We start from the raw sequence: 54,806 nt of genomic DNA on the forward strand, positions 1-54,806 counted from the left end.
ACCTGCGCCTCCCGCCGCCACACTCGACATAAACTGCGACTGCAAAGAAATCGTGGCGGATTATCTCGACAATGCCTTCCCGACGCGCGCCATGGAAAGCTATTGGGATGAGGATGGCAATGAACGCTCGCGCCCAATGGTCGATGAGGCGGGCAATCCGGTCCACTCGCAAGAGGCCATGCGGATCAAGGCCGAGACGCTGGAACTGCTGGGGGCGCTGCCGCCCATCGTGCCCGCGCTCGACGCGATCATCTCCCGGTTTGGCACTGATGCGGTGGCCGAGATCACTGGCCGGACGCGCCGTCTGGTGACCTTGCCTGATGGTAGCCAGCGGCTTGAATCGCGCACCGCCAACCAGTCGCTGGCCGACGCCAACGCCTTCATGGGAGGGGCCAAGCGCCTCCTCGTCTTCTCGGATGCGGGTGGCACGGGCCGCTCCTACCACGCTAGCCTGGACGCCAAGAACCAGCAGCGCCGAATGCACTTCCTTCTGGAGGCGGGCTGGCGAGCTGACCGTGCCATCCAAGGCCTTGGCCGCACCAACCGCACGCATCAGGCGTCGGCGCCGGTGTTCCGCCCCGTCACCACCGATTGCCGCGGCGAGCGGCGGTTCATCTCGACCATCGCCCGCCGCCTCGATGCGCTTGGCGCGCTGACGCGTGGCCAGCGGCAGACGGGCGGGCAGAACCTGTTCGATCCTGCCGACAACCTCGAGAGCGATTACGCCCGCGAGGCGCTGACCCGCTGGTATCATCTGCTGCATCAAGGCAAGCTCACCAGCATTGGCTTTGCCGATTTTTGCGAGCGTACCGGCCTCCAACTCGAGCAGGAGGGCTGCCTCACCGACAGCCTCCCGCCCATCCAGCGCTGGCTCAACCGCATTCTGGCGCTGCCTATTGCGCTTCAGAACGCCGTCTTCGATGAATTCCTGGGCCTGGTCGAGGCGCGTATCGACGCCGCGCGCAAAGCGGGGACTTTCGACGCCGGCGTCGAGACGCTGGTGGCCGACAAACTGACCATCATCGAGGAGCGGATCTTGCGCGAGGATGCCAATGGCGCTTCGACCCAGCTTCTCACGCTCGAAGCGCAATGGGCCCCCAAGTTCACGCCGCTTGCCGAGATCGTGAAGCGCATCGGCACCAGGACACGGCTGCTGCGCAATGGCCGCTCCTCGCGCGTCGCGCTGCTGATCCCTGAGCGAACCCGCCTGATGGATGATGGCACGCCGGTCGCCAGCTTCACGCTGCATCGTCCCGGCGGGCGGAGTTGGATCACCGCCGATGAACTCGCCGAAAGCCACTGGGACGATTGTGACCGTGAGGCATTCGAGCAGGCCTGGCAGGTCGAGGCCGATGATCTGGCCACCAAGCCTTACACCGAGCGGTTTTACCTCGCGACCGGTCGCCTGCTGCCGATCTGGAACCTGCTGGGCGATGAGGCGCAGGTTCGCCGCCTCGTCACCCAGGATGGTCGGTCACTGCTCGGCCGCATCGTGCCTGCCGAGGCGGTCAACATGCTGCTCGACAAGCTGGGGATTGGCGACCGCATCGCGCTCTCGCCCGATCAACTGGTGGAGGCGGCGCTGGCCGGTAAGGTGGTGCCTATCGATGCCTTGTCCGGCACCAGCCTCAAGCGTTCGCGTGTCAATGGCGAGGCAAGGCTTGAGGTCGTGGGTTTTGATCCCCGCGCCCTGCCATCGTGGAAGGCCAAGGGCTGCTTCACCGAGATCATTGCCTATCAGACCCGGCTGTTCATGCCGGTGAACAGCGCTCGAGAGATCGTTCAAGCGTTGGCGGCTTAGTATGGGGTCAAAAAGGCCGGTGACTGGTCACCACTGGCCGCCGGCCTTGGCGATCTCATCCAAGAGAGCCTGCTTGGATGGCGTGCGCCGCTTGCCCTCATTGCGGGGCACATCGACGCCGCCCACGACAAGACGACGCTCGGCTATGCGCTTGCCAAGCGTGGCGAGGCTGATGGCCTCACGCGTCGTCTTCAAGGTCTTGAACGCCATAGGTCTGCGCCGTTTCTTCGCGAATTCTCCGTTCCATATAATGGAGATCAAGGCCTTCAGAAAGAGTGAATAACGCTTTGGCCTGTCCCAGCATGTCCCGGGCCGCGCCAGAAGCGTATTGGCCCATGCGATCGGCAATCAGATCCTCAACGGAAATCACGGCCACTGTGCCGTGCGCTTCGACTTCGATCATCTGAAGCAGGCTTGTATCGGCATAGCCATCAAGCAACCGGCTGCCGACCACCTCGAAGCCCAATTTGAGATCGGGATGAATCCAGCCCCGCGTGGCAACGCCCGGGCCACTGGGCCTTATGAAGCCATGTTTCATCATGATGGTCTCGAGCGCGGTCTGTTGCGTAGAAACCAGATCAAAGTCACCCGTGTTCACCGCGCCCTGGGTGTAAAGCTCAACCGCGCCTCCACCGACAAGGATCGGCGGCTTCAGATCCAATTCGTCCATAGCCGAACTGATCTCCGCCAGCTTTTCAAGCGCTGCTTCAAATTGTGGTCGCCACTGAGTCATGATGGGTTGCTTCAAGCATCTGGTGCCTCCTGTCGATGGAAATGTCGCGTCAATCCTGGATTGGAGAAAAGGGGAAAGCCATGGGGGCGAGGCCCCCTGGAGGCGAAAGCGTCACCATGATCCGGGCCTCTCGACCCAAGCGCGGGAGACCCTATCATGCAGTCCATCACCCTGACGCACGCCAAGCTGCGCCTTTCCGAGAGCAATGTCCGCAAGGCCAATGGCGACGCGGGCCTTGAGGCCCTGGCCGCCAGCATCGCCGAACACGGCCTGTTGCAGCCGCTGATTGTCAGCCCCTCGGCGGGCAGGAAGACCCTCTACGATGTCCACGCCGGTGGCCGCCGCTGGCGCGCGATCGGCTTGCTGATCGAGCGCGGCGTGTTGCCCAAGGATTACGCGATCGATGTCCGCCTCTGCGAGAACGAGGACGCCGCCGCGCGCGAGATCAGCCTTGCGGAAAACCTGATCCGCGAGGCCATGACCCCGGCGGATGAAGCGCGGGCCTATCGTGACATCGTCGATGGTGGAGCCGATGCCGAAGCCGTTGCGCGCCGCTTTGGCGTGACGGTCCGCCATGTGCAGGGGCGCCTGCGCCTTGCCGATCTGGCCGAGCCGATCTTCGCCGCGCTGGCTGCGGGCGAGATCACGCTGGATGTCGCACAGGCCTATGGCTCGACCGGCGACCGTGAACGGCAGGCAGCGGCATGGGAGCGCCTATCGTCGAGCTGGCAGGCTGACAATCCGCAGGCGATCCGCCGGGCCATTGCCGAGGAAAGCCTCTCGGCCGATCACCCCATCGCCCGCTTCCTTGGCGAGGCCGAATATGTCGCCTGTGGTGGCCGGATCGAGCGCGACCTCTTCGCCTCCGATGGCGAAGGCCGGTGGCTCGATGGCGATCTCGCCATGGACCTCGCCGCCAAGAAACTGGCGCATGAGGCGGAGGTGGCTGAACTCGGCTCAAAGCTCGCCTGGGTGAAGCCGACGCTGGCGACCCACGTCACCTACGATGAGACCAAGGATCTCCATGCCTATTGGCCGCGCCGCGCTGAACCCAGTGCCGAGGCACTGGCCCGTATGGATGAAATTTCCGACCGGATGACCGAGATTTCCGAAATCCTCGACGCGCCCGATGACGGCGATGATGTCGAGGCGCTGGAGGCAGAATACAACGCGCTCGATACCGAGCATGACCGGCTCTCGGACACCGATCTGCTCATCCCTGACGAGGACAGGCCCAATGTCGGCACCTTCCTCGTGCTGGGCAAGGATGGTCAACCGCGCCTGCTCGAAACCTATTATACCGCGACGAAGCCCGCACGGCGGCCCAGCGCATCGGGTGAAAACCCCAGTGACATCGAGACCGAGGGCGACGAACCCGCGCCTTCAGTCGGCCTGCCACGTTCGCTGGAAGAGCAGATGGCCAAGGATCGCCGCGATGTGCTGGCGCTGCATATTGCTCATGATCCGGCGCTGGCGCTCGATTTGGCGATCTTCAGCCTGGCCCGCGATCATGCGGGGCATTTCGGCTATTCCGATACCGGCTGCACCATCCGCATCACAGATCGCAACGAACCTTCGGGCCTGACTGGCATTCCAACCAGTTCGGCGGTGACCGAACTCGAGCAGCAGCGCGCCAGCCTTCCCAATGACTGGGCCAGCGAGGAGGACAGCTTTGCCTCCTTCCTCGCCTTCCGGTGTTTGGACGACGGCGTGAAGGCTGGCTGGCTCGCCTATGCCGTCAGCCAAAGCCTCAAGGCCAGCCTTGCTAGCGGCACGCACACTTGCGCGTTCCAGAGCCGCCTGGGCGCAGAGATCGGGATCGATATGGCCCAGCACTGGCGACCGGGCGCGGAGAACTTCTTTGACCGCATCAAGAAGGCGCAGATCCTCAACATTCTGGGCGGGTTCGATCCAGAAATCGCCCTGCGCTATGCGGCGGCCAAGAAGACTGAACTGGCGACGGCTGCCGCGCGCCTGTGTTCTGGCGACACGATCATCGAACCCGAGATCAAGGCCAAGGCGCTTGCCTGGGTGCCCGATGTGATGCGCTTTGGCGACCTTGCGAGCGATCCTGTCGGTGACGGCATCGCGCCCGTCGCCGCGCTTGATGGGGCCGAGGATCTGTCCCTCGACGCCGCCAATCAGAACGATGCCGACGGCCCGCTCAGCCAAGCGGCCTGACCCTCAACCTCGAACAGCCACCGAACCCAACCTCCTTTCGCGCCAGAGCGGGAGGAGGTTGGCGTGCCTGCGAGCAAGGCTCGGATCAGGAGGAGATCATCCCATGAAGCCCCGTCACGACATCTATGCCACCGTCACCGCCCAGCTTGTCGCCGCGATCGAATCCGGCGCGGGCGAATGGCGGATGCCCTGGCACCATTCCGGTGCGCCGGTCATGCGCCCGACCAGCGTCGCCGGTCGGCGCTATTCTGGCATCAATCGCCTTGTCCTCTGGGCCACGGCTGACGCCTGCGGCTATGCCTCCGGCATCTGGGCGACCTATCAGCAATGGCGCGCCAATGGCGGCCAGGTGCGCAAAGGTGCGATCGGCACCCATGTCATCCTCTGGAAGAAGGTCGAGCGCGGCGATGCCGCCGCTGAAGCGGGCTCCGAAGGCGATAGCCGCGCCCGCTTCTTCGCGCGCAGCTTCGTCGTCTTCAACCGCGATCAGGTCGATGGCACCGAGGACACGCTGGAAAAGGAGGTCGCGCCTGTAAACACCTCCATTGCCGACGCGCTGGCCTTCCTCGAAGGGCTTGGCATCCCGGTCGAATACGGGCTGCATGATGCCTATTACCGCCCCGACATCGACAAGGTCTTCATGCCCGAGCGCACAGCCTTCGACCATGACCTCGACCTTGTGTCCACACTCGCACACGAGATCACCCACGCGAGTGGACATGTGGACAGGTTAGCCCGTGAGACGCTGCGCGATTATCACAAGGAACGTAGCATTCGCGCGCGCGAGGAACTGGTCGCCGAACTAGGCGCCAGCTACCTCATGGCCGACTTGGGGCTCGCCTACACGCCGCGGCCCGACCATGCCGCCTATCTCGCCAGTTGGCTGGGTGCCTTGCGCCACGATCCCAAGGCGATCTTCAACGCCGCCGCGCAGGCGCAGGCCGCTGCCGACTGGATCCACGCGGCGCACAAGGCGGCGGCGGCGCCTTTGCCGCTGGCTGCATGAGGCGCGCTGTGGCAACCGCCTCCTTCTGGCCTGATGGCGCGCAGGCTGCCGGCCGCACCATGTCCGGCAATTCGCCCGCTGACTGGTATCCTACCTACCTCGATCTGGTGGCAGCGATCCGCATCGGAATGCGGGAGGATATGCGCTCTTTCGATCCCATCCACCGCTGGCGGGGGACTGCGCATCGGGTGCTGCTGCGCAATCCCTATGCCGACATCGGCCTGACCTGCCTCGACGGCCAAGCCGCCGTCTGGATCGGTGAGCGGATCGACCGAGATTACCGCATCCGCTGCGAATGGAGCGATGTTTCCGGCCCGGCTCGCCTCTGGCTCTCCAGCATCGCGCCTGTCTTCGAGGCCGCCGCTGCACGCCTCGGCTTTGCCCCTATCCATCAGCCTGTCGATCAGACTTGGCTCGAAGCCGCCTGATTGTGCTTTTTCAGGAGATCATCATGTCCCAATTGCCCACCTCTGGCGAATGGCGCGAAGGCAGCCTTTGCCGCACCACCGCCGATTGGCCGTTCCATTGGGTTGCCGAAATCACGGCCATGGATCCGGTGTCCGGCAGCTACACCTGTATCGGCACGGTGCGGCAGGCCGGAGCCCGCCGTTATGATGAGGCTCTGGCCAATCTCCGCCTCATGGCCCGTGCGCCTGCCATGCTGCGGCTTCTGCGAGCCGTCTCGCAGGTGCTCGACATGAGCGATCCTGACCATGAGGCTTTTGCTGACAGCGCGGCGGATTGTCTCGATGCACTGCTACAGCAGCAAAAGCCCCTGCGGGAGTTGCTGCGTGAAGTCGATTTGGCTCAACGCCAGTCACCTGTGCCAGCGAATGATCAGATTGGTGACGACAGGCCAGACCTTACAGGCGGTCGAGCTTGATTGAAATCGACAGGGACGGTCGAAAACGACCAGTCTCGATCGTTCCCATCAGCCATCATAACGTCCGTCCACGCCGAAACCTGCCATTGGTGGGTCTCTCAGCGCCCAGACGAAAGGCGCTGGCATAGTCGCCTTAGCGGGCCTAGCAATCCTCACTCAGGATGCTAGGCAATTATTTGCAGGCCATGCGCTAAACACCCGATAGAGCCAAGGATGTATTTGTGACGTCGAGCATTGTTACGCCAAACGGACTGATTGTCCGCGATCGAAATCTCGACGATGAGGAGCATCTTGCCTTGCGCAACTATGGTGCGGATTCAACCTTTTTCCATGCGATTGCTCAAGGGCAAAGTGTGGCGTTGTCCCACAACCCCGCCTTCCAAGAATTCTCGCTCTCCGCAAAGGCAAGGCGTGACGCGATCGACCGAGTCTTTGCGATATCACGGTTGATCAAAGAGCAGGTGCTCTGGTCTGGTCATGGACATGGCTGGGGCATTCGCGGCGCGCTTGTGGGAGCACCCTCGGATTTCATCGGCTTAAAGTATCGCTATCCGGGTTACATCTCGACATCGACGGTACGATCATGGTGCGACGCGTTCCTCGAGAAGCGGAACCGCGATGAGAGTCGGCCGACTCTCATGCAGTTGAATATGCCGGCTCGGTTTCCCGCTATCGATATGCATGACGGCGCTGCACAGGGGGAATTTGAAGTCCTGCTTCCCCGTAATTTGAACTTGGTGATCACGGATGCCGCATCGCTTCCCGGCGACATTTTGCACTTGACCCTGTCACCAGTCGAGACAGTGGCATGACGAGAACCTTCCTTCACAGTTTCGACCCGATATCTGCCAGCCCTGTTACCGGACCGACCGTTGACCTGACCGTCGCAGAAATTGAGGACGCCGGACTCAGGGAGGTTTTGGAAACGCCGGGCGCTGCATATGGCGCATGGTCCATCCTGGATGCACTCCTCATGCCGACCGGCGCAGGAACACCCTTTATCTTTAGGGAGCCGCTTGGTCAGGCGCGTGAAGTGAAAGTGGCCCTGTCAGGTCTGTTTGGACGCTTCGTCGCTCGCGCCTACCTCGAGCGGTATTTCAACCTTTCGATCTTCGCCCATCTCGGCAGCAAAACAATTGATCTCGACGGGCGCAGGAGGGTCAAGGTCAAACGATTGTCACGCGGCGATCTACCCGACTGGATTGCCTGTGCCTCCGATTTATCATCGCTGACCGTAGCCGAGGCCAAGGGATGCCACGATACAGCAGGCCCGGCAGCGGCGTTGGCACGCGCATGGACCCAGGCCGGTCGGGTCAATGTGACAGCGAGAGGCCGCAAGGTCACGGTGAAGCGTATTGCCATCGCGACACGCTGGGGCATGGCTATGTCAGGTCCTGCCGAAGCCCATCTTTCGGTCAAGGACCCCGTCGATGAGGGAGAGCCGATAGAACCTCACGAGAAGGATGCGCTATTCGTTGGTATACTCCGCCTGCACATTGCCAATCTAATCCGGCCGCTCGGTCATGTTGAACTGGCAGACGCCCTGATACGCCTGACCTATCAACCATTCGCCCGCCGCCTCCAAGACAATCTCCAGGCAGCGCGAGCATTGCTTGACGCCTCTCCGGTAGGTGAAGTTGAGAAGGTCAGTGCCATGGGCGGTCTTGTCGGCGGGATCGTCACCCGTGCCGGTCCGGTAGCCGAAGCCGATATTTCCACCGTCGACCAGGAAGTGCTTGCGCGCCTCAATCTCCGACCGGTCTTTGTCGGGATAGATCGGGATCTGATCCGTGCTGCCATCGATGCTGAAACCCAGTCGGTTCGCGTCCGCCTCAGTGAGGCGAAACAACCCGACGAATTCGCACGGAGCGACCGTGCTGGGGGATGGATCGTCCCTCTTGGTGAGGAGCGCCGAATCATTGGTGGCACCTGAAGGGTGAGCCCGCGACAAATAGAAACATGACCTGCCGCTGCAGGTGAAGATCAGGGACGGAACATGGACGCACAAGTCGACGATCTCTCAAACGAAGCGGCGGCTCTCGCCGACATCCTTAAGTGGTCGACAGACCTGCCAGCTTGGCAGCGCGATGCCTTGCGGCGGCTCTGCAGCCAATCCAAGCTGGAAGCGGTCGACCTGACTACCCTTGCTGCAATCTGCAAAGGGACTGAGCAGGCCGTTCCGCTCGACGCCAGTCACCTTCGGGACCCGGCCGCCAGCCATGCTGTCGTTAGTCTCGGCGCTCTCCATGGCTTGTCGAACGTCAATGCCCTCGCACCCGGCGAGCGCCTTTCATTCGGCAAAGCCGGTCTCACCGTCATTTACGGCGACAATGGTGCAGGGAAATCCGGCTACGCTCGCGTCCTAAAGCAACTTTGCCGTGCCCGTTCGCCAAAGGGCGATGCGATACTGCCGAACATCTACGCTGCCGCGTCCGGCATGCCATCCGCGAATATTGAATTCTACATCGGCGGCCAGAAGAGAAATGCATCCTGGACGCAGGGAAATGCGCCTGACGCTATGCTCTCAGCCGTGAGCGTTTTCGATTCGCGCACCGCCAACGTCCATGTCGAGAACACCAATGACCTCGCCTACACGCCGCTGCCGCTTCGTATCCTCGCCGGCCTGGCACAGACGTGCCAAGATGTGAAAGCCAAGCTGGCCTCCGATATTAAGGCCCTAAAGGAACAGACACCCGCCGTCCTGTCGGCACCCGATTGCAAGCCAAGCACCCAGGTAGGAAAGCTCATCGAATCCCTGTCCGGCAAGACCAAACCAGAGACAGTCGAAACCCTGGCCGGCCTGTCTACAGACGAAGAAGGTCGGCTTCAGACCCTTATCACTGATCTCGCCAGCGATCCGGCGCGGACGGTCCGCCAACTCCAGGGCCTGGAAACCCGCATCACGGCGGTCATTGAACGTCTCGAAAAGCTGGTTGTCGCCGCAGCAGAGGAACATCGAACAACGCTCCATGCAGCTTATTCGCGCCTCACGGCGGCACGTGCTGCTGCGAACGCGGCTTCCGCAAACCTGTTTTCCGACGAGCCCCTGCCCGAAATCGGTTCCGATGTCTGGAAGGCATTGTGGGAGGCTGCGCGCGGATACTCCCGCGCCGCAGCCTATCCAGACAAGCCATTTCCCGTAACCGGCAGCGACACCAACTGCGTACTCTGCCAGCAGCCACTCAGCGAAGAAGCCTCAAAGCGCCTGAGCAGCTTCGAAGCGTTCGTGCAGGACGAGAGCAGACGCCGGGAACAGGAGGCCGAAGCCGAGTATACGAAGTTGCTGGAGGAAATCTCCTCGCAAGCCGTCTCCATGAATAAGCTGCCGGCGGTCATCGCGCTGATCAGGGACGACGTTGGTCAGGACGATCTTGCAAAAACCATTCGCCGAGAAATCCTTTCCCTAGGCTGGCGCCTGCGCGCTATCCTGCGGACCCACACCATGGAAGCTCCCCCGGCGCTCCCGTCTGCCGTCGCCGTGTCATTCGACGCTTTGCGCTCAATCATCGCCGACCTCGCAACGCGCGTGGAAGGGCTGCAGTCGGAAGCGAACTCCCCACAACGCGCCGCTCTCGTGGCAGAGCGCGACAGCCTCGCTGACCGAAAGTGGCTCGGTGTGGTAAAGACCGATGTGCTTGCGCAAATCGAACGCCACAGAGCTATCGACGCGCTTGAGAAAGCGGGCAAGGACACTGCCACGAACAAGATCACGACGCAGAGCACGCGGATCGCGCAGGCGCTGGTCACCAATCGCCTGCGTGGAAGATTTGCCATCGAGGTGGACAAACTCGGCATCGCGGGACTCGCCATCGAGCTCCAGCAAGCAAAGACGAGCGCGGGCGTGCCTTTTTTCCAGGTCCGCCTCATCAACAAGCCGAATGAACCGGTCGGCAAGGTTCTGAGCGAAGGCGAGCATCGCTGTGTCGCGCTCGCCGCCTTCCTTGCCGAACTATCGACCATCGATGCGCAATCCGCCATCGTGTTTGACGACCCGGTTTCATCTCTCGATCATCAACATCGCGACAAGGTCGCACAGCGCTTGGCCGAAGCCGGGCAGACCCGGCAGGTGATCGTGTTCACGCACGACATGGCGTTCCTGCTGCTACTCGATGAAGCATGCCGCGCGAGAAAGGATCGGGATGCGACGCCAGTCACCTACAGGTTGATCAGCCGCGGCGGAGAAAATGCCGGCTATTGCCATCAAGAACCGCCAGCCAGCGTCATGCCGCTCGACAAGGTGATCGACGGAATGAAATCCCATCTCGCTAATGTGAAGATCCACCACGAACGCGGCGACCAGGCGAAGTGGCTGCGCGAGGTAACGTCGTTCCAGGACCAGCTTCGCACCACCTGGGAGCGCGCCGTCGAGGAGGTTGTCGGCCCGGTGCTTCGCCGCCTATCCCGGAAAGTGGACACGACAGGCCTCATCAGGCTAACCGTTCTGACCGACAGCGACTGCAACACTATGCGAGAAGCATTCGGGCGTTGCTCAGCTCTGCTCCACAGCCAGCCTGGTGAAATCAATCCACCGCTGCCCGCACCATCAGTCATCGAAACCGAGATCGAGATGTTAGCAAAGTGGATCGCCGACATCCGAAGCCGTCAGGAGCAGGCCGCGTGATGCTCGCGGACGAAGCCTTAACATTCTGCCAAGCGGCCTTCGCCGAATGATGCAGGAGCGATTCTCCGCCGCAATCTGACCGCAATCCTGCTTGGCCGATTGGCAGCTAAACGCCCTTGTTGTTAGTTGCTGCCGTCCGGATCGTCCGACGGCTTTGTCCTAGGAGATAGTGTCATCGCGGCCCCGGCAAACAGCCGGTTTCGGCGTAGACTGACGTTCAGAATCGCCACGTTATACGGCTGGTTTGTCCCAAATCGCGCCAGCCTGGCGGTTCGGAACATTTTCCCACAGCACCCTTACGCAGGTGCCACCTGCTTCTTTCGTCGCGCGGCCTTGATTTTCGGCGCAGGCGCAGCCTCGGCAACTGCCTTCGGCTTGCGGCCGAGACCGATCTTCACCGCCAATTCCTTGCGTTTTGCGGCGTAGTCAGGCGCGACCATCGGATAGTCAGCGGCTAGGTGCCAGCGCGTGCGATACTCGGCAGGGCTCAGACCATGATCGGTTGAGAGGTGCCGCTTGAGCATCTTCATCTTCGCGCCGCATTCGAGGCAGGTGATGGCATCGGCCTTGACCGAGGAGCGCACCGAGACGGCAGGCTCGCGCTTTTCTTCCACCGGAGCGGGCGCCTGACCTAGGCCAGCCAGCGAGGTATAGACCGATTGGATCAGCACTGGCAGTTGGTCAGCCGCAACGGCATTGTGGCTGACATGAGCGGAAACAATATCGGCGGCCAGCATCAGCAGCGTTTCATCGGCCATGGAAATAATGTCCTCATCCATTCGGTGACGACACCTGCATAGCGCAATATTTTTCAGTCACGAGGGGGTAATCAGGCAATACCCCCAACAAAACCTTTCGTTCCCCCGCGCTGCGGCATGGCAAGGCGCATCGCGCCTTTGCAGCCACGCTGCTTGCAGCGGGCGCGGGCCTGGACTTCCGACAGCCATAGGTGTCCAAAATCGCCAAGCGTGAGCAAATGCGCCGGCGTCACGAAGCGCACCTTGCCGCAGGTGCGGCAGGTGAGTTCGAGCCGCGTTTCGGCATCGAGATCGCGCAACTGGATGGCGTCGAGCCAGCTCACCAATTGTCCTCCGCCTCTGGAATGCGCGTGTAGCTGATCTTCGATCCGACATTGCCACCGGCGGGCGGCGCCCAGGGGCCGACGCTCACCACCGTCTGGCCGAAGCGGGAATTGAGGCCGTCCATGGTCCGGCTCAACGCCTCGCAGCGCTGCCTCTCCTTGTCGTCATTGGCGAACAGATCGGGCTGCCGCGCCGTGTCGAGCGTCAGTTCCCCCAACGTCACGCTGACGCGCATGATCTTGGTCGCCGGCGGGATTACGGCCGTCACCCGCTCCCACAGTTCGCCGAGCGCGGCGAGAATAGCCATGTCGTCCTGAACCTCGCCCAGTGGAGCGACATTGCCCCAGCCACGCTCGAAGCCCTTGAGCCAGAGATAGAGCGCCGAGGCATAGAAATTGGACCGCCGCATCCGCCTTGCGGCCTTGACCAGCAGCAGGCGGGCGATGGTACGCGCGTCATCCAGACTACGATGATCGGGCGGCAGTACGCGGGCATGGCCGAACATGTTCCGTTCGGTTTCCGGCGCCTCCACCGCATAGCCATGGAGCGCGTACCAAAGCCGCTCGCCCGTCACATTGCGCCAAAGCGCCCGCATCTGCTTGGGTTGCAGCGCGAGCAGGCCCGGCACGTCGCCGACGCGGGCTGCGGCAAGCCGCTTCACCATCGAGCGGCCAATGCCGGGAATATCGTCCAGCTTCAGCCTTGCGAGTTGAGCGGGCACGTCTTCGGGATACCAGATCGTCAGACCATCGGGCTTTTTGGTGTCGCTGGCGATTTTGGCCAGATGCCGGTTGGCGGCAAAGCCAATCGAGCAGGTCAATGTCGCGCCGATGTTGTAGCGGATGGTGTTCTTGATCCGCTGGGCAAGGTCGGTGGGCTCGCCCCGCTGGGTCTCGTCCAGCCAGCACGAGACTTCGTCGATCGACTTCACTTGGTCGACCGGGATCACCGACCCGATCTCCGCAATCAGGGCATTGTGCGCCCTGCGATAGAGATCCGGTTTTTGCGGCACCAGAACGATGTCGCGGCAGATCCGGCGTGCTTCATCGACCATCATGATGTTCTTCACGCCGCGCGCCTTCGCCTCGCGCGAGCACGCGATGATGCAGGTGCGCCCGCCGCCGGCATAGGGGATCACGCCAACTGGCCGCCCCCGCAGGCGAGGGTCGCGCAATTGTTCGACGGAAGCAAAGAATCCATCAAAATCAAGGTAAAGGTGTTCAATCGTCGTTGGTTTTCGCATGGGCTCCAGCCCGAATCGGGTGAGCCATAAATGAGAACATAATAGGAACTTGTAGGCAATAGGGGCATGGCCCGGTCGGCACAGACCATCGGGCAAAAATGGTCGGCCCGAAGGCCGCTCTTTGGAAAATCTGGGGCAAGCTGCCTGCTTATCCTCGGCCCGCCTGCCGGGGCCAAAAACCATATTCAGGCCTGTGGCGGTTGACAGACAACCTGCCGGGGGAGAGGCAAGGTCGCATGTGTAATCTTTATCGCCTGAACAAACCTGCTGCCGACATTGCCCACCTGTTTGGTGTCGAGGCCACCCAAGGCGCCAATTACAGCGAAGAAGTCTATCCCGGTTATCCTGGTCTGGTGATGGCCGGGCGCCGCCTGAAAGTTATGAACTGGGGCTTCCCGCTGATTATGACTGGCCGCAATGGCCAGAAACTCAAGCCCAAGCCCGTCACCAATGCCCGTGACGACAAGCTGAGCACCGCCTTCTGGCGGGCCAGCTTTGAAAGCCGCCGCTGCCTTATCCCCGTCTCGGCCTGGGCCGAGCCGGAAGGTGAGACCGGCCATATGACCCGGACTTGGTATTCGCTCCCCGGAGGCGAGCCTTTTGCGGTGGCAGGCCTGTGGCGCGCCACCGAGGAATGGGGCGATGCCTACACGATGGTCATGGTCGAAAGCTCGCCCCAGATGCGCGAGGTCCACGATCGGATGCCGGTGATCTTGCGGCAGGATCACTGGAAGACATGGATTGAAGGCTCTCCGCGTGAAGCCTTCGGGCTTTGCCGGACATGGGACGACGAACTGGCTGTTGAGCAGACCACGACCCGGTGGGCGGGGCGCGGTCTGATGGGAATGTTGCCATTCGAATGACGCTATTCGCCGTCAGGCACAGAATGATGTCTGGGCGACAGCTAAAAAGTTGAGGTGGAAGGTGGCGTGGCGAGCAATTCCGCTCGCCCGAAAGTTGCCCCCTCGATGCTCACGGATAGCGAACGCTTCGCCTTCACACCCCGGCGCATTCATGGCTTTGCCAGTACCGGCAACGCCTATGACGCCACCCAGACCGACGATCGAATCGCCAGCGGAGACACGCTGCTTATTCTGCCGGAAGGCGTCGTCGGCGTGGCCCATTGCTGGCCCTTTGCTGTCACGCAGGTGACGGGCAAACTCCATGGCGTCCAGCCCAAAGCGCATGAGACGCTGGCGGATTTCGCCGCCGCATTCAACATCAGCACCGACGACATCGCGGCCGCCATCGCGCTGGCCCAAGCGCTCGGCTTCGCCATCGATCCCGCACTGGCCGCGCTCGCCACGTCCGCCGCCTGAACCCCACCACCGGAGAACCATCATGCTGACCACCGCCACGCCGGCGGGCGCTGACGCGCGCCTGGAACAGATCGCCCGGCTCAATGACCGCACCCGCCTCGGCCTCGATCGGACGGCCCGCGTTGTTATCACCCGCAATTGCCTCGAAAGACTGGCCGAGGCCGAGGGCGCGCCCGAAGAGCCTATCGTCCTGCAAGCCCGCCTGATGGCGGCCTTTCGCCATTGCACCTTCTCCGAGGACAGCCCCGAGCGCGATTTCGCCGCCATCGAGTTCCTCGGCCGCAAGGTTTGGATGAAGATCGACTATTATGACGCAGCGATGGAATTCGGCTCGGAGGATCCGGCCGATGCCTCGGTCACCACGCGGGTGATGACCATCCTGCTGCCCGAGGATTACTGATGTGCGGGCAGCTTGTCGTCGACCGCGCCCACGAAAGGTTCGGTGCCGAGGTCACCATCGCCGACCTCGCGCGCCATTCCTTTCCCGACTTCAACTGCAACTTCGTCCACATTTACGAGGTCTGGGAAAGGCTTGAGGAGGACTGGCGCTTCGAGCTCGACCGCGACGCTAGCACGCTGGAATATGCCACCGGCGTATCCGCCCGTTTCACGGACGGATCGACCCTGCACATCAGCGCCTGGGCCGATTGCTGCGACGGCTCTGGCTGCCGCCATTGCCGTGGCTGATCTCACCATCATCAGGACCGCTTACCATGCGCTATCAACCCACGGCTGAGACGCTCGCCATTGTGGAGCGCCTCGGCGGGCGCTGGAATGGCCGCTATGCGCTGGTGCCATGCCCAGCCCATGAGGATCGCACGCCCAGCCTGTCGATACGACAGGGGCGGCAATCGATCCTCGTCCATTGCTTTGCTGGCTGCGATGGGAGCGAGGTTATGCGGGCGATCCGCGAGGTGCTCGGCCATTCGGTGCTTGGCCAGCGGGCTTTGCCCGTCCCGGCCAATGATAGGCCTGCGCCTTTCCAGCGCCTTTGGGATGAGGCTTCGCCCGTCGCCGGCACGCTGGCGCAGCGCTATCTCCGCGACATTCGTGGCATCACCTTTCTGCCGCCCGATGTGCGCTTCCATCCTGCCTGCCCGATGGGGCGCGGCCCTGTGCCGCGTCGCCTTCCAGCTTTGCTGGTTGGCGTCTTCAAGGCCCGGCGCCTGATCGCGATCCAGCGCCTGTTCCTCGATCCTGTCACGGGCAGGCGAACCCATCGCATGATGCTCGGCAATTCGCGCGGCGGCACCTGGCCTGCCGCCTTCGCAGGCGGGGCCATGCGGATTGCCGAGGGCTTTGAATCGGCCTGCGCCTACCGGCAGATCACTGGCCGGGAAGCGGGCACCTGCTTTGGCGTGCGAAACTTCGGCGGCTTCGCCGTTGGCGATGGCGTCGATCAGGTCATCTTGCTGCCCGACAATGACCGCGAAGGGATGCAGGCGGCGCAATTGGCCGTCATGGCCCGGCGGACTACCGCCATGCCCTTCGCCATTGAGCGCTGTCCGGCAGGCTTCAACGACTGGGCGGAGATAACACGTCCACCTGTTCACATGTCCACCGCCTCATAAGTCCACTTGTGGACAGGTGGACATGTGCAGGGGCGGCAAAGCCGAGAGGGAGGCTGGCCGGGTGAACCCGAAAGGAGGCCCAAAACCCATGTTCACCGTTCCCGCTCTGCCCGCGCCCAATGCTCTTGCCGATCCCGCCTTTCTGGCCAGCGCCGCTGGTGAAAGCTGGATCGGGGCATTGGCGGAGAACTTCCCCCATACCCGTTATTGGCGGGACCGCTCCGACTGCTGGTCGCTCAAGAGCCTCAACGCACTGGCCGCGAAGATCATCGATGCCCGCTATGAGGGGCACGAGATCGAGGAGGTGATGGAGGCCGAGTTTCCGCCCGCCGCGTTTGGCCAGACCTGGTATCACGAGGTCGCGCCCCAATTGCGCTCCAACCTCGCAGAGGCTGGGTTGGATGACGACGACGATGCCATCGACGCCATCCGCTACGCGTGGGAAGATCATGCCGCCGAGCGCGATGACAGCAGCGTGGCCGATCTCTTCGCCAGCTATGACCGCTGCGAATTGCTGTTCCGCTTCAGCGCCGAGCGCTGGCTCGACGATGCGCTGGTCTTCTCGCACCGCCCGTGGTCCGAGACAAGCGAGCTGTCCATCACCGCCAATCTGCAATTCGCGCTGAACAACCTCGGATACACCATCGGCGAGTTCCGCAAGGCCAGCGGCAACCGCCATCCGGCTCACAGCGCCTTGCCGCGCAACGCAAGGCGGCGGCGCGCGCCGATCATCAGCCACGAGCAGCTTGCCGAAATCATCGACAATGCCTGCTCAACCTCCTTCCTCTTCTGCCTCTATGCGATCGTGCCGATCCCGGAGCTGATCGCACTCGATCTCAGCCGCCCCGTGACCTTCGAGAAATGCTGGGTGGCCACGATGGACCCGATCAACGGCACCTTCTTCGACGTGCCGGCCAATGGGCCGGTGACCGTGAAGCCGGAGGACGGGCGCTTCCTGTCCGGCGGACATCTGCGCTGGTCGCCGGAGAACATCTGCTGCCTGCACACGCCCTACTACCATGCCGCAGTGACGCAGGCCGCGCCTGAAAACTGCTGATCGGTGCGAGAAGGAGAGCGGGTGGAACGTGAGTGTCGTGGGCGCAGGCGCCCAGAGACGCAACCCACTCTTCGGCCCCTGGAAAGCAAGACGGGGCCTTTGCCAAAGGAAATCCCCATGAACATCGGCACCATTCGCGCCAATGACCGCGGCGCGCTGACCGGCAGCATCGCCACGCTGACCGTCGCCATGAGCTTCGCCCTGCGCGGCGTCGCCTCGAACCACCCCAATGCCCCGCGCTATGAAATCTGCACGCGCAGCCCCGCCGGGGCCGCAGTCCAGATCGGGGCGCTGTGGGAGCAGACCTCGAAGACCACCGGGGAATGTTTCCTCCAGGGCCGGATCGATGACCCCTCGATGGCGCGGCCGCTTGCGATCAGCGCCTTCCGTCAGGACGACGGCAGCTACAACGTCGCATGGCTGCGCCCCCAGCGCCGCTCCGGCTTTCGCGTGGCGACCTCGGCCAACGACAATCCACCCTATCTGGACGCGGCCTGACGGCTTGCTGGCAGTGCCTCGGGTGATGATCTCGCGAGGCATCTTTTCTCTGCCTGCGGCGCCTTGGCGTTGTGCTGGACGCGGGCGTTGCGTGGCTCCAGCAGCGGGGCTGCGGGGCGGCCACCGGGCGGGGAAGAGCTGAGGGGAATGAGGATGGGTGTCTGGGGCCAAGGGGCCAAAGACGCAAACCAACCTTCGGCACCCGGGACGCAAGAGGGTGTCGGGCCAGAGGAGAATACGGCCATGAATATCGGTGAAGTGAAGCTCAACGGCGCTGGCGTTTACATGGGCAAGATCCAGACCGCCACGCTCGACCTCGTGGTGGGTCTGCGCCCGGTCAATTCGCGCAACGCCGCCGCCCCCAAATATGACGTGATGGTCCGCGCCAAGAATGGCCAGTTCATTCCTGTCGGCGGCCTGTGGGAGAAGACCGCGAACAACGGCGGCGGCACTTTCCTTCAGGGCCAGATCGACGATCCCAGCTTCGAGGCTCCGCTGTCGATTGCGCTTTTCGCGCAGGCCGATGGCGCGCTCAACATCGCCTGGTCGCGCCCGCGCCGCCGGGCCGAGGCCGGTTTCGCCGATACGGCCGTGATGGGCGCGGCCAACGATGGCTTTGGCAGCAGCGATGATGATCGCCGTGATGCCTCGCCCTTCGGCGATCTCGAACCGGGCCTTGCCAAGGCGGCCTGACCCCAACCTCCAGAATGCTTGTCGCTATGGGCGGCCCGTCTCGCGACGGGTCGCCTTTTTTCGTTCAATGCTGGGCAGGATCTTCGAGGTCGGGGCGAACCAGATCGACGTGGCTGACGCCCAGCGCCAGCGAGAGCTCATAAAGCGTGATGACGGTCGGATTGCGCCGACCGCGTTCCAAGCTGCTGAGATATTGCTGGCTAAAGCCAGAACGCTCCTCGACCTGCTCCTGGGTCAGGCCTTGATCCCGCCGCAGGCGCGCGAAATTCCGGCCAACCAGTTTACGCATGTCCATGCGCAGCAGGATCGCGATTTACATACTTTGAGTTTATCAACTATAGTATGTAAATGATCTGGCACGACGTTTCCGATGGCCCGCCTGAGGGGAAAACCGTCACAAACACGGGCTTTCTGCTGTTTGTCACGCTTGTCTGCTAATCTGCTCTCGTCAGAATTGTCCTGGCAAAGGCCTCATTCCCATGTCCGAACCATCCAATCCGCTATCACCCTCCGACTATCAGTCGATTGCCGCGTCACTGGCCGAGATCAAAGAACGGCTCACGCAAGCCGGGGATCTGCTGGCAGCCATGCATATCGATCATGCGCTGCAATGCCTTAATCCCGAAAACCCGCTCCACCAGCAGGCCGCCGCACAGGCCTGAACGATCAGCACGCAGCCGACGTGGCTGTTGTGGCGCGCCCGTCCGCATAGAATGGGCGCAGCATCGCCGGTGACGATCAGCTAGTCGCCGCATGGTTGTTAGAGGCGACCGCCTTCCGGGTTGAACGCCGCGGGTGAAAAGCTGCGGGACGAAGCCAAGCCATGCTCCAGACCCTTTGTCTGGCGACCATCGAGCGCCAGCGCGAGCGCGTGCGGGCAAGCTAACCCTTGGAAAGCGCCAAGCAGGGCACCTGATTCCAGGGCGGCCCGACAGCCAAACACAACCTTGTCCACACATCTCCGGGCAATCTGACCGGCAAGCCATCCCGCCAGAGAAGGGATGAACACTACGCCCGCGCGGGGCCGTCGCAACCCCCATTTGTCGACCGAGTTACCGGCCTCTTAGGCCGGCGCCCGCACCACTCGAAAAATGGAGGTTCCCCTGCGCTTCGCTTCGGTGCGGCGCCCCCTCAATCGCGGGCTGCGCTTCAGTTCATCCCGGCGGGAAAGGCTCGCCGGTAAGATCTGGAGACTACCCATGAACAAGGTTTTCCTGTCCGGCCGCATCACCTCCGACATCAGCCGCTTCGGCACCGACAGCAAGGGCGGCGTCAGCTTCACCCTCGTCACCAGCAGGCCGGTCATCAAGGACGGCCAGGTCGTCAAAGGCGACGATGGCTACGCCGAAACCTACGACCAGTTCCACACCATCAAGGCCTTCAACGGCCTGGGCAAGTCGATCGCCAACCACAAGAAGAAGGGCGACAAGCTGATCGTCACCGGCGAGATCCGCTACACCAAGAACGAGAAGGACGGGCGGACCTACTACAACACCGAGATCGTCGCCGACGAGATCGAGTTCATCTGACCAAGACGGGCGGCCCCACGGGCCGCCCTTTCTCTTTCGGGAGCAAGCCCATGTTTTACACCTCGGCCTTCGATGAATTCGCCTGCGTCCCCTGCGGCATCACCGTCACCAACCCCGCCATGGTCGCGCGCATCCGCGCCCAAGCCGGTATGATGAGCGATTACGAGATCGCCGCCCATCTGGGCAACGCCATCGCCTCTTCGACCGATGCCGCCCACGCCCTTGCCTGGGAACAGAGCCAGCATGGCGAAGCCAGCGCCGAAACGCTGGTCGATGCCGAATATTTCGAGGAACTGGTCGCCACCTGGAGCCTGATCGCTAGCGAGCGCGGCATCGATAGCCTCGATGGCCTGCTCATCGATGTGGTAGCGGTGCATTGAACTCTACTTGAGGTAGGCGCTGCCTAGCGCCTACCTCTGTCCGCCATAACCTTGACTAAAATCCGGGTCGGCTCGGCAAAATTTGCGAATCGCCATTGCCGAGGTTCCCCCTTTCAAGCAATTGAAGTGAATGGGCGAAGCACGACAACGCAAAGAGCGACTCCGAAAGGTCATGATCGACGAACTGACGATCTTGGCCGCTCCACCTACAGCACATGAGGCGGCAATAGCTGCCGAGTTGCAAGGCCTCACAGCTTCTATAGCTAGGAGAGAGTCAGCGGCGCGACTGGCCTGGGCGAATATGAAGCCGCAGCAATGTCATCAAAATGTTGCTGCTTATGTCCGCTTAGATCCAGACAAAAGTTCATCTCACCAAGTAGGTTGGTGGCAACAAGGTGATCAATTTGTGTTGCATTCAGTGGCCTGTATTAAAGGCCAATATATTTGCCTGACACCTCAGCAAAGTGGAGTGCCTGATAATTTTCCTTTTCTCGTGGATCCAAAGATCACTCAATTTGATGAGGGCGAAGGCGTCATTCGCTTCCTTCGAGATGGGATCGCGTTCCCTCACGTTGTCCGCGGTAATCCAGAACGAATTATGCGTGTAGCTTCTCTTGGCCTCGAACGCATTTCATTAGGTATCGACCCTAACCAAGTCTGGAATTGGATGGATCAAGAGATCAATTCACATCAGTGACATGGTATTGGCGCCTGCCCGCCGAGGCGGTCACCGCGCTCTATTCCGCCCAAAACCCTGACGGGCTCCGGGCTCCACCGAGCCCCATGCGGGTCTCGACCCTACGGGTTACGATCGACTGGCGCAGGGCGCTTGAGGCACCGTAGCGCACCCCTGAAACCAACAATCTCTCTCTCGTAGTCCTAGCATGGCAAGCTGGCCGGGCGCTTGTCCAAGGATGCGCGGTGCCCCCAATTTTGCGGCGGGCCAGCCCACCACAAAATCGGCTCCCCCACGCCCCGCTGACGCGGCGTCAACCGGGGTCCGTCCGCTGCGCTCCCGGCTTCCCGGCCAACGTCCCTGACAAGCTGGTCCAGCTCGCCCTCTGACCTCCCGTCATCACGAGGATGACGAACGACAAGCATTCTGGAGGTCACCATGACGCAAGCATTCGCCAACTTTGAAGCCCTCTCTGCCTTTTACCGCGAGCAGATCGAAGTGCCCGGCTTTGATACCGCCTTCACCGAGCAGGGCAGCATGGCGCAACTCTCGGTCCACGACGAACCCGTCGCCATCGACATGCCCGACCCGCAGGCCGCGCGCGGCGCAATGGAAATGGTGATCGGCACCATCTTCGACCTCTTCCGTGGCACCCGCATGGAGGAATTCGGCCAGGACATCGTCTGGGGCATCGTCAACAGCTTCCACGTCACCTCGCAGCGCATCGAGAAGCGCGAGGATGAAGCCACCAAGAAGCTGGGCGACATGGCCCGCGCCTTTGACCCTTCCGAAATCTACGCCGTCGAACTGGAGGAAACCCAGCGCATCGCCCAGACGCTGATGGACTGCCGCGATGCGATGGAAGCCATGCGCGACTACGCCGGCGAGATCTACCGCGTCGAAACCGGCCGCCCGTTCTCGACCGTGAAAGGCACCCGCGTGTCCTCCGGCCTGACCGCCAGCCAGATCGACGCCCGCGACTTTCTCGCCGCCCGCGCAGCCAAGCGCCGCGAAGACCACGCGCCCACCGGCCCGGTGGTCATCTTCTCCGGCGGCACAGACTGGCACGACCATGAACTGCTCTGGCAGGCCCTTGATGAAACTCACGCCCGCGTGCCCCACATGATCCTCGCCACCACCGCCCAGCACAAGGGCTGCGACCAGATCGCCCACGCCTGGGCCGCCGCGCGCGGCGTCAAGACCGTCCGCTTCACCCTCAACCGGGCACTGGGCAAGCGCGCAGGCTTCGTCCGCAACGAGCAACTGATGAACCTCAAGCCGGTCCACGCCATCGTCTGCGAAGGCTCGGGCCTCCAGTCCAACCTCTTGAGCCGCGTGCGTGAGGCGAACGTGCCACACCACGCATTCGCCCAACGCCACCAGCGCATCGCCGCCTGACGTTTAGGAGGGCGCCGCATCCGCGGCGTCCTCCTTCTCTTTTTCCGATGGCAAGAGGCACGCGGACGTAGGGGTGGGACAAGCCCACCCCATGCCGCGCGCCTGGACTGAAACGGCAGGATTTCCAAGACTGGCCACAAACCCACATTTGCGATAATGATGGTTTGTTGCAATCGCCAAGAGGTCGTCATGAGCCGCCTGACCATCGACATCACTGCCCAGCAGCACCAGAGCCTGAAGGCACTGGCCGCCCTCCAGGGCAAGACGATCAAGCAATATGCGCTCGAGCGTCTGTTCCCGGCTGATGCCAGTGGCGATCAGGCTTGGCGTGAATTGCAGGCACTGCTGGGCGAGCGCATCGAGCAAGGCTTGGCCGGACAGACCTCGGCCCTCAGCATCAGCGCTATCGTTGATGAGGAATTGGGCACGGGCCAAGCCTCTTGAGCCACGCCTATGTTCTGACTGCGGCGGCCGAGGCAGATGCCCGGTCGATCATCCGCTACACGCGCCAGCAATGGGGCGATGCGCAGGTCCGCGCCTATATGGCCAAACTCGAACAAGGGATCGCGCGTCTCGCCCACGGCTCGGGTTCCCACCGAGACATGAGCGATACGCACCCCGGCTTACGGATGGCCCGCATTGAGCATCACTATGTTTTCTGCCTTCTCCGCGACAAGGATCCGCCGCTGATTGTCGCCATCCTGCAAGAGCGGATGGATCTTATTCAGCGGCTCGGCGACCGGTTGTCATTGGACTGAACTGCCGTGACCCCAGCGCCTGTCGGCGACTTGGTGGCGCCCAGGAACCCGGTGATCGGCAGACATCCTCAAGCATCAGCGGTCAATCTGAATTGCCCAGTTCCTGAAGGGACAGGCAGCACACCGAACGCGGGTTATCCGCATTTTATGGGAAAAAGTGCTGCAAAATCAATCGAGGATGCGCTGGAAACGTGGCGCAAGCTGGCCGCCGCCGATGGCTGTCTGGTCCCCAAAATTCCGCAGAATTCCGGGGTTTTGGATGGCGAATTGGGGGTGTATGATGGCGATATGGTCCCCAAACGGCTTGCGCCCGGGAATCGGGCCTATCTTGATGGCAATTTGGCGCGTCGGAAGCAGCCGCCCGCGCCTCGGGAATATGCGATCTGGGATACCGAGCTTGCTGGGTTCGGCCTGAGGATCAGGCCATCGGGGCGGCGCAGTTGGTTCGTGCGGGTCCGGCGGCGCGGCAAGCATCAGCGGATCACGCTGGGCTCGGTGGAAGACCTCGATGCGCCGACTGCGCGGATGCAGGCGCGGCGAATTTTGGCAGAGGTGGCGCTTGATGGTCTGCCTCGCCGCGTTGCACAGCGTCAGTCGCCCACCTTCGCCGAGTATGTCGATGAGTTCTGGCGCGATTGCGCGCATCACTGGAAGCTTTCGACCCAGAAGCGCAATTGGGACGCCATCCGCCTCGACATTGCCCCGCAGTTTGGCCCGATGCGGCTCGACATCATCTGCCGGTCAGACATCATCCGCTGGCGGGATGATTGCGCGGAGGGGAAGCAAGCGAAGTTCAACCGCGCGCTGCCGGTGCTGGCGGCGATGCTGAAATATGCCGAGGCGCTGGGGTATCTGCGCAAGGGGAGCAATCCTTGCAGGGGAACGCCGCGCTTCAAGCGCAAGGCGATGGAGCGGTTCCTCAGCCCACTTGAGTATCGGCGGCTAGGGGCAGCGCTGAGCGAAGCCGAGGAAATGCAACCTCTGCGCGTCGCCATCATCCGCTTGCTACTCTACACCGGCGCGCGGAGCCAAGAGATCGGTGGCCTGCAATGGGATTGGGTGCAGGGACCGCGCCTGTTGCTGCCCGATAGCAAGACCGGCCCCAAGACGATCTGGTTGTGCAGCCAAGCGGTGCGGATTCTGGAGGCCTTGCCGCGCCGCGAAGGCTGCCCCTTCGTGTTTCCCAACCAGAAAGGCGACGCACCGCTCAAACTGGACGTATGGTGGTCCAAATTCCGCCGCCGTTGCGCGCTGCCGGATCTGCGCATTCACGACCTACGCCACAGCTATGCCTCAATCGCCATCCGCCACAATATGCCGCTGGCGACCATCGGCAGGCTGCTGGGGCATGAACTGCCCGAGACGACCGCCAAATACGCCCACCTTGCCGACGAGACGATTGCCGAGGCGGCGGCGCGCGTGTCGGGTGGATTGGCCAGCGCGATTGGATTGGGCGCATGACCAGTCTTTCCCTCCGCCAGATTGTCGAGAAAGCGCTGGCCGAGGTTGGCGTCGATCCCAAACTCTCGCGCGCTCAGCGGGGCCGCCCACGAACAACTACATGGCTGGCCATCGAGAACGGCTTTGGTATCCGCCACTACGCCAGCGGGCGGCATGTTTACATCGTCCAAACGCGGATGGGCGGGCGTGTGCGGACGATCACCATTGGCCCGGCTACCGTGCTGACCCGCCATCAGGCGACGATGGTGGCGCGGCGGGTCATCGCCCATGCACGCGTCGGCCATGATCCTGCCACCGTTCGCGAGCGCATTCGCAGCGCGCCGCGCATGGATGATTTCCTCAAGGAATATTGGCAGAAATGTGAGCCGACTTGGAAGCCGTCCACCCGCACCACCGCCACTGATTACCGTCGCTGCCATATCGATGGGGCGTTCAAGGACATCTATGTCGACAGCTTGACCGAGGCCGATGTCGCCAAATGGTTTGCCGCCCTGACCGACAATGCCGGGCCAGGTGCTGCGAACCGCTGCATGGACATCCTGCGCGCCGCGCTCAACAAGGCTGAGGCGTGGGGCTATCGCGTTGAGAACACCAACCCCTGCTATGCCGTGCGCTGCAATCGCAAGGTGATGCGCACCCGCCACCTGTCCGAGGTGGAGATGACCCGTTTGGGCGCTGCGCTGGCGGATATGCGCAACCATGCCGATCAGAGCCTGCGCTCTCAGGCAGTGGCGATCACGCTGCTGCTTCTGACCGGCTGCCGTCGCGGCGAAATCCTCTCGCTGCAGTGGAGCGACTTGCGTGGCAACCGCCTCAAGCTGCGCGACAGCAAGACCGGGCCTCGGACAGTTTGGCTGGGGCAAGAAGCGGTCGATCTGCTCGGCGAAGTTCCCCGAATGCCCAAGGTGCCGTGGATTTTCGCAAGTTCGCGTACCGGCAATCCGTTTTCAGACATCCGGGATGCATGGGTGGAGGTGCGCGACCTTGCTGGCTTACGGAATTTCCGGCTGCATGATTTGCGCCATACCTTTGCCAGCCATGCCGTGATGAGCCGGGAAAGTCTGCCGATGATCGGCAAGCTGCTCGGACATCGCTGCATCAAATCCACCGCGCGTTATGCCCACCTTGACGACGCCCATCTGCTCGATGCCGCCGAGGAAATCGGGCGGGCTATCGAGCAGGCTTTGGCGGGCGGGCGCTAGACCTGCACTACCCCTTGAAGGTCGGGCGTCAATGACGTATATCCCGCACATGAAGACTCGCCCCATCACCGTCGCCGAGACGCAAATCTTTGCGCGCTCGGCGGCCAAGATTTGGAGCGAGGCGGAACTGGCAGAGTTGGTCGATTACGTCGCTCACAATCCCGAAGCGGGCGACGTGATCCAAGGCACCGGCGGCGTGCGCAAGCTACGCTGGAGCAAGGCAGGAAGTGGCAAGCGCGGTGGCGCGCGGGTGATCTATTTCTACTATCACTCAGGCTGTCCGCTCTACCTGCTGCTGGCCTATGCGAAGGCGCAGGCCACCGACCTGACGCCGGACGAGAAGAAGGCGGTCGCCGGTTTTGCGGCGATTATCAAGACAGCGGCGGGCATCGCCGAAGGAGACGCATGATGAGCAGCTTTGGTGACGATCTGATCGCGGCCATTTCCGAGGCTGCGGAGCACGCTCAGGGCACGAGCCAGTTGGCGCGCACGCACACTATCGAAGTGCCGGACGTCCGCGCCATTCGCGAGGAACTGGGCATGTCGCAGCAGGCCTTTGCCAGCGCTTACCGGATTCCGTTGGCGACCCTAAAAGGTTGGGAGCAAGGGCGGAGGCAGCCAGATGCTACCGCCAGCGCGTATCTTTCTGTGATTGCGGGGCTGCCGGATGCTGCAAGGGATGTGTTGCGAATGGCAGCAAGCTAACTTTTTTCTGCTGACGGCCCACCTCCTGTGATTCTGCAATTTCAGTCAACGCCTCACGCTTTCATCATGAGTGCTCGCGCGGGTGAGACAAAGCCCGTGCTCCGCGCCTTAGCGATAGGGCAACGCTGGGCGGCGCAGCGCTGAAGCGGTGTCCCACCCAAGCCCTCAGCAACGCCATAGAACTGGCGGCGATCTGCTCGGCAAGCATGGTCAGGCCATCGGGGCTGATGTCGACGCACTGTAGTGACAACCTCTCACGCAGCGTATCGGCCAGCAGGGTTTGAAGCTTGTCCCCGGTGGGCCCGCCCAGCAGGCGCCGAGCTGTCGCTCGCTGCGTCCAGATATGGCTGACCCACTGTTCCAGCGCAGGCGAAACGCCTTGTTCCTGAGGCATGGCCGCAAGCGTTTCGACAAATGGCCGGAGGTTTTCGAGCAAGAGATCGTCCTTGCCGGCAAAGTGGTAATAGAAAGTCGAGCGCGCGACCTGAGCGGCCTGAATAATGCTGGCCACGCCGAAATCTCCATAGCGGCGGCTCAACACCAGTTCCGCAAAACCGCGAAGCAAGGCCGTTCGCGCATCGGCCCCAGTTGAGGAAGTGGCAGCAGGGTTGTCGGTGTCGCGCATTTCCCATGGTTCGGACATTCCAGCCAACTTGTCCATATCGAGCTGGCGCCCTCATCCCTATTGGCACACCCAGCCAAACCGGGGAGCCTTGCAACCATGCCAATAGCCCGCACTGCCAAGATTGCCGCCGTCACCCTCTTGGTAGGCGCAATCTCGCAAATACCTGCCAGCCTGCTGGGCGCGCTGAGCCAGCCTTGGGCCTTTGCCGGATGGCTGGTGCTGACCTTCGGCGCTTTGAGCCTGTGCGACGAACTTGGGGCCACCCGCCCGCTCAATCGAGCAGGCCTGATCGTGTTCGGCATCTGTTTTGTCGCCAGGACCGTGATGGTGGTAGTGCCAGATCCGGCAGTCATCGTGCGAGCGGAACTGACCTTCGCTTTGTCCAGCCTGCTGGCGCTACAGCTTTGGTCGGCAGCTTTGATGCATCGGCGTGATCGACCCAAGGTCATCGGGATACTGGGATCGCTGCTGTCAGCTTCAGGCCTGGCGGTGCTGGTCGCAGCGCACGTTCTTGCCGCAGGTGCCGGCTATCTGGGCTTTGCCGAGCTGTTCTCCGCTCTCCGGCATCCCGATCTCGAACCCCATCGCGCCATGGTGAGCCTGGCGACCATCACCGTGATCTGGAGCGGCATAACAGGCGTTGCGCTTTGGACCCGTGATCTCAAAGGTCTGCCCTGAGTACTTGCTATATCCCCCTAGGGGGGATACTGGATCGCCCATGACTGACCTTTCCTCGCTCATCGTTCAAGATGCCGCCAATGGCTGGCTGTTCATTCCCAGTGCCATCCTGCTGGGCGCGCTGCACGGGTTGGAGCCGGGTCATTCCAAGACCATGATGGCCGCCTTCATCATCGCGGTGAAAGGCACGGTCCGGCAGGCGGTCCTGCTGGGGCTGGCCGCCACGCTATCGCATACAATGGTGGTGTGGCTGGTTGCGATGGGCGGGATGTGGGCCTTTGGATCGTTCCGGGCTGAGGATACCGAACCCTATTTTCAATTGGCCTCGGGCGCAGTGATCATTGGCATGGCGTTGTGGATGCTGTGGCGCGCCCGCGCCGATCTGCGCGCGGCCCATAGCCATAATCACGATCATGGGCATCATCATGATCACCATCACGGGCACGGGCATCACGATCATCATCATGACCATCATCACCATGAGCCGAGCGATGAAGACGTTCACGAGTTGGAACTGGCGACTGGCGGCTATGTCAATGCCCATGAGGCAGCCCATGCTGAAGATATTCGGCGGCGCTTTGCCAATCGCGCGGTGAGCACCGGCCAGATCGTGATCTTCGGCCTCACCGGTGGATTGGTGCCATGTCCCGGCGCCATCACCGTGCTGATGCTGTGCCTGCAACTGCACCGTGTCGCCTTGGGAGCCGTGCTGGTGGCAGGATTTTCGGTCGGGCTGGCCATGACGATGGTGGCATCGGGCGTGCTGGCGGCCCTGTCCCTGCGCCATCTGGAAAAGCGCTGGAGCGGATTTGGCGAGGCAGTTCGCAAGGCTCCGCTGATCTCAGGCGGGGTGATCCTTGTTGTGGGTTGCATCGTCGCGCTTGACGGCGCGCGTCACCTGCTCTGAATGAGGCCATGAGCCACACCACCGACAAGGACCTGATCAACCGCCTGCGCCGGGCCAACGGGCACCTCGCCAAGATCGTCACGATGATCGAGGACGATCGCAGTGCCCTGGACGTGGCCCAGCAGTTGCAGGCGGTGATCGCCGCGCTCGACAAGGCCAAAACCCATCTGGTAGCGCACCATATCGAGCATCACCTCACCGAAACGCTCGGCGATCTTACACCCGAAGCGCGCGAGACGCTGGGGCGACTGACCGAGATCGCCAAATATCTATAGGCTTGGGTCAGCGAGGACGCCAACCCTGGCCCCATTCCCGCCCGTCGCCGTAGCCATGGGCGGCACGATCCATCCATTGGCCAATCCGGTCGTAGCGCCAGGCGATCTCGCGAACCGAGCGCATATCGCCTTCAGCACATTCGCGGCGCTGACGCCCCTCCAGTCCATCAATCGCGGCGTGCATACGGTCGGCTTGGTCGGGATCAATGTCCCCCTCGTCGACCTCCTGGCCAAGCTTCTCCTCGAGCATATGCGCGCGTTGGCCCGAACAGACGAAGTTCATCATGCGATCGGCGCCATCGTCATGCCAACGCATAGCATAAGGCGCCGGTGGTGGGGCGCCATTGCCCACATAGACACCCCAACTTTGCGCCTGTGCGCTTCCCGCCACCATCAGCGCGGTCACCACCCCAATTGCACCCACCCAATGCCGCATGTCGCATCTCCCGAACCGGCAAGTCACCGATACACCCCGGATAGCGACCGACGGGTTGTGCGATGCTGAATACAATTGTCGTCTTTGGTTCATCTTGACCGGCGCCAGAGCAAATCCATTGCCATCTAACCGAAGCTACGCTAGAAGCCCGTTTTACCGGGATAAAGCAACCTCCCGGCCAGGCGTCAGCCCAAGTGTTGCCTTCTCTTGCCTGCGCTTTTGCGGGCGGAAAGGTAATAGGCGCTTTGATGACGACTTCTCGTACCCATCCTGATTTTGCCGAGCTGGTGCGCGTGTCGGCGCGCATCGGCTGCCTCAGCTTTGGCGGGCCGGCGGGGCAAATCGCGCTGATGCATCGCGAATTGGTCGAGGAACGTGGCTGGGTCAGCGAGGAGCAATATCTTCACGCGCTCAACTTCTGCCACCTGCTGCCGGGGCCAGAAGCGCAGCAACTGGCGATCTGGATCGGCTGGAAGCTGCACGGCATTCGCGGCGGGCTGGCGGCGGGGCTGCTGTTTGTGATCCCCGGTGCCGCGGTGATTCTCGCGCTGTCGATGCTTTATGGCGCGGCGGCGCATTTGGTGTGGTTTGCCGCGCTGTTCCTCGGTATCAAGGCGGCGGTGCTGGCGATCGTGGTGCAGGCAGTGCTACGCTTGGCAGGTCGCGCGCTGGGCACGCGTTTTCGCAAAGCAGCAGCGGTAGTGTCCTTCATCGCGCTGTTTATGTTCAACGCGCCCTTCCCGCTAGTGGTGATCGGCGCAGGACTGGTTGGCTGGTTTGTCGCCCGTCAGCGCCCCGCTCTGCTGGGCCTCAAGGCCGAACCTGCCACCCCGCCCGACACCGCGCGCCCGTGGCGCCACAGCCTGTGGTCCGCACTGATCGGCGGGGCGGTTTGGGCAGCACCCATGGTTGCGGTGCTCGCCCTTTTGGGGCGCGGCCATGTGCTGTGGCGGATTGGCCTGTTCTTTTCCAAGCTGGCCGTGGTGACCTTCGGTGGGGCCTATGCGGTGCTGGCCTACATGGCGCAGCAGGCGGTCTCGACCCAACACTGGCTGAGCGCGGGCGAAATGGCCGATGGGCTGGGCCTTGCCGAGACCACCCCCGGCCCGCTGATCATGGTCACGCAATTTGTGGGCTATCTGGCCGCCTTCCGCGCGCCAGCACCTTTTACCCCGCTGGTAGCTGGCCTGTTGGGCGCGGCGCTCACCACCTGGGTGACCTTCGCACCCTGCTTCCTGTGGGTGTTTGCGCTGGCGCCATGGATTGAGCGGCTGGAACGCGCGGGCCTTTTGAAGGGCGCACTGGCGCTGGTCACCTCGGCGATTGTCGGGGTGATCGCCAATCTGTCGGCATGGTTCGCCCTGCAGGTGTTGTTCCATGATTTGCGCCCAACCTCGCTTGGCCCTGTCAGCCTCAACCTCCCGCAGCTCGCCAGCTTCGACTGGCGCGCCGGATTGATCGCTGCCGTATCGGCCTTCGCGATCATCGGCCGCAAATGGAATGTGATTCCCGTTCTCGCCTTGGCCGCCGCTGGCGGTTGGCTGCTCTCTCAACTGTCCGCATAGGAGTTTCTGACCATGACCGACATTTCCCGCCGCAACGCTCTTGGCGGCCTTGCCCTTGGCATGGCCGCAGCCGCAGTCCCCATGGAAGCCAGCGCCCAAAGCGCACCCTCGGTTACCGTTCCGGCCTTCGCTGGCGGCCATCAGCCCAAGCCGCTCGGCTTTGATGCGACCAAGCTCACCGGTCTCTCGGAAAAGCTGATCCGCTCGCATTGGGAAAACAATTACCAAGGCTCGGTCAAGGCCCTCAACATGGTCGAAGGGCGCCTGTCAGCAGCCATGGCGGACAAGGACCTGCCGCCAGTGATCTATGGCGATCTCAAACGCGAGGAATTGCACCGCACCGGTTCGGTTATCCTCCACGAGCTCTATTTCGAACAGTTCGGCGGCAATGGCGTCGCCTCGGGCGCAATCCGCGAGGCGCTGGCCAAAAGCCATGGCAGTTTCGAGGGCTGGGAGGCCGAATTCCGGCGCACCGCTATGGCGCTGGCGGGCGGTTCGGGCTGGTGCATTTTGGCGTGGAACCAATACACCAAGTCGCTGCACAATTACTGGGCATGGGATCACACCAATGGCCCCGTCACCGGCACGCCGCTGCTGGTGCTGGACATGTATGAGCACGCCTTTGCCATCGACTATGGCGCAGCAGCGGCCAAATATGTCGATGCCTTCATGCACAACATCGACTGGGCGGTGGTCGATGCCCGCTACCGGGCCGCCACCAAGGGATAACTCGAAAGGCGATATGGCCTGAGGACCTACAGGTCGTCAGGCCATGTCATGCTGGTCCAAACGCATGTTGATTTTCCTCAAACTCTTATGGGCGCTCGCCGTATTTTGGCACGTGCTGGCTTTCTGCCAGGGCGGCTATTGCGTGCTGCAAGCCTATGCATCGCTGTTTGATGGCTCTCGTGATCCCTTGCGCCAGCACCGCATCAAGGTTGCGGAATGGCATTTATGGGCATCCGGTTTGGCGATCATCGCACTCGGGATCTTGCTGGCTGGCGGATTGTGCTATTTCCAGAATCCAAAACTTTGGACCAAACTGGTCGTGGTCATCGTATGGCTTGCAACCAGCCTGATGCTGGGCAATCTGCGGCATATTTCAACCCTGTCTGGGCGGCGCAGCGCCCTCTTGCTGATCTGTTCGATCAGTGCGGCCTGCTGGCTCTACGGCGCTTTTCTGGGGGTTGCCAAATCGCTGGCCAATGGCGCCGTGCCATTTGGAGCTTTCATCTCCGGATTTGGCTTGACCATCCTTGGCTGTATCGCGGCGACGTTCTGGCTCGAACGGCGACACACCTGTTATGAAGGAGAGATCTGATGCGGCGATTGGCCCACATCGCATTACTCGCGACTATGGCGCTCAGTGGATGCGCTCAGGCGCAGTCTCCGACTGCTGGCACCTCTTTGACGCTGGAACGCGAAGTGCTATTGCCCGGTGTGAAAGGCCGCATCGATCATCTGACGCTCGATCCCGCGCATCATCGCCTGTTCGTCGCCGAGATCGCCAACGGCACGGTTGATGCCATCGACCTGGTGTCAGGTAAGATGCAAAGGATCTCCGGCCTCGCAGAACCGCAAGGGGTGGCCTATCTCCCCGCGCAAAACCAGTTGGTGGTCGCCAGCGGCGGCGATGGTACGGTGCGCTTCTACAATGCGGCCACCTTGGCACCGCTCGGCCAGATCAAGCTGGGCGATGATGCAGACAATGTAAGGGTGGACAAGCCCAGCGGGCAGATCGCCGTCGGCTATGGGTCAGGAGCGATTGCCCTGATCGATCCAGCCCGGCGTGAGGTCATCGGCCGCATAGACCTGCCCGCCCACCCCGAAGGCTTCCAGATCGATGATGGGTCAGCCCGACTTTACGTCAATCTGCCCAATGCCGGGACGGTGGCCGTCGCCGATCTGCACTCAGCCAAGGTCACGGCCCGCTGGGTTGCACCACATCGCTTGAATTTTCCAATGGCGCTGGGGGCCGAAGGCAAGCAGATCGCCATCGTTTCCCGCTTGCCCGCTCATGTCACATGGTTCGATGCAGCCAGTGGCGCGGTGCGACTGGACTTGCCGACCTGCGGCGATGCTGACGACATATTCCGCGATGCAAAGCGGCACCGGTGGTACGTCAGTTGCGGCTCTGGCAAGGTCGAAATCTTTGCCGAGCAGGGTTCTGCTATCACCGCGATGGGCACAGTCCAGACCGGGACGGGAGGGCGGACCTCGCTCTTTTCTCCCGAGCTGGATCGGTTGATTGTTGCCGTGCCCGCCGGCTGGACCGGTAGCGCCAAATTGCTCCTTCTCAAGCCCAACGAATAATCCGAAAGACCCGCCATGTCCGCGCTCAACGCCATCAGCCCCGCCAAACTCCTGCGCCTTGTGGGAACGCCGAAATGTCCGGTTTTGATCGACGTGCGGATGCCAGAGGAGGTTGAGGGTCGGTTGTTCCCGGCAGCGATCTTGCGTGACGGGATCTCGGTTTCATCTTGGGGGCCGGCCTATGCCGAGCGCGAAGTGGTTGTGATCTGCCGCAATGGTCAAGCAGCCAGCCCTGGCGTTGCGGCATGGCTGCGCCATCATGGCGTCGACGCGCAAATTCTGGAGGGCGGTGTGCTGGCGTGGCAGGCCGAAAAGCTTCCTATGATCGCGGTCGACGCCCTTCCTCCGCGTGATGGCGAGGGCCGCACAATATGGGTGACGCGCGCCCGGCCCAAGGTGGACCGCATCGCCTGCCCATGGCTGATCCGTCGCTTTGTCGATCCCGAGGCAGTATTCCTTTTTACCGCGCCGTCGGAAATTCAGGCAGTGTCGCTTGGCTTCAGCGCCACACCTTTCGATGTCGAAGGCGATGGCCTGCGCTGGACGCATCGCGGCGAGCTTTGCACCTTCGATACGATGGTAGAGGATTTTGGCCTTAGAGACCTTGATCCGCTTGCTCGGCTAGCCATCATTGTCCGCGGTGCCGACACAGATCGCGTGAAAATAGCCCCCGAGGCAGCAGGACTACTTGCAGTGTCGTTGGGCTTGTCGCGCATGTTCGACGATGACCACGCTCAGCTTGAGGCCGGGATGCTGGTCTATGACGCGCTTTACCGCTGGAGTCGCGATGCCTTTGAGGAAACCCATGACTGGGCATCGCATAAAGGCCGACGGAAGCTTTAGCGACAAGCCAATGATCACATTCAGAGTAGAAAACGGGCTGACCAATCTCCCTCTCCGCCATAACACCTGGTTGCTATTTGGTCCCCAAGCGAGAATAAATCCAGAACAAGGGGTTCCGTTTATCGCGACACATGACCCTTTGGAAGGTCAGTTTATTCCCGCAAGTCACCAGTTTTACAGAAAATTCTTCCATATCACCCGGCACGTGACAAGTGCCCAAAAAGTTCCTGATTGACAGCACACCGAACGCGGATGGCCGCAGAATCTCATAAGTGGCTTCCGACACAAACAATCAATATTATCTGATATTTAGATGGTGTTGCAACCTGCCGTGTCCTTGCAACGCCGATTGCAGCAGGGTGCAAATCTGCACTAGCCTAGCCAAATTGATGCAGTACACTGCAAATTGGCCCTAAGTTATTCTAAAATATTCCTATTTTTGATGCAGACTACTGCAACGCCGCGGCGTCTTTGTAATGACGATCACAGCGGGCCACGCTTGAATTTCCGCCACTTAGGCGGTAGCCTATAAAAGCGATAACCGAACCGGCCTCTGCATAGAAAGAAGCAGAATGGCCGACTATATCCCTATTGGCGTTAGCATGACGGCGCGTCAGGCTGAACGTCTTCAGGCCCTTGCGGAGAAGCAGGGCACGTCGATTTCCGAAACCACCCGCAATCTCATCAACATTGCCCTGCCGTTCGCGGAGCACGGTCATGGCATCGATTTTGTTCGCCTGATTACCATGATCGAGCTCAACACGCTTGTGCTCGACACGCTGCTTCAAAAGGCATCGCCCGAGGACGCTGACCGGCTGCTCGATCTCGCCATCGAATACACGAAAAAATACCATGGCGCGTGACGGCGACATCCGCTTCGACCGGCGCCCCGTAGCGGTCGAACATGAATCGGCGCGCGGCGAGATCGTCCGCAACGTCGGGGCATTCACCCGTGGTTCGCAGCTTATCCGCCTGCGCTACATGATGATGATGGAAGGGCTGCGCTGGCCGATCCTGGCAGCGGTCCTCAGCTTCAGTCTGCTGCTTGTCCTGCTGCTGGCCCTGCTTATGCGCGAGCATGAGGTTCAACTCGTCGAAATGCGGCTCTTCGCCGACTTTTGGAATCTGGTCGATCTCGATCCCGGCCACAGCGTGAACCTGACTTTGCCTGACGACAGCGTGGTGCCGATGACCATCGGCGACGTGCCCGACTATCCCGATGTCGCGCAGGCCTGGACCAAATTCATGCGCTGCATGATCGTGGCTTTGGCCGGTTCGCTGTTTTTCAGCGGCCCGCTGGCGACATGGTTCGTGCGTCTGTCGCAGAAGATTGGCGTCGACATCTTGAAGGAGCGCCACGAGCGCGGCGCCATGCTGGTCAGCGCCGCAGTGCTGGCGGGCGAGATCGATGCGCACAATGCCGCCGAATTTGCCGCCGAATTGGCCGAGCGATACCCCACCATGGCGGCCGATCGCGTGGCTCGCGCCACCATCGCCGAGCGCGTCGCGTTGGGGCTGCATGTGCCCTATGCCATGGCAGGGATCGCCTATCCCTGGCGGCTTGAGCAGACCCACGCCATGCTCATCGGCACCACAGGCGCGGGCAAAACGACGCAGCTTCGCAAACTGGTGACAGAGGCGCGGGAGCGCGGCCAACGCTGCGTGGTCTTTGACCTCACGGGTGCCTTTGTCGAAGCCTTTTACGAGGAAGGCCGCGACCATATTCTCAATCCCATGGACCAGCGCTGTCCGCCTTGGACCATCTTCAACGATTGCCAGAATTATGCAGATTACATCTCGGCCGCCGCCGCGCTGATCCCCAGCGATGGCGGCAATGCCGAGCCTTTCTGGGCCATGGCGGCGCGCACGCTCTTTGTCGAAATGTGCGTGAAACTCGCGGCCTCTGGCGAGACCACCAATGGCGCGATTGCCCATCACCTCATGTCGGCTGACCTCAAGGCCGTTCACGCCAAGCTCGCCAACACCATCGCGAGCCCGCTGACTGCCACTGAGGCCGCGCGCATGGCGGAATCCATCCGCGCCGTGTTCAACACCAATGCCCAGGCGATCCGATTCCTGCCTGATCCAGTGCCGGGCGAGCGGCCACCGTTCTCGATCCGGCGCTGGGTACAAGATGAGCCGGTTCCGGGCTCGATCCTGTTCATCACCTCGACCCATACCGATCTGACGCTCAACCGCGCGCTTCTCACCCTCTGGATGGATCTGGCGGTCAATGCGCTCATGGGCATGCCGCGCACCCGTGATCTGCGCATGTGGTATCTCTTCGACGAGGTTCACGCGCTCCACCGGATGCCAGCGATCGAGCATGGCTTGCAGACCGCCCGCGGCTTTGGCGGGGCCTTCGTGCTGGGGATGCACAGCTTTGACAAGCTCGCCGAAACCTATGGCGAGGAAGGCGCGATCAACCTTGCCTCTTTGGCTCGCACCAAGCTGATCCTCGCCACCGCTGACAAAAACACCGCCGAGGTTTGCTCAAACTTCATCGGCTTCCGCGAGGTGCGGGAGACCGATGAGGCCTATTCGATCGGCGCGAGCCGATCGCGTGATGCTGCCACGATTACGCCGCGCACCGAGGTCAAGCCGCTCGTCATCCCCGACGACATCATGAACCTGCCGTCCCTCCACGGCTATGTGAAGTTTCCCGAGGGCTTTCCGGCCGCACGCATCCGCCTTGTCTGGCGCGACTATCCCAAAATCGCCGAACCGTTCCTGCGCAAAACCGATATGCAATTGGCTGCCTACGCTCCTCCGGGCGAAGGCGATGAAGAAACTACGGGCGGTGATGGCGGGCCAGCGCCTGTCGTTGGGGCAGCCGAGCAGGCCATGACCGAGCCGGAGACCGAGATCAACGAGCCAGATGCACAAACCCAGCAACAGTCCCAAGACGTAACCGACCCGCGCGTGATGACGTCGGTTGAGGTTGAGGCGGACTCCCGTGCAGCAGGAACGGCCCCCGCCAAAGTCGAAGATGATGCCCCGGTCGCCAAAAGCCAAAGCAGCAATCTGCGCGAAAGCCTGGGCGGTTCTAGGGTGCCCGCTTCGCGAGAGACCTCAGGCAATTCCCGCGACGACAAAGGCAAAGAGGAACAAAATTCGTTGTCCCGCCCCAACGGGCCATCATCGCCCCAACGTCGCGAGCAGCAGATTACCATCGAGGAGCGGACCGGCCAGTCGTTCACCGATCCGGCCGAGAAGCATGGCCACCGTTCTGCCAGAGAGGATCATGAGCCATCGCCCGATCTTGGCGATGACATGGATATGGGGTTCTGACCCGTGCTGTCGGTTGCTTCGGTGCGTTCGGCGGGCGGCGCTGCCAACTATTTTGCCAAGGATGACTATTACGTTGGCGAGCACGCCAGCGAGGTTAGTGGCTGGGGCGGAAACGGCGCCGCCGAACTCGGCCTTTCCGGCGAGGTAGAGAAAAAGGTCTTCGAGGATCTCCTCAAAGGCCGTTTGCCCGATGGCGAGCAAGTCGGTGATCCCGAAAGGCGCCGAGCTGGCATCGACCTGACCTTCTCCATGCCAAAGTCTGCGAGCGTCCTTGCGTATGTCGCTGGCGACGAGCGCCTGATCGCCGCCCATATGCAGGCGGTTCGTCAGACCATGGGCTGGGTCGAGAAGACTTTCGCCGAGGGGCGGACTTACGGCGACAATCCCAAAGGCGATCCCATCCGCACCGGGCATCTGACTTATGCCCTGTTTCAGCACGACACGAGCCGCAAGCTCGACCCGCAGGCGCATATCCACGTGGTCATTGCCAATCTGACCAAGGTCGCGGGCAATTGGCAGGGCCTGTTCAACGATGAACTCTGGAAGAACAATTCCCTGATCGGCAGCGTCTATCACGCGTCCTTGCGAGCGATCGTCGAAGATCTCGGCTATCAGACCCGTCAAACCGGAAAGCACGGCCAGTTCGAGATCGAGGGCGTTCCTAGGCACGTTCTCACGGCTTTCAGCCAGCGGCGCGAGGACATCCTTGCCAAGGCCTCAGACCTTGGGCGCGATGGCCGAAATCCCGAACTCATGCGCGAGATCACCAAGCGCACCCGCGATGACAAGATCAATCTGGACGACCGCGATGGCCTTCGCGCGGAATGGGGGGAGCGGGCTGCGGCGTTGGGGTTTGATGGCAAAGCGGTGGTTGCCGATGCTGAAGTGCGGGCGGCGCAAGGAACACAGAAACATTCGACCTTTGATGCGGTCAGACAAATCGCTTCTGTCGCGACCCAATGGGCAGAACGATTGCGGGAGTGGCTCAAACCTGGAGACCCTCTGGTCACCAGCGGCTTGGCGAGATTGTCTTTGTCGGCAAACGAGATCGCCGCGGAAATGGCGGTGGCTTCGGCCATCCGTATCCTTGGCCAACGCGAAGCGGCCTTTCCGATCCATGAAATCTCCCGAACAGCCCTTGATCTGGGGATCAGCGGCGTAACCATTGAAGCCGTGGAAGCTCGAGTGCGAGCCTTGGCCGACAAGGGGCAGTTGCTTTATGGAACGTCGGGGCGCTCTGACGGCACCGTCACCCATGTCACGACGCCCGAGCTTTTGTTAGAGGAGCGCCGCCTGCTGGAAGGCATCGATGCAGGCCGAGGCGCTGTTGCTCCGGTGCTTTCAGCAGGAGATGCCGCCACTCGATTGGCCGGTCATTCCACCGATCGTCCATTGAGCGGCGAGCAGTTGGATGCGGGCATTCTCGCTCTGTCCAGCAATGACCGCGTCGTCGTGATCCAAGGCGTTGCGGGCGCGGGCAAGACCACCTTGATTTCGGCAATCGCAGATGCCGCCAGACATGAAGGCCGACAAGTGCTGGGATTGGCGCAAGCCAACACCATGGTCGAAATGCTGAAGACCGACGCCGGGATCGAGGCGCAAACAGTCTCCTCTTTCGTGAACCAGCATCTGAAAGCCGCACTTGCAGGGCAAGGTGAGGCGTTTGCCGCATCGACGGCAGCGCTCAAAGATACCATTCTGGTGCTCGACGAAGCATCTCTCGTCGCCAACAAGCCGATGAATGACCTTGTCACGATCGCCAACCGGCTCGGTATTGACCGCCTGGTGATGATTGGTGACCGCGCCCAATTGCAGCCAATCGATGCAGGAAAGGCTTTTTCGCTCATCCAGCAACACCGGCCGGCCATGGCCCATTTGGAAATCAGCCACCGGCAGCGCACAGAGCACATGAAGTCAGTCGCGGCCCTCACTCGCGCTGGTCATTTCAAGGATGCCTTTGAGGTCTTGGCCGAACGGGTGGTCACCGCTGGCCCCGATTTTCGTGAGGCAGCCGCCCGCAAATGGCTCGAGCTTTCGGCTGAGGATCGTGAACGCACAGCGCTCTATGCCTCGGGCCGCGCCACGCGCACCCAACTCAACGCGCTTGTGCAGGCAGGCCTGAAGGCCGAAGGCACTTTGCGCGGGGAAAGTCTTGCCCTTTCCCATCTGGAGGGCGTCCATCTCACGCGCGAGGAATTGCGCTTTGCCAGCAACTTCCGGGCCGGTCAGGTTTTGGAGGTGGTCAGTCGAGACAGTTCGACTGGACTTGATCGCGGCACCTATGATGTCGTCGGGGTCTCAGCCAAGGGGGTTGTCAGCCTTCGCAATGCCGGGGGCGATCGCGTGAAATTCCGCCCCGACCGTCTCGATCCCAACGACAAACGTGACCATTTGGCATTGTATGAACGCGAAACTTTGCGCCTCCACGAGGGAGATCGCATCCGCTGGACCGCAAATGACAAGGCGCGTGGCTTGTTCAATTCGGCAGCCGCAGATGTGGTCAGCATCACACGAGAAGGTGTGGAGGTGCGCACAAGTGAAGGTGTGAACATGTTGCTGCCCCATGGGGACCGGATGCTATCGCGCCTTGGCCTCGCTTATGCGATCAACATGCACCAGGCCCAGGGTATGACCACCGACCAGGGGATTGGGGTTATGCACTCGGCAGAGCGGCACCTTTCCAACCAGCGGCTGACCCATGTGATGGCAACCCGTGTGCGGGATGACCTCGCGATCTACACCAACGACCGTGATGCATTGCTGCGATCCATCGATGCCAATGCTGGGGACAAGGCGAGTGCCCTTGAACATGTTGGCCCCCAAGCGAAGCAGGCGCATAGCCCCTCTTCGGTACGGTCACCGAGGCCAACGGCGTCGATGCCTCCGACTGATCGTGACGAGGTCTATGTGTTTGATACCGAGAGCCTGCGGGAAGCGCGTGCAAAGCAAAATCTCGATCCCGCGCCGACGTTGACCCATGTCCCAGAGAAAAGCATCGAACTCGGCCTGTGACCCTCGTGGCATGACAATCAGATGTTGAACGTCGGGCGATTTGAACACCTTGGGCCTTCGGCCTCGACATCATCATGCCGTGCGGGCCACTATCCGCTCTATCGTCAGGTTTCGTCGATCAGCTTCTGAATTTTGCCGATAGGCGTATCGTCTATGGGCCGAACGGTCTCGCCGCAGGTTGGGCATTCTACCGTGCGCTCGAGACGCATAGTCTTGTAGGTGACGATCAGCTCGCCGCCGCAAACAGGGCATTCAGTATGAGCCCGGATATCGTCGAGTTCATGCGCCATAAGCGTCAAACATACACCATGCGTGCCACGACGCAAAAGGCTTACCCCCCTCTCCTTTGCAAGCATAGCGCTACTCTGACGCTGGGAGTGGTTGTCGGGGACTGAAAAGAGCCATCTCGACGCATAGTCTTGAACCGGCCAGATCCGTCATTTTGTTTGAGCTTTGTTCTCATTTGCGCTAAAAAAATCGCATGGATAGTTCGCATGAAATCGCCCAACTCAAGGCTCAGGTCGACCAACTGACGGCTGAGAACGCAGCCTTGCGCGAGGATGGCTTCCGAGGCTCGAAGGCCGAAGCGCTGATGGCGCTCGAGTATGACCGCATCCCGACTTTCATGAAGAGCCAGAAGGCCATTGCGTGGCAGCGGAAGATTGCCACGGCGGTGATGATTGTCGTGCCTTTGATCCTCGTTGCGGTTGCTGTGTTTGGGGGGCTGTATGCCTATCGGGACCATCAGCAGCGCCAAGAAATCGCGGAAAGGCTGGAGCGGGTTCATTCTTCCTTTCAGGCTGACCCAGCCTTTAAGACCCAGAAATAAAGCTCTGCCCCGTTAGGGTTTGAGATCATCGCGTATTTTAGCCCCGTCTGCATTCGCAACGGAAGCTCTCGTACCAAAATCTCGTTTGGCCGCAGCGTCATCCCGAGCCACCTCAGTCGCCCCCCTCTGAATTGCCGCCCTAGCTGCATCATCGCCCGGCGCATGTCGGCCCGTTCCCGATGCACCATCCGAGCCTTGCGGCTCACGCCTTGGCGTTGATCCTGCGCTGCGACTCCCCTGCGGCCGTGGCGGTGCCGACGGCATGGAAAACTCAGCCGGCCCCCGCACACTCCCCATCGTCGTACCGGGATCCTGCAAGCCTGCCTGAACCGGCGCCATGCCATCGGCCGCGTATTGCTCAAGGATCTTGCCGACGATCATGTTGCGGACTTCGCGCTGATGGGGGGATGGTGTGGTGTTGGTGAGTGATGGCGCGCCCAGATCGCGGAACTCGGGGCTTGCCGCCATTTCGGCGTAGCGCGAGGCAATGACCTGGCTCATGTCATCGGAGATCTGGTAGCCGTTGCTGCGCGAGATCGAGGCCATGCGTTCGAGGCGTGCGCCGACCTCGTCCGAGCGGGTCGCTTGCCGCTCAAGCGATTGGGCCTCGGAAAAGTCGCGCTCGATGGCGTGGCGCTTTTCCGAGAAGTTCTCGACCCGGTGGAAGGTGCCATCGCGCCAGTAGCCGCCATCGGTGAGCGTGATGTCCTGACCATTGGCATGATAGTGCGCGACATTGCTGCCCTGGCTTTGGCTCAGGCTGTCGCTGGTGCCATGGGCTTCCTGATCGCCGGTGGTCTTGGTCCACTTGTGGTCCCACGAACCGCCTGCCGATCCGCCCACATCGGCGCCCAGAACCTTGCCGCCGACACCCGCCTTGACGCCTGCATTGATCCCGAATGTGTTGGTTTCGGCGTGGCCCAGCGAGCGGCCGGAGGTCAGGTTTTCACCGATCGTGCGGTTCGAGCCGGTCTGCTGCTTGGAATCGGTGCCTTGGCGATCGAACTGGCTGGTGGTGTTGCCGCCCTGGCCGCCTGTCGCCGCTTCGCTACCGCTCGCACGGCGCGAGCCGGACGAGAGACTGTCGAGGGTGCGCATGCCATGGCTCCAGCGCTCGGCCGAGGTTTCGCGCATGGCGTTGGCGCGCGTGTGATATTGCGCGCCGCTCTGCTGGAGGTTGCCGGTGACGCTCTGCATTTCGCTGGCCGAGAAGCCGAAGCGACTGATCGCGCCACTCGTGTTGTAGACCGTGGAACCGTCAGGCATGGTCGAGGTGATGGTGCCATTGTCGCCGCGCATGTTGACCTGCGGGACGGAGCTGGCCGCCACATTCCAGGTGGGCGCGGTGTTGACCTGATGGCCGGTCACGTTCTGGAACTGGCTGTTGCCATAGGCATAGTTGCCTGTGGTCCGCTCGACCGCTGCGGCCTCGGCCGCGTGCATCGCAGGTGCCAGCATGGCGGTGGTGTTCGAGGCGATCGACATGGCGCCTTTGGCCATGCCGGCGGCCATCACCGGCACGAACATCAGCAGGTAGCCCGCCAGCGTTTCCATGTTCTGGTTGACGGAATCGATGCCCGCCATCGTCGCCATGGTCATGCCATTGGGGGCCAGCGCGGAAAGCTGGGCCGCTGAATATTGCGTGATGAACATGTGGAGCACCGCGTAGATCGGCCCCCATGATGCGAGATAGAAGAAGCCGGTCAGATAGCCCTTGAGCAGAGCCGGGCCCGTCTGAGGGAACAGGAAGAGTGGGAAGACCACCGGGAACATCGCGTAGAAGACGATGGTGAGGACAAGATTCAGCACCGGCACCCAGGTCATCGCCTGCCGCGCGGCCGAGATATAGCTGTTCTGCGCCTGCACATCGGCGTGCAGCGCGGCGAAGGTGTCGCCGCCACCCGATCCGAAATTGGCGCGCGCCTCCATGAAGGCATTCACCAAGGAGCGCTGCTGGAAAATGGTCTGGGCGCTCATCGAGGTGCCGCCATAATAGGCCTGCGCCATCGTCGGCAGGTCGTTCTTGAGCTGGGTCACTGCGCTGGCAGCCGGAAGATTGGGATAGAAGGATGGCGCAGCGGCATTAAGGCCAGCGGCGGTCAGAGCTGGAAAGGCCTGCACGATCGCCTGATAGGCGCTCTGGCAGCCGATGATCGAGGCGGTGCCGCCGCCAGCGGGGATCCAGGTCGTCGAGCGGGCCGGCGAGCCCGGTCCGATGGCGGAGAGCAGATCGGGCGAACTGGCCAGCGTCGACCAGCCATTTCCCTGACCCAGTAGGATGTCGTAGAAGGTGCATTGGGCCAGATAGCCCTCGATGTTAGCCTTCATGATCGGATCGGCAATCGTGAACTGGCTGGTGAGATCGTTGAGGCGCGTCGGGTAAATCATCCCGCCTGCGCTGTAGGTCAGCGCCGAAGGCATCGTGAAAACGCTCTCGGCCGTCTTGGTCAGCCAGTTGTTCACCTGGCTCGAGAAGCTGGCGACCATGGCAAGGCCGATCGGCACATTGGCGACCGCGCCATTGCCCACCGTCGGGTTGATCGTGTCGGAGACGACCACCGTGGTCGTGGGCACGATCATGCACATGTACATGGCGGTGGCCGAGAGGAACCAGTGGAACAGCACCCGCCAATTGAGCGAGAAAGCCATGACAAACAGGCTGTAGCCCAGGCCCATGACCATCACGACTTGCAGCAGCGAACGGAAACCGCCGCCACCTGTCCAGGCGGCGACGGCGTTGAGCACGTTGACGATATACTGACCGCCCCCGCTGGTGATGACATTGACGGTCATGCGGCTCTTCTCACTGAAGCGGATGCTGGCCGAGCGACCTCTCGAATTGGAGCGCGGCGGTCATCTGGGGGGACATGGTGTTGCGTAGCGTTGCCTCGATACGGATCGTGCGTTCGAGGATCTGCTCGGTGCGGGTCAGGCGCTCGGAATTGTGGACCACCTGCGCATCGAGCGTCTTGGTCACATCGCGAAGCTGGTCCTGCCACTGCTTGAGGGTCAGCGGATCGGCGTTCTGGAATGAGGACTGGCCGTCCGTGACAAGTCTGTAGAATTGTCCGACGATGGTCTCGAGCAGGTCGACCGAGGTGATTTCGGAAAGGCTGGAGATGTCAGCCGAGTTCATGCCGCCAAAGCTCGCCGCGGCATTCACCACCATGATCTTGTAAAGCGGGATCGTGGTGGCGCCGAGCAGGCCGATCTCCTCCGAGGTCAATTGCTGGTTACCCTGGATGCGACCGGCGATGTCGATCAGCAGGTTGTAGACGCGGGTCTTGAGCGCATTGCCGGTGCTGACCGACAGGCTGGTCTGCGTGGGGTTGAGGCACTTGTCGGTGGTGTCGCAGGCATAGACGCTGGCGCTGTTGCCGCCATCGAGCAGCGCGGTGATGAGCGCAGGATCGCCTTGGCCCAGAAACTTGAAGGTGGGGCCTTGGGTGTCGCTAGTGCCGGGCTGGTAAATCACCGTGCCGACAAGGCTCATCAGGTACTGTTTGAAGGCGGTGTCAAAGCTCGGATATTTCTGGCTCAGCATCGTCCAGGTGTAATTGTAGGGGCCAGCGGGAATCGTGCTGTCTGAATTGCCCTTGATGGTCGAGGATTGGCTGCCGCCGGTGCCGCAGCCCTGTTCGGATGAGGCCCAGTCAGAGAAGACGCCCTGGCTGTTGCCGATGATCTTGCAGAACTGGCTGTCGCGCGCGCCGACCATGCCGGCGAGCCCTGCTGCCACCTGTTGGCCTGCCTGGCAGGCATCGAGACTGTGCTGGGTGAACTGCTGGACCTTCTGCATCATCTTCTCGATCGAGGTGCCGATCTGCGAGGAGATGGCGTTGATCGCGAGGTCGAAGACAAAGGCCAGCGCGCCATTGGCCGCGGCCTTCATGGCGGCGACGATCTGGTCGGTGTTGATGAACGAGAAGCCGCCGGTGAAAATGTCGATGCCGCCGCAGCCAGCCTTGACGCTCGGCATCTGGAGCGAGCCCAACTGGTAGGTCGTTTGCGCCGGAAAGCGGACCCAGAGATTGCCGCCCGAGTAATAGCCGCCCTGCTGGCCATTGTAGGCGACAGGGCCAGTGGCATTGGCCGCCCCGCCGAGGTTGGAGAAGAAGGAATTGAGTTGGCCGTTCACGTCGGCCTCAGCCGTTTGGACGCAGAGCAGATTGCCCAGCGCCAGCACAGCGAGGAAGCGGGCCAGCCAATGGCGGATAACATGGGGCCAGCGCATCAGAAGTCGCTCCCCGGCTTGACGCTGGTCAGATAGAAGATGCGTTGCAGCACCTCATCCTCGGCCATGATGCCATAGCCGATGGGGATCGGCTTTTTGAGGTAAGTGTCGAAGAGCACAAGGGCCGGCACCTGGCCGCCTTCAAGGCCCATCTTCTCATACTGGCCCTGGTTGACGACATAGCGCGGAAAGGCGGGCGTCGGGCCGCCATCCATCGACACCGGCAGGACCGAGAGGTGGTACTTGTCCGAGAGCGAGCGGACGATGGGCGAGAAGACTTCGCAGGCCCCGCAGCTTGAGGAGTAGAAGAAGAACAGGCCGTAGCGTTCCGACAGCGAGGCGATGACGGCCTCACGATCGGTCTTGCGCTGGGCAAGCCATGCGGTCTTGCCCAGCGTGCTGACCGGCCGCTGAAGCGTATAGTCGAGGTCGGGGTGCTGCCAGATCGCGCGTTCCCACACATCGGCGAAAGTCGAGGCGCGGTCGAGCTGTTCGCGCTGATAGCGGACGTAGGCAATGATGTTGTCCGAGGACGGCTCGAGGATGGCCTTTGCCTTCAACTCCTCAAGCCACGCGCCGATCTTGTCGAGTTGCTGGCGGTAGCTGGGCGATGCGGCACTGGCCGAGGCGCTGGGGTCGGCAGGCTTGGGCTTGGGGCGCTCGCAATAGAACCAGGTGCCGAGTTTTCGCTCGCCGCAATAGAAGGGATCGCCGGTCACTGTGGACGTGTCCACATGTTCACCTGTGGCGCTGTCCACTTGTCCGCTCGTGGACGGGTCCACGTTCTCACGATTGGACATGTCCTCTTGTTCCAGCGCGGTGCTGGCCGGAGGGGCGTCCATGGCCATCAGCGGGCTGGCGGTGACGAGGCTTGCGCTGGTCAGCAAAGCGACCAGCATGGTGGCGATAGGGCGTGAGGCTTGGCGCATGGCGTCAGGATCCTTGACCATGGGTTTGATAGTAGGCCTGGACCTTCTGCTGGATCTGGGCCGAGGTCTGGAGCGAGGCGGGCAGCGACACGGCGCTGGTGAAGTCGGCAAAGACCTCTGAGAAATCCATCTTGGACAGGTCGAGCTTGGAGAACTGATCGACGGTGAAGCCCGTGCAGGTCGGCGATTGCGGGCTGCCAAAATCCAGCCCCAATTGTGCGCGGCCCTGTTCCTGGATCACGCGGGCGAGTTTGGACTGGTAGCAGCAGTAGCTCTTGCGCATCGTGGTGCAGACGAAGAGCGCCTTTTCCGAGCAATACTCACCGACATAGTGGCACAAGCCCATGCGGTCCTTCACGTCGAGCTGGATCTCCTCGCTCGAGCACATGAAAAGCACGAGGAACTGTGTGGCGAGGCCGAGCAGCATCGCTGGGTTGCCTGAGGCGAGCCCGATCGCGGCGGAGGCCGCCGCAGCGCCGGTCAGCAGGCCGGAGACCTTGCCCGCGCAGCAATTGACAAGACCGAAGAGCGGCTTGTGGCAGCCGGTGGCATCGCCGTCGAAGATCGTCAGCTTGTTGGCGTCGAACTGCTGGTTGGCATCCTTCATGGCGTTCATGGCCACGAGCGCATTAGCCAGATCAGGTGCCGGCGATGTCGGAAGCTGGGTGCAGCTCCCGTCGAGGCAATAGACATCGCCGCTGCAGGAATAGGCTTGGCTTGTCTGCGTTGCGGCAGGCGTCGTGCATTTATAGACCTCGCTCTTGACCTGACAGGAGCCCGTCTGTGGGCTGTCGAGGCAGACCTCATGGTCAAAGCTGCAAGTGCTCTTGGATGACAGCGTGGCGCAGTCATTGGCGCTTGAGAGCGTGCTGCACTGATAGGTTGCCTGCCACTGCCAGCAATCATGGGTGACCGCGACACCGTTGATGGTGCGGGTGGTGGGCGCTGCATCCACACAGGCCTGTGTGGGTTGCAGGCAGGTCTCGCCGGTTGGCAGGGCCTTCAGCTTGGCCTGACAGTCTGCATTATCGACGGTCGAGCCCTGATAGGTCTGGATCTGCCCGACATAGGCAGCACCGGGCACGCCCGGCGCCTGATCCTGAGGGGGCGGCTCAAAGCACAAGGTCGTGTGGTTGATGCAATAGGTCTTCGACGCGCTGGCCCCATAGTTGGTCTGCGCGCTGCAATTGTAGGTGGTGTCGGTTTCGGTGAAGATGACCGCGATCCCCGCGCCCGGAGGCCAGGTCGTTTGGGGTGTTTTCTTGGTCTGGCTGACCTGCGTGCAGGAAGACTGAGTCGCGAAACTGCCGCAATCGGAAACGTCGCCCCAGAAAAACGTCAGGTTGTTGTTGGGGTTGTAGATATCCCATTCCGAGTCGTGGCAGGTGTACTGGTAGGCGTTGGTGAACTGGTTGGCCCAACCAACGGTGCAGGTGAAATTGCTGTCGGCCTCGGCCGTGCCGATCTGGCAGGAATCGTAATAGGTGCTCGCTTTCCCGCTGCTCACAGGGATTGGCTGGCAATTGCCCTGCGAACTGCCCGCAATGCCGGTGTAGCTCGTCGGGCTGCTTTCGACCTGCTTGGCGCTCGTGAGGCCAAGCGTCGAGGTATCGACTGTCGGTCGGTTAGGATTGGTGACAATGGCATAGGGCTGCGAGGTCACCGCTGCGACCGCGCCATCGCCGGCGAGGCTGCTGGGGTTCGACAGATATTGGCCCTGCGGCAGATCGGCGCCGCCATAGCCCGGCACGGCATTGGGCGCGGATTGGCTCGTGACATTGCCAGTGACCTGGCCCTGCAACTGGCTGGCGATCGCGCTGGCCGTCGCCTTGGGGTCGATGGCCTGGGCGGAAAGCGGTGTGCTGGCCAACAGGGCTGCGGCAACCATTGCACCAGACGCCATTCCACGAAACAGGATCGAGCGCGCCCTCATGGAACGCGCTCCAGATTGGCCAGCGCTTGGCTAGCCACCGGCGCGCCGGGGCCGCGACCCTGCGCGATCGTCTCGAGCGCGAAATGCGTCGTCACATTACCGGCGATGCGGTCATAGGGTGTTGGCTTGCTGGCGCAATCCTCGTCTGAGCACAGATCAAAGCTGGACGACGCCGCCACATAAGTGGGAACCGCCTCGATGGCATAGGCCCGGAAAAGCCGGGGATCGATGCTCACATGGGCACCTGACGTATCGCCGATGGCATCATGCAGCGCGGCCATGAAGGGCTTGGGGCCACCGGGCGAGAAGCCTCGAAAAACCACCATGCCGCCCGCCTTGGAAACATCAGCGATCATGCGCTTGAGGGATTCAGGCGGCATTGACAGGCTGGCGAAGGCAATGAGCATCGGGGCGGATTGGGGCGATGGCGCCATGCTGCGGCCTGCGTCCGCGACCAGCGCATCGAGATCGACCGGATCGCCTGTCGGGCTGACCTTGGCCCGGGCGGCGGCCTCAGCTTTCACCTTGGCCTGCGAACCCTCGACCAGTGCGGCCATATCATCGGCCAGATCGGCGCTGGCCTCAGCCTGATGGCCAAGCACTTGCTCTACGAATTGGCCCAGATTGCGGGCATGAACCTGCGCAGCCTTGTTGATGGCATCGAGATCGAGACCATCAACCTGCGTTTGCGCCAGCACGGTGCCGACACCGCCGAGGGCGACCAGTACGCCCAGAAGCAGGAGAGATTTGCGCATCTTTGACCCTCCCGTCAGAACGCGCAGCAATTGCGCTTGCGCCACAGGAGATAGCCCACGTCCTCGCCCACCACCGGATAGGTGTGGGAGGTGAGCTGGACGGCGGTCGATCCACCGGGCGGCTGGCAGGCGTAGTGGCCGGTGGTGGCCGCTACGGGATTGACCATTTGCAGCCGGTATTGCTGCTTCCGCATGATCGGCATGATGTATTTGCCGCAAAGGCCAGACTCGCCCATCGTGCCCCAGGCGAGCGCGGTCCGGTGCATCTTGAAGACCATGCGCTCGGCCGCGAGCCGCATCGACTGGTCCATCGTGTCATTGTTCCCGATGTTGCCGGTCATGGGGTACATCGAGCCATTGCAGCCAGCGCACCAGAAGAGCTGGTCAAGCGGCAAGGCGGCAGTGGCGGCGACGCAATCGGCAGCACAGGCGACCTGCGCCAGCGGGAAGTCGAAGACGACGGTCTCGGGATAGACCAGTGCGGCCAGCGTATCGTCGTTCCAGATCGGGTCGATTTCGGTCATGTAGGCCAGATCGAACGAGGCGGACTCAAAGCAGATAAAATCGCCCAGCAGTTCGAGCAGATAGAACAGCGGATAGACGTAATAATGCGCCTGATATTGGGCGCTCATCTGCGTGTTGCCACCCTTCTGCGATGGGGCCGAGACATGGCCGTTGCCCACATACATGCCGGGGTTGATGGTGAGCCCGCCAAGGTTGGGAAAACAGAAGGGCTTGGTCGTCACATCGATCAGGCGCACCGGTTCCCAGAAGCCGAAGGAAAGTCCGGGCCGGATCCCGCACAGGCAGACCGGCAGGCTGGGGTTTCCGGGATCGGGCTTGTCGCTCGGCCAGAGGTCGAAGCCGCCGATCGAGAGCGGGAAGAAGCAATCCCAGCAGATGTCGGTGATGGGATTGGGGAAATGGCCGTGGCAGGTGGGCGAACCTTGCGCCTGTGCCACTTGCGCCGAGCCGAGCGCCAGGCTGGCCGCGATCATTGCCCAGAACCGGCGGGCGCGGCGCAGTCGGGGCGCACCTTTGCCCGACCGAAGCCCACGCCCGAAGCGTTTCCAGAACACGGGGCGGATGCGCTTCATCGGCGTTCTCCTGAGCGTTCTCCGTTTCGGGCCAGCGCCACTTCGCGGATGTCGAGATGGTCGCCCTGCTGGACGAGCAGCGCTGGGGTGTGGGCGATGCCGAACTTGCCCGTCAGCGCGCCCATCTGATCGAAATAGAACCGCCGCTGGGTCGCCTTCATGAGGTCAGTGGGCGAGCCTTTGACCAGCACGATCCAGAGCTTGTCCGGCGCGCCCTGCCGCAAGGCCCAGTCGCGCTCTTCTGCGCTATCGCCATCAATGAAGGCGAAGCTATGCGCGAGGTTCAAATGGTTCAGAGGATTGAAGCGCTGGCCCTGCGCGGCGATCAAATGCCCGCGAGCATCACGGATGTCCTGCGACAAGGTAACGCTGGGATCGAAGCTCCAGCGCCGGTCGCTGGTGGCAGGCGTGATTCCTGCAACGGCATGGGGGCGCCGCACACTGGTCTCAGCAGCTTCGACAAAGCGCTGGTTCATGGCATCGAGCTTGCCGCTCTGCCGGGCAGCCTCGAGCCGGGCCTTGATGACTGCCAGCAGATCGGGCTCGGCAATCGACCAGGTCGGGCCAAAGGTGCCGAAGTCGCGGGCGCTCGCCATCATTGGCACGGACGAAAGGCCGAGTGCGGCAAGCAGGATCGAGGCGGGGCCGGCGCGCATCACAGGATGGGCGTCCCGATGCCGATCAACCGATCGCGGCAGACAAAGCCGATCGCGGCATAGCGGCTGTCGAACCCGTCCTTGTGCGGGCTTCCGGCATAGATGCATCCTTGAGGAATGGTGCCGGTGGGACCGGGCAGCAGATCCTCGCCCTGATGGGTCTTGGGCTTGAGGTGACCGACAGCCTGGCCGTTGACCAGCACATCGGCGCCTTGATGGCTCACCGTATCGCCCGGCACGCCATAGGCGATCTTGGCGAAGGGTTTGGGATTGGCCCCGAAATGCCGCACCACAAGGGGATCATGGCCGGGCGCGAAAACGACGTAATCGCCGCGCACCGGAAAGCGTCCCGTCTCGACCAGCAGCGCCCAGTTGGGAAGCGATTCACTGGCGTTGATGAGGAAGGCGTGATGGTCGTGCCAGTCCTTGAGCGCCGACCAACTGAGGGCTGCGCCGCCAATCAGCGCGATGCCGCCGAGCTTCAGCCGCCAGGACGCGCGGCGCGGAGCGGTGACCGGTGCGCTCTCACTTGCCGCTGCCATGATCGGCTCCCTTGGCATTGAAGAACTGCTGCATCTGCGCGGAAGGGCTGGCGATGGATGGCACCGCTGCGCCGCCTTGCGGCTTGGCGAGGCTGGCATAGGTCTCGTCGCGGATGGTGGCGGTGATGTCGGGGACATCGCCCGCAACGACGGCGTTGCTCAGCAGCAGGACTTCGCCTTGCGCGGCATGGCGCGCGACGGCGAGATTGAGGGCCTTGAGGTAAGCGCCGGTTTCCGCCGTGATCTGGTCGGGTGCAGCGCCGCTGCGAGCCTCAGCCTGGACATATTCGCGGACGAGATCGGCCAGTGCCACTTTTCGGATCGTGGTCACGCGCTGCTCGAGGCAGAGCAGCTTGTGCGTGGTCCAGCTTCCCCAGAGCAAGCAGGCACCGGTAAGCCCCATGGCCAGGATCTGGCGGCGATTGCTGGCGAGGAAGGCCAGCAGCCTGCGGCGTTTCCCAGGGACGGCGACGGCAGTGGAAGCCGTGTCCAGCCCCAAAGGCAGTTCGCCCTGCGGTTGCGGGGTGTCGTCATGCATCGTTGGAATCCTTGTTGCCAATGGGGTCTTCAAAGGCCCGGGCAAAGCCGCTGCGGCGGAAGAGGGCGACCAGCAGCAGGAGCGCGAAGAAGCCGATGATGACCTCTTGGTCGAACTGGTCGCGGCGGATGGCATTGGCCGCGACGTAGCGATCGGCCAGGTTGGCGAGTTGGGCCATGGTGATGGGCAGCGAGAAGTCGCCGATCGCAAAGAGGATCAGCGCCATGACGCCGGCAGCGGTCAACACATTGACGGCGAACCAGCCCATGAGGCGCAAGCCGCAGGCGGTCACGGCCCCCCAATTGATTGTGGATGCGCGCCGCGTCATGGCCGCGCTCCCTTGGCCTTGCGATCCAGCCCATAGGCGACGCATTCGATCGCCTCGGCCATGGTGGCGCCGCGCGCGACCTCGGCCTCGATCCGGGCATAGATGGCCGGGCTCGACGAATAGAGCGTGCCCGAAAAGGGATCGAGCACGAGGCGGCAGACCGTCTGCGTGTCCGGGCCGCGGATCAAGAGATCGGAATATTCCGTGCCATTGCGCTTCAAGGAGCGCAGCAGGGCATCGGTGAAATTGTCCATCTCGAACCGGTCGGACTTGCGGAAGTCCGCGATGGTTTCCGGCTTCTGCTGAAGGACCAGCATCCAGTCAGAGTTTTCCAGCGCTGCCTTCGAGCCGCCCGACTTGTAGAAATCATTGATCGACTGGGTCGCGGTGATGAGCGAGGCGCCATATTTGCGGCAGGTGCGCGAATAGGTCTCCACGAAATCCGCCATCGCGCCGCCCTTCAACATCGCCCAGGCCTCATCGATGATGAGCGCTTTGGGGATCTGACGGTCGAGCTTGCGCATCGTCTGCGAGGCAACGAACATGATCGAGGTCAGGACGACGCTGCGCAGTTCCTCGCGTGAGGATAGGTCGGACAGCTCGAAGACCGTCAGATCGGCCGAGAGATCGAGATTGGTGTCGCCAAGGAAGAACGGCCCGTAGGTGCCTGCTTCTGAGAAGGGCAGCAGCGCGGTGGCGAGGTCGTCAGCCTGCGGGTGACCGGCGGCGTGCAGGGCTGCGATAATGCCATCGACAGTGCCTTCGCGCGCCTTCTCGTTCCACACCGCGTTGACGGCCGCATCGATCAGCCCGCGCTCGGTGTCATTGAGGCGGTTTTCGTAGCGGGCCATCTGGCTGATGATGGCCTTGAGCATGGCGAGGCAGTCGACAAGATAGTCCTCGTCGCCTGCCGCAAGCTCGAGGTCGATCATGCGGAACGGGTTGATCGAGATCCCCGCCGACAGTTTGAACTCGGTGAACGTGCCGCCCAGCGCCTTCGCCATATGCTCGAAGGAGCGGCCATCATCGATGACGATGGTCTTGGCATTCACCCCGGCAAGGCTGGCGGTCAGATCCTGAAGCAGCACCGACTTGCCAGAGCCGGACTTGCCTGCGATCGCGACATTGTGGTTGCCGGCATTGTTCTGGAAAGGTGACCAGAACTGGGGCTGGCCGCGCCGCCCGATGAACAGCAGATGCGGGATGGCCCCGCCATTATACTCGCCCTGGACCGGCGCGAGGGCTGCAACATTGGCGGAGAGCACCGTACGGAAACGCCGCATCCGCATGAGATCGCGCGACAGGCCATCGGCCAGCGTCAGAGGAAAGGACGCCAGCAACCCGCCGGTCTGGAGATAGGTCTCGTCGATCAGATCCCAGCCAGCGGCCTTGTAAATGGCTTTCAGCGTCCGCTCATTCACATCGCCCCGGCCGAGGGGCGAGACCATGGTGACGCTGTAGTAGATCTGAACCAGCTTCTGCCCGAGGCGCACTTGCGCCTGCACATGCTCCCATTCTGCCGATTGGGTCTTGAGGGTCGGGACAAGGCGCGCGGCCTTGCCATCGGCGAGCGCCGTGGTGCGGGTGAACTTCCAACCCGCCTTGGCTTCGGAGGTCTCGGCCGAGGGGATGATCCCGGCGATCGATTGGAGCACAGGGCATGGTAGGCATAGCTTGGGATTGAAGATGTCGCCGATGACCTTCTGCGTGTCCCATGGCGCCCAGCGTTCGGGGAAGTAGCGCACCGACATGGTCCGCACATCGAACTCATGCGGGCTCATATCGGCCATTTCCGGGGTGCCATCGATCACCAGCCCTGAGGGGCGCAGCGACGGAGCCTCGAGGATCAGGCGATCTTTCTCGACACGGGTGACCAGATCGCGGCGGATGCACTGCTCGTTGATCGGGTCGAAGGGGCTGTAATCGGGCGCATCATCGCCAGCGCCAGTGGCCGGGCAGACCACATCGTCGATGAAGCGGATCAGCTCGGTCGGGCTGAAAATCCGGGTTTTGACATTGATCGAGTCGAGCGCCGAGGTGATCCCGTCGCGCACGGCGAGCAGGGTCTCGGTATCGACGCCTGAACCCGCACCAACGCCAACTGCAAACAGCACGCGGAACTGGCGCAAATGGAAAGGGCCATCCGTGGCGAGCGAGGCCCAGGCCCCACCGCGCAACAGATCGAGGCGGTAGCGCGCGAGCTTGTTGAACACCGCGCCCGCC

General features: G+C 62.2%; 59 protein-coding genes (1 of these 59 running past the window's edge). 39 read left to right on the forward strand and 20 right to left on the reverse strand.

Translation table 11 applies throughout. The annotated features are described in order from the left end of the window. Nucleotides 1–28 precede the first annotated feature (28 nt). On the forward strand, nt 29–1,801 hold the full coding sequence (locus ACODS2_RS16765; RefSeq protein ID WP_489000072.1) for a strawberry notch C-terminal domain-containing protein: 1,773 nt from the start codon (nt 29–31) through the stop codon (nt 1,799–1,801). A 27-nt stretch (nt 1,802–1,828) separates the two neighbouring features. Here the strand turns inward: ACODS2_RS16765 and ACODS2_RS16770 are convergent, their stop codons facing one another. Next, a complete protein-coding gene (locus tag ACODS2_RS16770) occupies nt 1,829–2,011 on the reverse strand; it encodes a hypothetical protein (RefSeq protein WP_488999862.1) in 183 nt (60 codons plus the stop codon). Next, complete coding sequence (locus ACODS2_RS16775) at nt 1,980–2,549, reverse strand: hypothetical protein (protein WP_488999863.1); 570 nt, start codon at nt 2,547–2,549, stop codon at nt 1,980–1,982. The genes ACODS2_RS16770 and ACODS2_RS16775 overlap by 32 nt, the downstream gene beginning before the upstream one ends. Nucleotides 2,550–2,690: 141 nt before the next feature. Here ACODS2_RS16775 and ACODS2_RS16780 point away from each other — a divergent pair, with 141 nt between their 5' ends. The 7 genes from ACODS2_RS16780 (at nt 2,691) to ACODS2_RS16810 (ending at nt 11,225) form a co-directional block, all read left to right on the forward strand. Next, on the forward strand, nt 2,691–4,715 hold the full coding sequence (locus ACODS2_RS16780; protein WP_488999864.1) for a ParB/RepB/Spo0J family partition protein: 2,025 nt from the start codon (nt 2,691–2,693) through the stop codon (nt 4,713–4,715). Between the two features lie 103 nt (nt 4,716–4,818). Beyond that, nucleotides 4,819–5,721, forward strand: a complete 903-nt coding sequence (locus ACODS2_RS16785; RefSeq protein ID WP_488999865.1) for an ArdC family protein — start codon at nt 4,819–4,821, stop codon at nt 5,719–5,721. Continuing rightward, nucleotides 5,718–6,149 carry a hypothetical protein gene (locus tag ACODS2_RS16790; protein ID WP_488999866.1) on the forward strand — a complete coding sequence of 144 codons (432 nt, stop codon included), beginning with the start codon at nt 5,718–5,720 and terminating at the stop codon, nt 6,147–6,149. Before ACODS2_RS16785 ends, ACODS2_RS16790 begins: the two co-directional genes overlap by 4 nt. A 23-nt stretch (nt 6,150–6,172) precedes the next feature. Continuing rightward, nucleotides 6,173–6,604, forward strand: a complete 432-nt coding sequence (locus tag ACODS2_RS16795) for a hypothetical protein (RefSeq protein ID WP_488999867.1) — start codon at nt 6,173–6,175, stop codon at nt 6,602–6,604. A 221-nt stretch (nt 6,605–6,825) separates the two neighbouring features. Further along, nucleotides 6,826–7,416, forward strand: a complete 591-nt coding sequence (locus ACODS2_RS16800) for an ADP-ribosyltransferase (protein ID WP_488999868.1) — start codon at nt 6,826–6,828, stop codon at nt 7,414–7,416. Next, nucleotides 7,413–8,537, forward strand: coding sequence for a hypothetical protein (locus ACODS2_RS16805; protein WP_488999869.1), 1,125 nt, complete (start codon nt 7,413–7,415; stop codon nt 8,535–8,537). The genes ACODS2_RS16800 and ACODS2_RS16805 overlap by 4 nt, the downstream gene beginning before the upstream one ends. A gap of 63 nt (nt 8,538–8,600) precedes the next feature. Continuing rightward, a complete protein-coding gene (locus ACODS2_RS16810) occupies nt 8,601–11,225 on the forward strand; it encodes an AAA family ATPase (protein ID WP_488999870.1) in 2,625 nt (874 codons plus the stop codon). Between the two features lie 296 nt (nt 11,226–11,521). On the opposite strand, the gene ACODS2_RS16815 is transcribed toward ACODS2_RS16810, so the two are convergent. The 3 genes from ACODS2_RS16815 to ACODS2_RS16825 form a co-directional block, all read right to left on the reverse strand. Further along, nucleotides 11,522–11,983, reverse strand: coding sequence for a Ros/MucR family transcriptional regulator (locus tag ACODS2_RS16815; protein ID WP_489000073.1), 462 nt, complete (start codon nt 11,981–11,983; stop codon nt 11,522–11,524). Nucleotides 11,984–12,054: 71 nt separating this feature from the next. After that, nucleotides 12,055–12,306 (reverse strand): hypothetical protein, encoded by a 252-nt coding sequence (locus tag ACODS2_RS16820; protein ID WP_488999871.1) that lies wholly within the window; start codon nt 12,304–12,306, stop codon nt 12,055–12,057. Next, the gene (locus ACODS2_RS16825; protein WP_488999872.1) at nt 12,303–13,550 is read right to left on the reverse strand and encodes a Y-family DNA polymerase; all 1,248 of its coding nucleotides are present in this window, start codon (nt 13,548–13,550) and stop codon (nt 12,303–12,305) included. Before ACODS2_RS16825 ends, ACODS2_RS16820 begins: the two co-directional genes overlap by 4 nt. A 236-nt stretch (nt 13,551–13,786) precedes the next feature. Here ACODS2_RS16825 and ACODS2_RS16830 point away from each other — a divergent pair, with 236 nt between their 5' ends. The 8 genes from ACODS2_RS16830 to ACODS2_RS16865 all read left to right on the forward strand — a co-directional run bounded on the left by ACODS2_RS16830 (nt 13,787) and on the right by ACODS2_RS16865 (nt 18,688). After that, complete coding sequence (locus ACODS2_RS16830; protein WP_489000074.1) at nt 13,787–14,413, forward strand: SOS response-associated peptidase; 627 nt, start codon at nt 13,787–13,789, stop codon at nt 14,411–14,413. 105 nt (nt 14,414–14,518) lie between these two features. After that, nucleotides 14,519–14,869, forward strand: coding sequence for a hypothetical protein (locus ACODS2_RS16835; RefSeq protein WP_488999873.1), 351 nt, complete (start codon nt 14,519–14,521; stop codon nt 14,867–14,869). Between the two features lie 22 nt (nt 14,870–14,891). After that, nucleotides 14,892–15,269, forward strand: coding sequence for a DUF3768 domain-containing protein (locus ACODS2_RS16840; RefSeq protein ID WP_482208083.1), 378 nt, complete (start codon nt 14,892–14,894; stop codon nt 15,267–15,269). Further along, entirely contained in the window at nt 15,269–15,556 is a 288-nt protein-coding gene (locus tag ACODS2_RS16845; RefSeq protein ID WP_488999874.1) for a hypothetical protein, read from the forward strand. Before ACODS2_RS16840 ends, ACODS2_RS16845 begins: the two co-directional genes overlap by 1 nt. A gap of 26 nt (nt 15,557–15,582) precedes the next feature. Next, nucleotides 15,583–16,440 (forward strand): DUF7146 domain-containing protein, encoded by an 858-nt coding sequence (locus ACODS2_RS16850; RefSeq protein ID WP_488999875.1) that lies wholly within the window; start codon nt 15,583–15,585, stop codon nt 16,438–16,440. A gap of 88 nt (nt 16,441–16,528) precedes the next feature. Next, nucleotides 16,529–17,497, forward strand: coding sequence for a hypothetical protein (locus ACODS2_RS16855; protein ID WP_488999876.1), 969 nt, complete (start codon nt 16,529–16,531; stop codon nt 17,495–17,497). Nucleotides 17,498–17,614: 117 nt separating this feature from the next. After that, nucleotides 17,615–17,995, forward strand: a complete 381-nt coding sequence (locus tag ACODS2_RS16860) for a DUF736 domain-containing protein (protein WP_488999877.1) — start codon at nt 17,615–17,617, stop codon at nt 17,993–17,995. 243 nt (nt 17,996–18,238) lie between these two features. Continuing rightward, nucleotides 18,239–18,688, forward strand: a complete 450-nt coding sequence (locus ACODS2_RS16865; protein WP_488999878.1) for a DUF736 domain-containing protein — start codon at nt 18,239–18,241, stop codon at nt 18,686–18,688. Nucleotides 18,689–18,752: 64 nt separating this feature from the next. On the opposite strand, the gene ACODS2_RS16870 is transcribed toward ACODS2_RS16865, so the two are convergent. Beyond that, entirely contained in the window at nt 18,753–18,983 is a 231-nt protein-coding gene (locus ACODS2_RS16870; RefSeq protein WP_082703776.1) for a helix-turn-helix domain-containing protein, read from the reverse strand. Nucleotides 18,984–19,167: 184 nt separating this feature from the next. Between ACODS2_RS16870 and ACODS2_RS16875 the strand changes: the two genes are divergently transcribed. The 11 genes from ACODS2_RS16875 (at nt 19,168) to nadS (ending at nt 26,797) form a co-directional block, all read left to right on the forward strand. After that, nucleotides 19,168–19,350: a hypothetical protein gene (locus ACODS2_RS16875; RefSeq protein WP_488999879.1), complete on the forward strand. Its 183-nt coding sequence runs from the start codon at nt 19,168–19,170 to the stop codon at nt 19,348–19,350. Nucleotides 19,351–19,887: 537 nt separating this feature from the next. Further along, a complete protein-coding gene (locus ACODS2_RS16880; protein WP_292687768.1) occupies nt 19,888–20,217 on the forward strand; it encodes a single-stranded DNA-binding protein in 330 nt (109 codons plus the stop codon). A gap of 50 nt (nt 20,218–20,267) precedes the next feature. Further along, nucleotides 20,268–20,597 carry a hypothetical protein gene (locus tag ACODS2_RS16885; protein ID WP_488999880.1) on the forward strand — a complete coding sequence of 110 codons (330 nt, stop codon included), beginning with the start codon at nt 20,268–20,270 and terminating at the stop codon, nt 20,595–20,597. A gap of 172 nt (nt 20,598–20,769) precedes the next feature. Continuing rightward, a complete protein-coding gene (locus ACODS2_RS16890; protein WP_488999881.1) occupies nt 20,770–21,294 on the forward strand; it encodes a hypothetical protein in 525 nt (174 codons plus the stop codon). 417 nt (nt 21,295–21,711) lie between these two features. Continuing rightward, nucleotides 21,712–22,671, forward strand: a complete 960-nt coding sequence (locus ACODS2_RS16895) for a DUF2493 domain-containing protein (RefSeq protein ID WP_488999882.1) — start codon at nt 21,712–21,714, stop codon at nt 22,669–22,671. A 189-nt stretch (nt 22,672–22,860) separates the two neighbouring features. Further along, nucleotides 22,861–23,115 carry an antitoxin gene (locus ACODS2_RS16900; RefSeq protein WP_488999883.1) on the forward strand — a complete coding sequence of 85 codons (255 nt, stop codon included), beginning with the start codon at nt 22,861–22,863 and terminating at the stop codon, nt 23,113–23,115. Next, on the forward strand, nt 23,112–23,429 hold the full coding sequence (locus tag ACODS2_RS16905; protein ID WP_488999884.1) for a type II toxin-antitoxin system RelE/ParE family toxin: 318 nt from the start codon (nt 23,112–23,114) through the stop codon (nt 23,427–23,429). The genes ACODS2_RS16900 and ACODS2_RS16905 overlap by 4 nt, the downstream gene beginning before the upstream one ends. A 51-nt stretch (nt 23,430–23,480) precedes the next feature. Beyond that, nucleotides 23,481–24,890: a tyrosine-type recombinase/integrase gene (locus tag ACODS2_RS16910; protein WP_488999885.1), complete on the forward strand. Its 1,410-nt coding sequence runs from the start codon at nt 23,481–23,483 to the stop codon at nt 24,888–24,890. Continuing rightward, entirely contained in the window at nt 24,887–26,092 is a 1,206-nt protein-coding gene (locus tag ACODS2_RS16915) for a site-specific integrase (protein WP_127711569.1), read from the forward strand. Before ACODS2_RS16910 ends, ACODS2_RS16915 begins: the two co-directional genes overlap by 4 nt. A 49-nt stretch (nt 26,093–26,141) precedes the next feature. Next, nucleotides 26,142–26,501 (forward strand): type II toxin-antitoxin system RelE/ParE family toxin, encoded by a 360-nt coding sequence (locus ACODS2_RS16920; protein ID WP_220446033.1) that lies wholly within the window; start codon nt 26,142–26,144, stop codon nt 26,499–26,501. After that, nucleotides 26,498–26,797 carry a NadS family protein gene (nadS, locus tag ACODS2_RS16925; protein ID WP_246027511.1) on the forward strand — a complete coding sequence of 100 codons (300 nt, stop codon included), beginning with the start codon at nt 26,498–26,500 and terminating at the stop codon, nt 26,795–26,797. Before ACODS2_RS16920 ends, nadS begins: the two co-directional genes overlap by 4 nt. Nucleotides 26,798–26,861: 64 nt before the next feature. Here nadS and ACODS2_RS16930 read toward each other — a convergent pair whose 3' ends face one another. Then, nucleotides 26,862–27,422, reverse strand: coding sequence for a TetR/AcrR family transcriptional regulator (locus tag ACODS2_RS16930; RefSeq protein ID WP_488999886.1), 561 nt, complete (start codon nt 27,420–27,422; stop codon nt 26,862–26,864). 96 nt (nt 27,423–27,518) lie between these two features. Between ACODS2_RS16930 and ACODS2_RS16935 the strand changes: the two genes are divergently transcribed. Genes ACODS2_RS16935 through ACODS2_RS16945 form a run of 3 tightly spaced genes read left to right on the forward strand, consistent with a single transcriptional unit; the run spans nt 27,519 to nt 29,282 of the window. Beyond that, a complete protein-coding gene (locus ACODS2_RS16935; RefSeq protein WP_127711563.1) occupies nt 27,519–28,100 on the forward strand; it encodes a hypothetical protein in 582 nt (193 codons plus the stop codon). A gap of 40 nt (nt 28,101–28,140) precedes the next feature. After that, nucleotides 28,141–29,007 carry a nickel/cobalt efflux transporter gene (locus ACODS2_RS16940; protein ID WP_127711561.1) on the forward strand — a complete coding sequence of 289 codons (867 nt, stop codon included), beginning with the start codon at nt 28,141–28,143 and terminating at the stop codon, nt 29,005–29,007. Between the two features lie 8 nt (nt 29,008–29,015). Then, nucleotides 29,016–29,282 (forward strand): metal-sensing transcriptional repressor, encoded by a 267-nt coding sequence (locus ACODS2_RS16945; RefSeq protein WP_127711559.1) that lies wholly within the window; start codon nt 29,016–29,018, stop codon nt 29,280–29,282. 7 nt (nt 29,283–29,289) lie between these two features. Here ACODS2_RS16945 and ACODS2_RS16950 read toward each other — a convergent pair whose 3' ends face one another. Then, nucleotides 29,290–29,688, reverse strand: coding sequence for a histidine kinase (locus tag ACODS2_RS16950; protein WP_488999887.1), 399 nt, complete (start codon nt 29,686–29,688; stop codon nt 29,290–29,292). 278 nt (nt 29,689–29,966) lie between these two features. Between ACODS2_RS16950 and chrA the strand changes: the two genes are divergently transcribed. From chrA to mobF, 8 genes are all read left to right on the forward strand, one after another. After that, nucleotides 29,967–31,283, forward strand: coding sequence for a chromate efflux transporter (chrA, locus tag ACODS2_RS16955; protein ID WP_127711555.1), 1,317 nt, complete (start codon nt 29,967–29,969; stop codon nt 31,281–31,283). Between the two features lie 12 nt (nt 31,284–31,295). Continuing rightward, complete coding sequence (locus ACODS2_RS16960) at nt 31,296–32,012, forward strand: superoxide dismutase (protein ID WP_246027510.1); 717 nt, start codon at nt 31,296–31,298, stop codon at nt 32,010–32,012. A 64-nt stretch (nt 32,013–32,076) separates the two neighbouring features. Next, nucleotides 32,077–32,604 (forward strand): hypothetical protein, encoded by a 528-nt coding sequence (locus ACODS2_RS16965; RefSeq protein ID WP_127711553.1) that lies wholly within the window; start codon nt 32,077–32,079, stop codon nt 32,602–32,604. Next, entirely contained in the window at nt 32,604–33,596 is a 993-nt protein-coding gene (locus ACODS2_RS16970; RefSeq protein WP_488999888.1) for a YncE family protein, read from the forward strand. Before ACODS2_RS16965 ends, ACODS2_RS16970 begins: the two co-directional genes overlap by 1 nt. A 15-nt stretch (nt 33,597–33,611) precedes the next feature. Next, nucleotides 33,612–34,439 (forward strand): chromate resistance protein ChrB domain-containing protein, encoded by an 828-nt coding sequence (locus ACODS2_RS16975; protein WP_127711551.1) that lies wholly within the window; start codon nt 33,612–33,614, stop codon nt 34,437–34,439. 572 nt (nt 34,440–35,011) lie between these two features. After that, nucleotides 35,012–35,302: a hypothetical protein gene (locus ACODS2_RS16980; protein ID WP_067748827.1), complete on the forward strand. Its 291-nt coding sequence runs from the start codon at nt 35,012–35,014 to the stop codon at nt 35,300–35,302. Then, entirely contained in the window at nt 35,292–37,730 is a 2,439-nt protein-coding gene (locus ACODS2_RS16985; RefSeq protein ID WP_488999889.1) for a type IV secretion system DNA-binding domain-containing protein, read from the forward strand. The genes ACODS2_RS16980 and ACODS2_RS16985 overlap by 11 nt, the downstream gene beginning before the upstream one ends. 3 nt (nt 37,731–37,733) lie before the next feature. Continuing rightward, on the forward strand, nt 37,734–40,742 hold the full coding sequence (gene mobF, locus ACODS2_RS16990) for a MobF family relaxase (protein WP_488999890.1): 3,009 nt from the start codon (nt 37,734–37,736) through the stop codon (nt 40,740–40,742). A 104-nt stretch (nt 40,743–40,846) separates the two neighbouring features. Here mobF and ACODS2_RS16995 read toward each other — a convergent pair whose 3' ends face one another. Next, the gene (locus tag ACODS2_RS16995; RefSeq protein ID WP_488999891.1) at nt 40,847–41,032 is read right to left on the reverse strand and encodes a hypothetical protein; all 186 of its coding nucleotides are present in this window, start codon (nt 41,030–41,032) and stop codon (nt 40,847–40,849) included. Between the two features lie 191 nt (nt 41,033–41,223). Between ACODS2_RS16995 and ACODS2_RS17000 the strand changes: the two genes are divergently transcribed. Continuing rightward, complete coding sequence (locus ACODS2_RS17000) at nt 41,224–41,571, forward strand: hypothetical protein (RefSeq protein WP_488999892.1); 348 nt, start codon at nt 41,224–41,226, stop codon at nt 41,569–41,571. Between the two features lie 12 nt (nt 41,572–41,583). Here the strand turns inward: ACODS2_RS17000 and ACODS2_RS17005 are convergent, their stop codons facing one another. The 11 genes in view from ACODS2_RS17005 to traC are tightly spaced (at most 41 nt apart) and all read right to left on the reverse strand, a layout consistent with a single transcriptional unit that may run on beyond the window. Next, a complete protein-coding gene (locus tag ACODS2_RS17005) occupies nt 41,584–44,364 on the reverse strand; it encodes a conjugal transfer protein TraG N-terminal domain-containing protein (protein ID WP_488999893.1) in 2,781 nt (926 codons plus the stop codon). A 10-nt stretch (nt 44,365–44,374) separates the two neighbouring features. Further along, nucleotides 44,375–45,805, reverse strand: a complete 1,431-nt coding sequence (locus tag ACODS2_RS17010) for a conjugal transfer protein TraH (RefSeq protein WP_488999894.1) — start codon at nt 45,803–45,805, stop codon at nt 44,375–44,377. Then, nucleotides 45,805–46,704 carry a conjugal transfer protein TraF gene (locus tag ACODS2_RS17015; protein ID WP_489000075.1) on the reverse strand — a complete coding sequence of 300 codons (900 nt, stop codon included), beginning with the start codon at nt 46,702–46,704 and terminating at the stop codon, nt 45,805–45,807. Before ACODS2_RS17015 ends, ACODS2_RS17010 begins: the two co-directional genes overlap by 1 nt. Nucleotides 46,705–46,738: 34 nt before the next feature. Beyond that, on the reverse strand, nt 46,739–48,622 hold the full coding sequence (locus tag ACODS2_RS17020; protein ID WP_488999895.1) for a conjugal transfer protein TraN: 1,884 nt from the start codon (nt 48,620–48,622) through the stop codon (nt 46,739–46,741). Nucleotides 48,623–48,663: 41 nt separating this feature from the next. Continuing rightward, nucleotides 48,664–49,422 (reverse strand): type-F conjugative transfer system pilin assembly protein TrbC, encoded by a 759-nt coding sequence (gene trbC, locus ACODS2_RS17025; protein WP_488999896.1) that lies wholly within the window; start codon nt 49,420–49,422, stop codon nt 48,664–48,666. A 14-nt stretch (nt 49,423–49,436) separates the two neighbouring features. Beyond that, nucleotides 49,437–50,519 carry a conjugal transfer pilus assembly protein TraU gene (gene traU / locus ACODS2_RS17030; protein ID WP_488999897.1) on the reverse strand — a complete coding sequence of 361 codons (1,083 nt, stop codon included), beginning with the start codon at nt 50,517–50,519 and terminating at the stop codon, nt 49,437–49,439. Further along, on the reverse strand, nt 50,516–51,175 hold the full coding sequence (traW, locus tag ACODS2_RS17035; RefSeq protein ID WP_488999898.1) for a type-F conjugative transfer system protein TraW: 660 nt from the start codon (nt 51,173–51,175) through the stop codon (nt 50,516–50,518). Before traW ends, traU begins: the two co-directional genes overlap by 4 nt. Further along, a complete protein-coding gene (locus ACODS2_RS17040) occupies nt 51,175–51,717 on the reverse strand; it encodes a S26 family signal peptidase (protein ID WP_488999899.1) in 543 nt (180 codons plus the stop codon). Before ACODS2_RS17040 ends, traW begins: the two co-directional genes overlap by 1 nt. After that, nucleotides 51,701–52,255: a TrbI F-type domain-containing protein gene (locus tag ACODS2_RS17045; RefSeq protein ID WP_488999900.1), complete on the reverse strand. Its 555-nt coding sequence runs from the start codon at nt 52,253–52,255 to the stop codon at nt 51,701–51,703. Before ACODS2_RS17045 ends, ACODS2_RS17040 begins: the two co-directional genes overlap by 17 nt. Further along, entirely contained in the window at nt 52,248–52,583 is a 336-nt protein-coding gene (locus tag ACODS2_RS17050) for a hypothetical protein (protein WP_488999901.1), read from the reverse strand. The genes ACODS2_RS17045 and ACODS2_RS17050 overlap by 8 nt, the downstream gene beginning before the upstream one ends. Further along, nucleotides 52,580–54,806, reverse strand: the 3' portion of a protein-coding gene (gene traC, locus ACODS2_RS17055; RefSeq protein ID WP_488999902.1) for a type IV secretion system protein TraC. It continues 320 nt past the right edge of the window; only the last 2,227 of its 2,547 coding nucleotides appear in the window; its start codon lies off the right edge, out of view; the stop codon is at nt 52,580–52,582. The genes ACODS2_RS17050 and traC overlap by 4 nt, the downstream gene beginning before the upstream one ends.

It is taken from the genome of Novosphingobium sp. FG137 (assembly GCF_057809735.1).

What these genes read in the sequence shown, in the direction of transcription:
- ACODS2_RS16770 (WP_488999862.1), bottom strand. Translation starts at nt 2,011, where the DNA reads ATGGCGTTCAAGACCTTGAAGACGACGCGTGAGGCCATCAGCCTCGCC.
- ACODS2_RS16780 (WP_488999864.1), top strand. Translation starts at nt 2,691, where the DNA reads ATGCAGTCCATCACCCTGACGCACGCCAAGCTGCGCCTTTCCGAGAGC.
- ACODS2_RS16785 (WP_488999865.1), top strand. Translation starts at nt 4,819, where the DNA reads ATGAAGCCCCGTCACGACATCTATGCCACCGTCACCGCCCAGCTTGTC.
- ACODS2_RS16790 (WP_488999866.1), top strand. Translation starts at nt 5,718, where the DNA reads ATGAGGCGCGCTGTGGCAACCGCCTCCTTCTGGCCTGATGGCGCGCAG.
- ACODS2_RS16795 (WP_488999867.1), top strand. Translation starts at nt 6,173, where the DNA reads ATGTCCCAATTGCCCACCTCTGGCGAATGGCGCGAAGGCAGCCTTTGC.
- ACODS2_RS16805 (WP_488999869.1), top strand. Translation starts at nt 7,413, where the DNA reads ATGACGAGAACCTTCCTTCACAGTTTCGACCCGATATCTGCCAGCCCT.
- ACODS2_RS16810 (WP_488999870.1), top strand. Translation starts at nt 8,601, where the DNA reads ATGGACGCACAAGTCGACGATCTCTCAAACGAAGCGGCGGCTCTCGCC.
- ACODS2_RS16815 (WP_489000073.1), bottom strand. Translation starts at nt 11,983, where the DNA reads ATGGCCGATGAAACGCTGCTGATGCTGGCCGCCGATATTGTTTCCGCT.
- ACODS2_RS16825 (WP_488999872.1), bottom strand. Translation starts at nt 13,550, where the DNA reads ATGCGAAAACCAACGACGATTGAACACCTTTACCTTGATTTTGATGGA.
- ACODS2_RS16830 (WP_489000074.1), top strand. Translation starts at nt 13,787, where the DNA reads ATGTGTAATCTTTATCGCCTGAACAAACCTGCTGCCGACATTGCCCAC.
- ACODS2_RS16835 (WP_488999873.1), top strand. Translation starts at nt 14,519, where the DNA reads ATGCTCACGGATAGCGAACGCTTCGCCTTCACACCCCGGCGCATTCAT.
- ACODS2_RS16840 (WP_482208083.1), top strand. Translation starts at nt 14,892, where the DNA reads ATGCTGACCACCGCCACGCCGGCGGGCGCTGACGCGCGCCTGGAACAG.
- ACODS2_RS16845 (WP_488999874.1), top strand. Translation starts at nt 15,269, where the DNA reads ATGTGCGGGCAGCTTGTCGTCGACCGCGCCCACGAAAGGTTCGGTGCC.
- ACODS2_RS16850 (WP_488999875.1), top strand. Translation starts at nt 15,583, where the DNA reads ATGCGCTATCAACCCACGGCTGAGACGCTCGCCATTGTGGAGCGCCTC.
- ACODS2_RS16855 (WP_488999876.1), top strand. Translation starts at nt 16,529, where the DNA reads ATGTTCACCGTTCCCGCTCTGCCCGCGCCCAATGCTCTTGCCGATCCC.
- ACODS2_RS16860 (WP_488999877.1), top strand. Translation starts at nt 17,615, where the DNA reads ATGAACATCGGCACCATTCGCGCCAATGACCGCGGCGCGCTGACCGGC.
- ACODS2_RS16865 (WP_488999878.1), top strand. Translation starts at nt 18,239, where the DNA reads ATGAATATCGGTGAAGTGAAGCTCAACGGCGCTGGCGTTTACATGGGC.
- ACODS2_RS16870 (WP_082703776.1), bottom strand. Translation starts at nt 18,983, where the DNA reads ATGGACATGCGTAAACTGGTTGGCCGGAATTTCGCGCGCCTGCGGCGG.
- ACODS2_RS16875 (WP_488999879.1), top strand. Translation starts at nt 19,168, where the DNA reads ATGTCCGAACCATCCAATCCGCTATCACCCTCCGACTATCAGTCGATT.
- ACODS2_RS16880 (WP_292687768.1), top strand. Translation starts at nt 19,888, where the DNA reads ATGAACAAGGTTTTCCTGTCCGGCCGCATCACCTCCGACATCAGCCGC.
- ACODS2_RS16885 (WP_488999880.1), top strand. Translation starts at nt 20,268, where the DNA reads ATGTTTTACACCTCGGCCTTCGATGAATTCGCCTGCGTCCCCTGCGGC.
- ACODS2_RS16890 (WP_488999881.1), top strand. Translation starts at nt 20,770, where the DNA reads ATGATCGACGAACTGACGATCTTGGCCGCTCCACCTACAGCACATGAG.
- ACODS2_RS16895 (WP_488999882.1), top strand. Translation starts at nt 21,712, where the DNA reads ATGACGCAAGCATTCGCCAACTTTGAAGCCCTCTCTGCCTTTTACCGC.
- ACODS2_RS16900 (WP_488999883.1), top strand. Translation starts at nt 22,861, where the DNA reads ATGAGCCGCCTGACCATCGACATCACTGCCCAGCAGCACCAGAGCCTG.
- ACODS2_RS16915 (WP_127711569.1), top strand. Translation starts at nt 24,887, where the DNA reads ATGACCAGTCTTTCCCTCCGCCAGATTGTCGAGAAAGCGCTGGCCGAG.
- ACODS2_RS16920 (WP_220446033.1), top strand. Translation starts at nt 26,142, where the DNA reads ATGAAGACTCGCCCCATCACCGTCGCCGAGACGCAAATCTTTGCGCGC.
- nadS (WP_246027511.1), top strand. Translation starts at nt 26,498, where the DNA reads ATGATGAGCAGCTTTGGTGACGATCTGATCGCGGCCATTTCCGAGGCT.
- ACODS2_RS16930 (WP_488999886.1), bottom strand. Translation starts at nt 27,422, where the DNA reads ATGCGCGACACCGACAACCCTGCTGCCACTTCCTCAACTGGGGCCGAT.
- ACODS2_RS16935 (WP_127711563.1), top strand. Translation starts at nt 27,519, where the DNA reads ATGCCAATAGCCCGCACTGCCAAGATTGCCGCCGTCACCCTCTTGGTA.
- ACODS2_RS16940 (WP_127711561.1), top strand. Translation starts at nt 28,141, where the DNA reads ATGACTGACCTTTCCTCGCTCATCGTTCAAGATGCCGCCAATGGCTGG.
- ACODS2_RS16945 (WP_127711559.1), top strand. Translation starts at nt 29,016, where the DNA reads ATGAGCCACACCACCGACAAGGACCTGATCAACCGCCTGCGCCGGGCC.
- chrA (WP_127711555.1), top strand. Translation starts at nt 29,967, where the DNA reads ATGACGACTTCTCGTACCCATCCTGATTTTGCCGAGCTGGTGCGCGTG.
- ACODS2_RS16960 (WP_246027510.1), top strand. Translation starts at nt 31,296, where the DNA reads ATGACCGACATTTCCCGCCGCAACGCTCTTGGCGGCCTTGCCCTTGGC.
- ACODS2_RS16965 (WP_127711553.1), top strand. Translation starts at nt 32,077, where the DNA reads ATGTTGATTTTCCTCAAACTCTTATGGGCGCTCGCCGTATTTTGGCAC.
- ACODS2_RS16970 (WP_488999888.1), top strand. Translation starts at nt 32,604, where the DNA reads ATGCGGCGATTGGCCCACATCGCATTACTCGCGACTATGGCGCTCAGT.
- ACODS2_RS16975 (WP_127711551.1), top strand. Translation starts at nt 33,612, where the DNA reads ATGTCCGCGCTCAACGCCATCAGCCCCGCCAAACTCCTGCGCCTTGTG.
- ACODS2_RS16980 (WP_067748827.1), top strand. Translation starts at nt 35,012, where the DNA reads ATGGCCGACTATATCCCTATTGGCGTTAGCATGACGGCGCGTCAGGCT.
- ACODS2_RS16985 (WP_488999889.1), top strand. Translation starts at nt 35,292, where the DNA reads ATGGCGCGTGACGGCGACATCCGCTTCGACCGGCGCCCCGTAGCGGTC.
- ACODS2_RS16995 (WP_488999891.1), bottom strand. Translation starts at nt 41,032, where the DNA reads ATGGCGCATGAACTCGACGATATCCGGGCTCATACTGAATGCCCTGTT.
- ACODS2_RS17000 (WP_488999892.1), top strand. Translation starts at nt 41,224, where the DNA reads ATGGATAGTTCGCATGAAATCGCCCAACTCAAGGCTCAGGTCGACCAA.
- ACODS2_RS17005 (WP_488999893.1), bottom strand. Translation starts at nt 44,364, where the DNA reads ATGACCGTCAATGTCATCACCAGCGGGGGCGGTCAGTATATCGTCAAC.
- ACODS2_RS17010 (WP_488999894.1), bottom strand. Translation starts at nt 45,805, where the DNA reads ATGCGCTGGCCCCATGTTATCCGCCATTGGCTGGCCCGCTTCCTCGCT.
- ACODS2_RS17015 (WP_489000075.1), bottom strand. Translation starts at nt 46,704, where the DNA reads ATGCTGGTCGCTTTGCTGACCAGCGCAAGCCTCGTCACCGCCAGCCCG.
- ACODS2_RS17020 (WP_488999895.1), bottom strand. Translation starts at nt 48,622, where the DNA reads ATGGTTGCCGCAGCCCTGTTGGCCAGCACACCGCTTTCCGCCCAGGCC.
- trbC (WP_488999896.1), bottom strand. Translation starts at nt 49,422, where the DNA reads ATGCGCAAATCTCTCCTGCTTCTGGGCGTACTGGTCGCCCTCGGCGGT.
- traU (WP_488999897.1), bottom strand. Translation starts at nt 50,519, where the DNA reads ATGAAGCGCATCCGCCCCGTGTTCTGGAAACGCTTCGGGCGTGGGCTT.
- traW (WP_488999898.1), bottom strand. Translation starts at nt 51,175, where the DNA reads ATGCGCGCCGGCCCCGCCTCGATCCTGCTTGCCGCACTCGGCCTTTCG.
- ACODS2_RS17040 (WP_488999899.1), bottom strand. Translation starts at nt 51,717, where the DNA reads ATGGCAGCGGCAAGTGAGAGCGCACCGGTCACCGCTCCGCGCCGCGCG.
- ACODS2_RS17045 (WP_488999900.1), bottom strand. Translation starts at nt 52,255, where the DNA reads ATGCATGACGACACCCCGCAACCGCAGGGCGAACTGCCTTTGGGGCTG.
- ACODS2_RS17050 (WP_488999901.1), bottom strand. Translation starts at nt 52,583, where the DNA reads ATGACGCGGCGCGCATCCACAATCAATTGGGGGGCCGTGACCGCCTGC.